The 57,671-nt window shown below is 66.6% G+C and carries 41 protein-coding genes (1 of these 41 running past the window's edge); 19 read left to right on the forward strand and 22 right to left on the reverse strand.

The genetic code is table 11. The features are described 5' to 3' along the window. The 7 genes from VF643_RS07900 to VF643_RS07930 form a co-directional block, all read left to right on the forward strand. Window positions 1-469 (forward strand): NAD-dependent epimerase/dehydratase family protein (locus tag VF643_RS07900; RefSeq protein ID WP_331042838.1); only part of this gene is annotated, 469 nt, incomplete at its 5' end. 46 nt (window positions 470-515) lie between these two features. Then, window positions 516-1,583 carry an SDR family NAD(P)-dependent oxidoreductase gene (locus VF643_RS07905; protein ID WP_331042839.1) on the forward strand — a complete coding sequence of 356 codons (1,068 nt, stop codon included), beginning with the start codon at window positions 516-518 and terminating at the stop codon, window positions 1,581-1,583. Continuing rightward, window positions 1,583-2,698, forward strand: a complete 1,116-nt coding sequence (locus VF643_RS07910; protein WP_331042840.1) for a glycosyltransferase family 4 protein — start codon at window positions 1,583-1,585, stop codon at window positions 2,696-2,698. Before VF643_RS07905 ends, VF643_RS07910 begins: the two co-directional genes overlap by 1 nt. Before the next feature lie 28 nt (window positions 2,699-2,726). Further along, entirely contained in the window at window positions 2,727-3,836 is a 1,110-nt protein-coding gene (locus VF643_RS07915) for a CgeB family protein (RefSeq protein ID WP_331042841.1), read from the forward strand. Next, complete coding sequence (locus tag VF643_RS07920; protein ID WP_331042842.1) at window positions 3,833-4,921, forward strand: CgeB family protein; 1,089 nt, start codon at window positions 3,833-3,835, stop codon at window positions 4,919-4,921. The genes VF643_RS07915 and VF643_RS07920 overlap by 4 nt, the downstream gene beginning before the upstream one ends. Continuing rightward, window positions 4,918-6,000, forward strand: a complete 1,083-nt coding sequence (locus VF643_RS07925) for a CgeB family protein (RefSeq protein ID WP_331042843.1) — start codon at window positions 4,918-4,920, stop codon at window positions 5,998-6,000. Before VF643_RS07920 ends, VF643_RS07925 begins: the two co-directional genes overlap by 4 nt. 23 nt (window positions 6,001-6,023) lie before the next feature. Next, entirely contained in the window at window positions 6,024-7,031 is a 1,008-nt protein-coding gene (locus VF643_RS07930; protein ID WP_331042844.1) for a UDP-glucuronic acid decarboxylase family protein, read from the forward strand. Between the two features lie 5 nt (window positions 7,032-7,036). On the opposite strand, the gene VF643_RS07935 is transcribed toward VF643_RS07930, so the two are convergent. The 9 genes from VF643_RS07935 to VF643_RS07975 form a co-directional block, all read right to left on the reverse strand. After that, window positions 7,037-10,168 (reverse strand): hybrid sensor histidine kinase/response regulator, encoded by a 3,132-nt coding sequence (locus VF643_RS07935; RefSeq protein WP_331042845.1) that lies wholly within the window; start codon window positions 10,166-10,168, stop codon window positions 7,037-7,039. Window positions 10,169-10,257: 89 nt separating this feature from the next. After that, window positions 10,258-11,667: a glycoside hydrolase family 43 protein gene (locus tag VF643_RS07940; RefSeq protein WP_331042846.1), complete on the reverse strand. Its 1,410-nt coding sequence runs from the start codon at window positions 11,665-11,667 to the stop codon at window positions 10,258-10,260. A 41-nt stretch (window positions 11,668-11,708) separates the two neighbouring features. Then, complete coding sequence (locus VF643_RS07945; RefSeq protein WP_331042847.1) at window positions 11,709-12,737, reverse strand: arabinan endo-1,5-alpha-L-arabinosidase; 1,029 nt, start codon at window positions 12,735-12,737, stop codon at window positions 11,709-11,711. A gap of 26 nt (window positions 12,738-12,763) precedes the next feature. Further along, window positions 12,764-15,469 (reverse strand): TonB-dependent receptor, encoded by a 2,706-nt coding sequence (locus VF643_RS07950; RefSeq protein ID WP_331042848.1) that lies wholly within the window; start codon window positions 15,467-15,469, stop codon window positions 12,764-12,766. 164 nt (window positions 15,470-15,633) lie between these two features. Next, window positions 15,634-16,629, reverse strand: coding sequence for an arabinan endo-1,5-alpha-L-arabinosidase (locus tag VF643_RS07955; protein ID WP_331042952.1), 996 nt, complete (start codon window positions 16,627-16,629; stop codon window positions 15,634-15,636). Between the two features lie 87 nt (window positions 16,630-16,716). Then, window positions 16,717-18,276 (reverse strand): alpha-N-arabinofuranosidase, encoded by a 1,560-nt coding sequence (locus VF643_RS07960; RefSeq protein ID WP_331042849.1) that lies wholly within the window; start codon window positions 18,274-18,276, stop codon window positions 16,717-16,719. Further along, window positions 18,269-19,195, reverse strand: coding sequence for a Gfo/Idh/MocA family oxidoreductase (locus tag VF643_RS07965; RefSeq protein ID WP_331042850.1), 927 nt, complete (start codon window positions 19,193-19,195; stop codon window positions 18,269-18,271). The genes VF643_RS07960 and VF643_RS07965 overlap by 8 nt, the downstream gene beginning before the upstream one ends. Then, on the reverse strand, window positions 19,195-20,187 hold the full coding sequence (araD1, locus tag VF643_RS07970; protein WP_331042851.1) for an AraD1 family protein: 993 nt from the start codon (window positions 20,185-20,187) through the stop codon (window positions 19,195-19,197). The genes VF643_RS07965 and araD1 overlap by 1 nt, the downstream gene beginning before the upstream one ends. Window positions 20,188-20,231: 44 nt before the next feature. Beyond that, window positions 20,232-21,776, reverse strand: a complete 1,545-nt coding sequence (locus VF643_RS07975; protein ID WP_331042852.1) for an aldehyde dehydrogenase (NADP(+)) — start codon at window positions 21,774-21,776, stop codon at window positions 20,232-20,234. Between the two features lie 133 nt (window positions 21,777-21,909). Between VF643_RS07975 and VF643_RS07980 the strand changes: the two genes are divergently transcribed. After that, on the forward strand, window positions 21,910-22,647 hold the full coding sequence (locus VF643_RS07980) for a FadR/GntR family transcriptional regulator (RefSeq protein ID WP_331042953.1): 738 nt from the start codon (window positions 21,910-21,912) through the stop codon (window positions 22,645-22,647). 427 nt (window positions 22,648-23,074) lie between these two features. Here the strand turns inward: VF643_RS07980 and VF643_RS07985 are convergent, their stop codons facing one another. Further along, complete coding sequence (locus tag VF643_RS07985) at window positions 23,075-24,397, reverse strand: sugar MFS transporter (protein WP_414713821.1); 1,323 nt, start codon at window positions 24,395-24,397, stop codon at window positions 23,075-23,077. Window positions 24,398-24,579: 182 nt separating this feature from the next. Between VF643_RS07985 and VF643_RS07990 the strand changes: the two genes are divergently transcribed. Further along, the gene (locus tag VF643_RS07990) at window positions 24,580-25,683 is read left to right on the forward strand and encodes an aldose epimerase family protein (protein ID WP_414713822.1); all 1,104 of its coding nucleotides are present in this window, start codon (window positions 24,580-24,582) and stop codon (window positions 25,681-25,683) included. Window positions 25,684-25,695: 12 nt separating this feature from the next. Then, window positions 25,696-27,498 carry an IlvD/Edd family dehydratase gene (locus VF643_RS07995; RefSeq protein WP_331042854.1) on the forward strand — a complete coding sequence of 601 codons (1,803 nt, stop codon included), beginning with the start codon at window positions 25,696-25,698 and terminating at the stop codon, window positions 27,496-27,498. Here VF643_RS07995 and VF643_RS08000 read toward each other — a convergent pair. After that, window positions 27,478-27,798 (reverse strand): helix-turn-helix domain-containing protein, encoded by a 321-nt coding sequence (locus tag VF643_RS08000; RefSeq protein WP_331042855.1) that lies wholly within the window; start codon window positions 27,796-27,798, stop codon window positions 27,478-27,480. The genes VF643_RS07995 and VF643_RS08000 overlap by 21 nt on opposite strands. 65 nt (window positions 27,799-27,863) lie before the next feature. Beyond that, complete coding sequence (locus VF643_RS08005) at window positions 27,864-28,874, reverse strand: zinc-binding alcohol dehydrogenase family protein (RefSeq protein WP_331042856.1); 1,011 nt, start codon at window positions 28,872-28,874, stop codon at window positions 27,864-27,866. A gap of 86 nt (window positions 28,875-28,960) precedes the next feature. Between VF643_RS08005 and VF643_RS08010 the strand changes: the two genes are divergently transcribed. Together VF643_RS08010 and VF643_RS08015 are read left to right on the forward strand one after the other, a co-directional pair. After that, complete coding sequence (locus tag VF643_RS08010) at window positions 28,961-29,800, forward strand: amidohydrolase family protein (protein ID WP_331042857.1); 840 nt, start codon at window positions 28,961-28,963, stop codon at window positions 29,798-29,800. Beyond that, entirely contained in the window at window positions 29,797-30,948 is a 1,152-nt protein-coding gene (locus VF643_RS08015) for a mannitol dehydrogenase family protein (RefSeq protein WP_331042858.1), read from the forward strand. Before VF643_RS08010 ends, VF643_RS08015 begins: the two co-directional genes overlap by 4 nt. On the opposite strand, the gene fucP is transcribed toward VF643_RS08015, so the two are convergent. Further along, the gene (fucP, locus tag VF643_RS08020; protein WP_331042859.1) at window positions 30,903-32,210 is read right to left on the reverse strand and encodes an L-fucose:H+ symporter permease; all 1,308 of its coding nucleotides are present in this window, start codon (window positions 32,208-32,210) and stop codon (window positions 30,903-30,905) included. The genes VF643_RS08015 and fucP overlap by 46 nt on opposite strands. Before the next feature lie 10 nt (window positions 32,211-32,220). Beyond that, complete coding sequence (locus tag VF643_RS08025; protein ID WP_331042860.1) at window positions 32,221-34,200, reverse strand: glycoside hydrolase family 97 protein; 1,980 nt, start codon at window positions 34,198-34,200, stop codon at window positions 32,221-32,223. A gap of 140 nt (window positions 34,201-34,340) precedes the next feature. Here VF643_RS08025 and VF643_RS08030 point away from each other — a divergent pair, with 140 nt between their 5' ends. The 4 genes from VF643_RS08030 to VF643_RS08045 are packed head-to-tail and all read left to right on the forward strand — an operon-like array spanning window position 34,341 to window position 38,559. Then, the gene (locus VF643_RS08030) at window positions 34,341-35,852 is read left to right on the forward strand and encodes an altronate dehydratase family protein (RefSeq protein ID WP_331042861.1); all 1,512 of its coding nucleotides are present in this window, start codon (window positions 34,341-34,343) and stop codon (window positions 35,850-35,852) included. 54 nt (window positions 35,853-35,906) lie between these two features. Beyond that, window positions 35,907-36,875: a magnesium and cobalt transport protein CorA gene (locus tag VF643_RS08035; RefSeq protein WP_331042862.1), complete on the forward strand. Its 969-nt coding sequence runs from the start codon at window positions 35,907-35,909 to the stop codon at window positions 36,873-36,875. Further along, complete coding sequence (locus VF643_RS08040; RefSeq protein WP_331042863.1) at window positions 36,866-38,116, forward strand: esterase-like activity of phytase family protein; 1,251 nt, start codon at window positions 36,866-36,868, stop codon at window positions 38,114-38,116. The genes VF643_RS08035 and VF643_RS08040 overlap by 10 nt, the downstream gene beginning before the upstream one ends. Then, window positions 38,113-38,559, forward strand: coding sequence for a DUF411 domain-containing protein (locus VF643_RS08045; protein ID WP_331042864.1), 447 nt, complete (start codon window positions 38,113-38,115; stop codon window positions 38,557-38,559). Before VF643_RS08040 ends, VF643_RS08045 begins: the two co-directional genes overlap by 4 nt. An 18-nt stretch (window positions 38,560-38,577) precedes the next feature. Here VF643_RS08045 and VF643_RS08050 read toward each other — a convergent pair whose 3' ends face one another. Next, window positions 38,578-40,014: an NAD-dependent succinate-semialdehyde dehydrogenase gene (locus tag VF643_RS08050; protein ID WP_331042865.1), complete on the reverse strand. Its 1,437-nt coding sequence runs from the start codon at window positions 40,012-40,014 to the stop codon at window positions 38,578-38,580. A gap of 331 nt (window positions 40,015-40,345) precedes the next feature. Here VF643_RS08050 and VF643_RS08055 point away from each other — a divergent pair, with 331 nt between their 5' ends. The 3 genes from VF643_RS08055 to VF643_RS08065 all read left to right on the forward strand — a co-directional run bounded on the left by VF643_RS08055 (window position 40,346) and on the right by VF643_RS08065 (window position 44,092). After that, entirely contained in the window at window positions 40,346-40,702 is a 357-nt protein-coding gene (locus VF643_RS08055; protein ID WP_331042866.1) for an L-rhamnose mutarotase, read from the forward strand. 64 nt (window positions 40,703-40,766) lie between these two features. Beyond that, a complete protein-coding gene (locus tag VF643_RS08060; protein WP_331042867.1) occupies window positions 40,767-43,100 on the forward strand; it encodes a glycoside hydrolase family 31 protein in 2,334 nt (777 codons plus the stop codon). Then, on the forward strand, window positions 43,097-44,092 hold the full coding sequence (locus VF643_RS08065; RefSeq protein ID WP_331042868.1) for a glycoside hydrolase family 5 protein: 996 nt from the start codon (window positions 43,097-43,099) through the stop codon (window positions 44,090-44,092). The genes VF643_RS08060 and VF643_RS08065 overlap by 4 nt, the downstream gene beginning before the upstream one ends. Before the next feature lie 3 nt (window positions 44,093-44,095). Here the strand turns inward: VF643_RS08065 and VF643_RS08070 are convergent, their stop codons facing one another. From VF643_RS08070 to VF643_RS08100, 7 genes are all read right to left on the reverse strand, one after another. Continuing rightward, window positions 44,096-47,209, reverse strand: coding sequence for a glycoside hydrolase family 2 TIM barrel-domain containing protein (locus tag VF643_RS08070; protein ID WP_331042869.1), 3,114 nt, complete (start codon window positions 47,207-47,209; stop codon window positions 44,096-44,098). Next, entirely contained in the window at window positions 47,206-48,741 is a 1,536-nt protein-coding gene (locus VF643_RS08075; RefSeq protein WP_331042870.1) for a tryptophan halogenase family protein, read from the reverse strand. Before VF643_RS08075 ends, VF643_RS08070 begins: the two co-directional genes overlap by 4 nt. Beyond that, the gene (locus tag VF643_RS08080; RefSeq protein ID WP_331042871.1) at window positions 48,738-50,291 is read right to left on the reverse strand and encodes a tryptophan halogenase family protein; all 1,554 of its coding nucleotides are present in this window, start codon (window positions 50,289-50,291) and stop codon (window positions 48,738-48,740) included. The genes VF643_RS08075 and VF643_RS08080 overlap by 4 nt, the downstream gene beginning before the upstream one ends. A gap of 3 nt (window positions 50,292-50,294) precedes the next feature. Beyond that, the gene (locus VF643_RS08085; RefSeq protein WP_331042872.1) at window positions 50,295-53,288 is read right to left on the reverse strand and encodes a TonB-dependent receptor; all 2,994 of its coding nucleotides are present in this window, start codon (window positions 53,286-53,288) and stop codon (window positions 50,295-50,297) included. Between the two features lie 260 nt (window positions 53,289-53,548). After that, window positions 53,549-55,168, reverse strand: coding sequence for a DUF5597 domain-containing protein (locus VF643_RS08090; RefSeq protein ID WP_331042873.1), 1,620 nt, complete (start codon window positions 55,166-55,168; stop codon window positions 53,549-53,551). Then, window positions 55,165-57,426 (reverse strand): hypothetical protein, encoded by a 2,262-nt coding sequence (locus VF643_RS08095; RefSeq protein WP_331042874.1) that lies wholly within the window; start codon window positions 57,424-57,426, stop codon window positions 55,165-55,167. The genes VF643_RS08090 and VF643_RS08095 overlap by 4 nt, the downstream gene beginning before the upstream one ends. Further along, window positions 57,410-57,671, reverse strand: the 3' portion of a protein-coding gene (locus tag VF643_RS08100) for a DUF5597 domain-containing protein (protein WP_414713827.1). The gene runs 1,313 nt beyond the window's last position; 262 of the gene's 1,575 nt are visible here — the last part of the coding sequence; the start codon falls outside the window, past its right edge; it ends in the stop codon at window positions 57,410-57,412. Before VF643_RS08100 ends, VF643_RS08095 begins: the two co-directional genes overlap by 17 nt.

Raw genomic sequence — 57,671 nt, forward strand, 5'->3', positions numbered from 1 at the left:
TCAGGCGCTCTCGAACCCCTATACCGGCGTGCTCGCGATCTTCGCGTCGCGGCTGCTCAACGGCCAGCAGCCGATGATCTTCGAGGATGGCGAGCAGCGCCGCGATTTCGTGCATGTCAGCGACGTCGCGCGCGCGTTTGCGGACGCGCTGACGCTTCCCCAGGCGGTGGGCGGCACCTTCAACATCGGCTCCGGGCATGATCGCTCGGTGACCGAGGTCGCGACCGAATTGGCGCGTGCGATGGGCAAGAACGATCTCGCCCCGATCATCGTCGGCAAGGCGCGGATCGGTGACATCCGCCACTGTTTCTGCGACACGACGCTCGCCGCCGCCACCCTCGATTTCCGCGCCGCGCAGGATTTCGGCGAAGGGCTGGCGGCGCTTGCGGAATGGGTCGGCGAACAGACCGCGACCGACAAGGTCGAACAGATGCGCGCCGAACTGGAAGCGCGGGGGCTGGTGGCGTGAGGGGGCCACGCACAGTCCTCCCCAAGCATAGCTTGGGGAGGAAAAGATGACCAAGCCCATCCTCATCACCGGCGGCGCCGGCTTCATCGGTTCCAACCTCGCCGACCGCCTCGCCGGCGAAGGCCACGACGTCCGCGTCTACGACGCGCTCTCCCGCCCCGGCACCGAGCGCAATCTCGCCTGGCTCCAGGCGAACCACGGCGCGCGCATCGACTTCGTCCACGCCGATATCCGCGACGAACCCACGCTCGCCGCCGCCGCTGCGGACGCCAAGGCGGTGTTCCACCTCGCCGCGCAGGTCGCGGTGACGACCAGCATGGTCGATCCGGTGGCCGATTTCGCGATCAACATCGCCGGCACGCTGCACCTGCTGGAGGCGCTGCGCCGCCGCGGCGACGGCACCCCGCTGATCTTCGCCTCGACCAACAAGGTCTATGGCGACCTGGCCGATCTGTCCTTCGATCTCGAAGGCGACGCTTATGTCCCCGCCGACGCGAACGTCCGCGCGCACGGCATCGGCGAGGCGCGCCCGCTCGATTTCCACACCCCTTATGGCTGTTCGAAGGGCGCCGCCGACCAATATGTCCTCGATTACGCGCGCAGCTTCGGCGTGCCGGCCGCGGTGCTGCGGATGAGCTGCATCTACGGCCATCGCCAGATGGGCACCGAGGATCAGGGCTGGGTCGCGCATTTCCTGATCCGTGCGCTCGAAGGCAAGCCGATCACGCTCTACGGCGACGGCCACCAGGTCCGCGACATCCTCGACGTGTCGAACGCGGTCGATGCCTATGTCCGGGCATGGCAGCGGATCGACGCGGTTCGGGGCCGGGCGTTCAACCTCGGCGGCGGCCCCGCCAATGCGGTCAGCCTGCGCCAGTTGCTCGGCCATATCGGCGAACTGACGGGGCGGGAGGTCGACGTGACCTATGCGGACTGGCGCGCGGGCGACCAGCGCTATTTCGTCGCCGACACCCGCGCCGCCGAAGCCGCACTCGGCCTCGCGCCCAAGGTCGATTGGCGCCACGGCGTGGCCGAACTCGCACGCTGGCTGGCGGGCGAGCGGCGGCGCAATCTGCCGATCCCCGCAACCGCGCGCGCCGGGGCGGTCGCGTGATGCGGCTGCTGATGACCGCCGATGCGATCGGCGGGGTCTGGCAATATGCCACCGATCTCGCCGCCGCCCTCCAGCCGCTCGGCATCGACACCGTGCTAGCGCTGCTCGGCCCCGCACCCACGCCCGCGCAGCGGCGCGACGCGCTTCGCATCCCCGGTCTGAAGCTGATCGAAACCGGCCTTCCGCTCGACTGGCTGTGCGCGGATGCGGCACCGGTGCTTGCCGCGGGCGAGCACGTGGCGGCGCTGGCGGCGCGCGAGGCGGTCGATCTCGTCCAGCTCAACATGCCTTCGCTCGGCGCGCGCGCGCGCTTTGCCATGCCCGTCGTCGCGGTCGTCCACGGTTGTGTCGGCACCTGGTGGGAGGCCGCCCGCGGCACCCGCCCCGACCCCGCCTATGCGTGGCAGGATGCGCTGGTCCGCGACGGCCTTGTCGCGGCTGACGCCGTGGTCGCGCCCAGCGAAAGCTATGCCGAAACGGTCGCACGCTATCACGCGCTGACGGTGGTGCCGCTCGTCGTCCACAACGGCCGCGTGCCGTTGACGCTACCCCCGATCGCGGTCGATGCGGCACCGGTCGCGCATGCCTTCACCGCGGGGCGTCTGTGGGACGAGGTCAAGGCAATGGCGCTGCTCGATCGCGCCGCGGCACGGCTGAGCGTGCCGCTGCGCGCGGCGGGACGCGAGGAAGGGCCGCATGGCGAGCGCCTGCCGCTCCCGCATCTGCATCATCTCGGCCATCTGAGCGCCGGTGCGATGGCCCGCGAACTGTCCGGGCGCCCCGTCTTCGTCTCGGCGACGCGCTTCGAACCGTTCGGGCTGGCGGTGCTGGAGGCGGCGCAGGCCGGATGCCCGCTGGTCCTGTCGGGGATCGACACGTTCCGCGAGTTGTGGACCGGTGCGGCACTGATCGTCGAGGAGCAGGACGATTCCGCCTATGCCGCCGCGATCGAGCGGGTTGTCGGCGATCAAGAACTCCGCGCGAACCTGGGCGAGGCGGCGCGCATCCGGGCGCAGCGTTACACCCCGGCGGCGATGGCCGGAGCGATGGCGTCGATCTATGGCTGCCTGGCCGGGGACGCCGCGCCGGGATCGTCGCGCAAGGTGGCGGCATGACGCCGGTCGTCACCCGAGGGACGGCGACGTGAAAATCGTCTATTTCACTCATTCTCTGCTGTCGTGCTGGAATCACGGCAATGCGCATTTCCTTCGCGGCGTGCTGCGCGAACTGATCGCACTGGGGCATGACGTGCGGGCGTGCGAACCGGCGGGCAATTGGAGCCTGACGAACCTGCTCGCCGATCGCGGCGAGGCGGGTCTCGCGCCCTTCCGCCAAGCCTATCCCGAACTGGCGCCGGTCACCTATGATGGCGTGCCCGCGGCCGAGGCGCTGGTCGACGGCGCCGATCTGGTCATCGTCCACGAATGGAACGACCCCGCGCTGGTCGCCGAAGTGGGTCGCCTGCGCGCGCGCGGCGGGCGGTTCCAGCTGTTGTTCCACGATACCCACCACCGCGCGGTCAGCGAGCCCGCCGCGATGCAGGCTTATGACCTGTCGGCCTATGACGGCGTGCTCGCGTTCGGCGAGACCCTGTCCGAAGTCTACCGCGGCTGGGGCTGGCGCGACCGCGTGTGGACCTGGCACGAGGCCGCCGACACCCGGCTGTTCCACCCGCCGCACGTGGAGGGGACGCGCGAGGGCCTCGTCTGGATCGGCAATTGGGGCGACGGGGAGCGCACCGCTGAACTCGAACGTTTCCTCTTCGCCCCCGCGCAGGCGGTCGGCCTGCCGCTCGACATCTACGGCGTGCGCTACCCGGATGAAGCCAAGGCGATGCTCGCCGCCCACAATGCCCGCTATCGCGGCTGGGCACCCAACGCCACCGCCCCCGCCATCTTCGCCCGCCACCTCGCCACCGTCCATGTGCCGCGCCGTTATTATGCGACGATCCTCCCCGGCATCCCGACGATCCGCATGTTCGAGGCACTTGCCTGCGGCATCCCGCTGGTGTCGGCGCCATGGGACGATTCCGAGCAGTTATTCCGGCCGAATCGGGACTATCTACTCGCCGCCGACGGCGCCGCGATGATGGCTCATATGCGCGATGTTAGAGAAGATACAACGCTGCGCGCATCGCTGTCCGCCGCCGGCTTGGAGACGATCCGCGCCCGGCACACCTGCGCCCACCGCGCCGCCGAACTGCTCGCGATCGCCGCATCGCTGACCGCGCCCAAAAGAAAGGATGCCGCATGAAGATCGCCTTCTACGGCTCGAGCCTGCTGTCCTCCTATTGGAACGGCGCCGCCACCTACTACCGCGGCATCCTCCGCGATCTGGCGGGGCGCGGCTACGACATAACCTTCTACGAACCCGACGCCTTCGACCGCCAGCTTCACCGCGACATCGACCCGCCCGAATGGGCGCGCGTCGTCGTCTATCCGGCGACCGAAGCCGCGATGCACGAAGTGCTCTCGGATGCGGCGCGCGCCGATATCGTCGTCAAGGCGAACGGCGTCGGCGTGTTCGACAAGGAACTGCTCGAAGGCGCGATCGCACGCGCCGCACCCCACGCACTCAAGATCTTCTGGGATGTGGACGCGGCCGCGACGCTCGACGAGATGCGCGCCGATCCGTCGCATCCCGTGCTCGGCGCCCTGCCCGATCTCGACATGGTCCTCACCTATGGCGGCGGGCCACCGGTGATCGACGCGTATCGCGGCTTCGGCGCGACCTTGTGCGAACCGGTCTACAACGCGCTCGATCCGACCACCCACTTCCCCGTAGCGCCCGACGATCGCTTCGCCTGCGACCTCGCCTTCCTGGGCAACCGCCTGCCCGACCGCGAGGCTCGCGTGGAAGAGTTCTTCCTGCACCCCGCAGCGACACTCGGCGACCGGTCCTTCCTGATCGGCGGCAACGGCTGGGAGACGAAGGCGATGCCCGCCAACGTCCGCCACCGCGGCCACGTCTACACCGCCGAGCACAATGCCTTCAACTGCACGCCCAAAGCCGTGCTGAACGTCGCGCGCGATTCGATGGCGCATATCGGCTTCTCGCCCGCCACCCGCGTGTTCGAGGCCTCGGGCGCCGCCGCCTGCGTCATCACCGACGCCTGGGAGGGCATCGAGCAGTTCCTCAAACCCGACACCGAAGTGCTGGTCGCGCGCGATGGCCAGGACGTGGCCGAGCACATGGCCGCGCTCACTCCGGAACGCGCGCGTTCGATCGGCGAAGCGGCACTCGCCCGCGTGCTGGCCGAACACACCTATGCGTTGCGCGGCGCGCAGGTCGATGCGCTGTTCCGCGCCCATGCCGCACGGGTGCGGAAGGCGGCATGAGGCTCGTCGTCCTCGGGCTGAGCCTGTCCTCCTCCTGGGGGAACGGCCACGCGACCACCTTCCGCGCATTGCTGAGCGCCTATGCGGCGCGCGGGCACGACATCGTGTTCCTCGAACGCGACGTCGCCTGGTATCGCGACCAGCGCGACCTCGCCGACCCCGATTTCTGCCGCTTGTGCTTCTACGACGACCTCGACGACCTGGCGCGCTTCACGCCCGAGATCGCGGAGGCCGATGCGGTGATCGTCGGCTCCTACGTGCCCGAAGGCGTCGCGGTCGCGCATTTCGTCCAGCAGACCGCCGGCGGCACCACCGCCTTCTACGACATCGACACACCGGTCACGCTGGCCAAGCTGGCGCGCGGCGACTTCGAATATCTCAGTCCGGAGGTGATCCCCGGCTACGACCTGTATCTCTCCTTCACCGGCGGCCCGACGCTCGATCTGCTCGAACGCCGCTACGCCTCGCCGGCGGCCCGCGCGCTCTATTGCTCGGTCGATCCGATGCTCTACCGTCCGCTCGGCGGGGAGACGCGCTGGGATCTGTCCTATCTCGGCACCTACAGCCCCGATCGCCAACCGGCGCTGGAACGGCTGCTGATCGCGCCCGCACGCGCGCTGCCCGACCGGCGCTTCGTCGTGGCGGGGCCGCAATATCCCGCCGGCATCGCCTGGCCCCCCAATGTCGAACGGATCGAGCATCTGCCGCCTGCGGAGCATGCCGCTTTCTATTCCGCCTCGCGCTTTACGCTCAACGTCACCCGCGCCGACATGATCGCGGCCGGCTGGTCACCATCGGTGCGGCTGTTCGAGGCGGCCGCCTGCGCGACGCCGATCGTGTCCGACATTTGGGAAGGCCTCGACGCGATCTTCGCACCCGGCAGTGAGATCATCCTGGCGACCGGCACCGCCGATGTCATCGCGGCGCTGGCGCGAACCGATGCCGGCACGATCGGCCGCCAGGCACAGACCCGTGTGCTGGCAGAACACACCGCCGCAATCCGGGCGGGGCAGCTCGAAACCTATTTCAACGAGGCGAAGACCTCCGCCAACCCCCTGACGATGACGACCGCCGCATGACGCGCGGCCGAGGAGAGACGATCATGGCCCGATCCGAACCTTCCCTTATCCTGGTCGCTGGCGGCGCCGGCTTCATCGGCTCGCACCTGTGCGATCGGCTGCTGCGGGAGGGAAATGCCGTGATGTGCCTGGACAACCTCCAGACCGCGCGTCCATCCAACCTGCGGCTGCTCGAAGGACGACCCGGCTTCACCTTCGTCGAAGGCGACATCGTCTCGCCGCTACCCGAAGCGGTGACGCGCGAGACGCACCGGATCACCCGCGTCTACAATCTGGCCTGCGCAGCGTCGCCGCCACAATATCAGGCCGATCCCGAACATACGATGCTGACCAACGTCGTCGGCACCAACCACCTCCTTCGCCTCGCCGAGCGTGCAGGCGCACGCTTCCTGCTGACCTCGACCAGCGAAGTCTATGGTGATCCCGAGATCCACCCGCAGGTGGAGGATTATCGCGGCTGGGTGAGCTGCACCGGGCCGCGCGCCTGCTATGACGAGGGCAAACGCGCCGCCGAAGCGCTGGCGTTCGACTATGTCCGGATGAACCGTGCCGAGGTGCGCGTCGCACGCATCTTCAACACCTATGGCCCGCAAATGCAGTGCGACGATGGCCGCGTCGTGTCGAATCTGATCTGTCAGGCGCTGTCGGGCCAGGACATCACACTTTACGGCGACGGCAGCCAGACGCGCAGCTTCTGCTACGTCTCCGACATGGTGGAGGCGCTGATCCGCCTGATGGAATCCGACATCGACGGCAGCGAACCCGTGAACCTGGGCAATCCGACGGAATTGACCGTCCGGGAACTGGCCGAACGGGTGATCGCGATGACCGGCAGGGGGAATCGCGTCGTCTATCGCCCCCTGCCGCAGGACGATCCCCGCCGCCGCCGGCCGGACATCTCGCGCGCGCGCGACCGTCTCGGCTGGGCGCCCGTCGTGCCGATCGAGGATGGGCTGGAGCAGACCTGCCGGTGGTTCGCGGAGGAACTGGGCCGTACCGGCCAGGACGCGCCAGCGACGGAAGACGCCTGAGGAGTCTACACCGGCGCGTCGATCACCTGGCGCACCTTGGCGGCAAGCTCCTCGATGCCAAAGGGCTTGCCGATCAATTCCACACCCTGATCGACCACGCCGTTGTGGACGACCGCGTTGCGCGTGTAGCCGGTGGTGAACAGCACCTTCAGCCCCGGACGGCGCCGGCGCGCTTCCTCCGCCAGCTTGGCGCCGTTGACGTCGGGCATGACGATGTCGGTGAACAGCAACACGATCTCGGGATGCGCGGCGAGCATCTGCAACGCCGCCGCCGCACCATCGGCCTGAAGCACGCGGTAGCCCAGTTCGTTGAGCGCATCGACGCTCAACTGGCGGACTGCCGGTTCGTCTTCGACTACCAGCACCACCTCGTCGCGATAACCAAGCGGTACGACTGCGGGTGTCACCGGGTCGCCTGCCGGTACGTCCTCGACCGCAATGCGCGGCAGGTAGATCTTGACGGTCGTGCCCTCACCCGGTTCGGAATAAATCTTAACGTGCCCGCCCGATTGCTTGACGAAGCCATAGACCTGACTCAGGCCGAGTCCGGTGCCCTTGCCCACGGGCTTAGTAGTGAAGAACGGGTCGAATGCCTTGGCGATCACCTCGGGCGGCATGCCGCTGCCCGTATCGGTCACCGCGATCACGACATATTGCCCCGCAGGGACGCCGAGATGCTCGGCTACGTAGAGCGTATCGAGGTGGCCGTTCTGAGTCTCGATGGTCAGCCGCCCACCATGGGGCATGGCATCGCGCGCGTTGACGCCCAGGTTCAGGATGACGTTTTCGAGCTGGTTAGGGTCGACATGCGTCCGCCACAAGCCGCCCGCGAGCACCGTTTCCAGTCGCACGTCGCTGCCCAGCGCGCGGCGCAGAATATCGGACATCGTCGCGACCAATCGGTTGGCGTCGACGGTTCGCGGCTGGAGCGGCTGCTGACGCGAAAACGCGAGTAGCCGCTGGGTGAGCGTCGCGGCACGCCGCGCCCCTTCCGCCGCAGCCTCGACATAGCGGATGGCGCGCGCGTCCGCAGTGCCCAGCCGCCGTCCAAGCAGATCGAGAGACCCGATGACGACCGCTAGCATATTGTTGAAATCGTGGGCGATGCCGCCGGTAAGCTGGCCGACCGCTTCCATTTTCTGGCTCTGCCGCAGCGTTTCCTGGGTGCGTTCCAATTCGGCATCGCGCGCCTTGCTGTCGGAAATATCGCGCCCGACCGCGTAGAAGATGTCGTCGACCGGCGTGCTGACCCAGTCGAACCAGCGCCAATTCCCGTCTGCCGTGCGCACCCGGTTCTGGTTGCGCACGGTAATGCCGCTCCGCATCAGCACGCCCGCGGCAACCGTGTCGGCTTGATGATCTTGGTGGACGAACGTCAGGAATGGCGTCTCCAGCAAGGTCCGCTCGTCATGGCCCAAAGCGTCGGCCCAGGCCGGATTCAGCGACAGGATGCGACCGTCGAGCGTGGCAGTCATCAGCAGATCGGGACTAAGGCGCCAGATGCGGTCGCGCTCCTGCGTCCGTGCCTCGACCGCGCGCTGGAGGTCGTCACGCGCCAGCGCCAGCGTCTCTCGCGCGGCGATGATGTCGTCCAGATCGGTGCACGTGCCGATCCAGGTCGCTTCTGCGCCGTCCCCGCTGCGCCGGGCACGCGCCAGCCACCAACGATATTGCCCGTCCGCGCGGCGCAGCCGAAATTCTACTTCATACGGCTCTCCGGATGTGACGGAGAGTGCCCACCGCCCGAAAGCATTTCCCTGGTCGTCGGGATGAACGTATGCGGCCCAGCCCTCGCCATTGCTGTCATCGGGCGAACTGCCCGAATATGCGTGCCAATTGGGACTGGTATAATCGAGCAGCCCCGCTGCGTCGGCCGTCCAGACGAATCCCGGCATCGTCTCGGCGACGGTACGGAAGCGCGCCTGGCTCCGCGCCAGTTCGGCGAGCGCGTCCTTTTGATCCTGCACATCCTGGGTCGTGCCGTACCATTTGATGATGGCACCGGCATCGTCGCGGTCGGGATACGCACGCGAATGCATCCAGCGATGGCCGCCGTCGCGCATGCGCACCCGATGTTCGATGTCATAGGGTTTGCCGGTCGTCGTCGAATGCACCCAGGCGTCGATCGAACGCTGGAGATCGTCGGGATGAATGGCCTCGCCCCAGGTACCGCCCAACCCGCTGGTGCCGGTCCATTCGAACCACCGCCGGCCGACGCGATCGAGCTGACCGTCCGGCGGCGATGTCCACACCGTCTGCGGATTGAGTTCGACCGCATTGCGATAATGTTCCTCACTCTCGCGCAGCCGCGCATCACCGAGGCGGCGATCCGTCACGTCGCGGTAGAACAGCGCCAGTCCCTCACCCGATGGAAAAGCGCGCACTTCCATCCACGCTCTGCGTCCATCTGGCCAAACGTAATGGTGTTCGATCTCGCCGCGCTCACCGGTCTGCATGACGCGCCGGTAGAATGCCCCGAGTTCGCTGGTCTGCGTACCAGGCCACGCCTCCCAGTGCGTAAGCCCGATGATCGCCGCGCGCGGACGCGTCTCCAGCCTCATGCCCTCAGCATTGATGTCGAGCACGCGGAAGTTGCGATCGAGCAGGACGAAGCCCTCGGCCATGTTCTCCAGCACATCGCGGCTGCGATCCCGATCGATGCGTAAGGACTCTTCCGCCGCAGCCTGCGCGGACATCTCGGTGTTGACGCCCAGCCAGCGGATGACCGCGCCGCCGTCGCCAAACACCGGATGGACGCGGGTGAGGAATGGCCGGAACACGCCGTCGGCCCCCAGCAGCGGAAAGACCATCTCGAACGATGCGCCGGTCGCCACCGACGCGGTCCAGCGCTCCATGACCACCGGCAGCATCGCCGGGTCATGCACGGCCTGCCAACCCCAGCCCTCCAACTGCTCGGGCGTCGTGCCACAATAATCGTGCCACCGCCGGTTGTACCAGACGATGTAGCCGTCCCCGTTCGCGATCCAGCACGGCGTCGGCAGCAGATCGGCAAGCAGCCGGAAGTCGCTGCTGTCGGGTCCGTTGGTCATGCTGTGGGTCAGCCCCGCCGCTTTGGTCTGCGTGCGCCAATAGCGGTGCGCGAAATCGCCTTCCGAGGCGATGGGCGGGGTGGTCACTCTTCAACTCCTGGCCGGAGGCGACCGCAACCTGGTCGACCCGCCGCCGATCCTTCGAACGCGGCCCGGTGTCAACCGGGCACTGCGCGTCAGGTCAGGAGGAAAGTCGCAGCGCGGCGATCGGCGGGGGTGCGTGCCGGTCCCAGGGCGAGGCCGTCCCCCACTACCCGGAGATACGCGGCCGGGTGAACAGCCGATCGGAACGAAACACCGGCGCCTCCAAGCCCGGCAACTCGGTGGAAAGCGCTTGCCCTCCCCGCAACGGTCAGGCTCAGCGGCGCCCCCGGTTGAGCCGAGACACATACATCGGGCCGGGTGATCGGCTGGAGCGCGATCGTACCGCCCGACCCGGGCATCGCGCGGAACTGCGTTGCGGCGATCGGCCCCCGCGCGATTCGCAGGGAGTCGCCGACGAGAGCGACGTAGCTCGCCGGGCTCCCGAGCGGTGAGAGCCGGTCGGGGACCGGGCCGTTACCCACCGGAATGCCGAAATCGGGTGTGCCGTCCGCGCCATAATACAGGCGCTGTACGCGGGTGTGGCGGTTTGGATCGAACAACGGATCGCCCGTTATCTTGTCATAATCGCGGCCGTGATAGATCATCACGTCGCGCCCCGCCTCGTCCACGGTGAAGCTGTTGTGGCCCGGACCGAAAACCTTGGTTTCGGCCGATGTGGTGAACACCGGAACCGGCGATTTCGTCCACGACGATGCCGCCATGATGTCGGCACCCGCATCGCAGGTGAGCAGCCCCAGGCAATAGCGCGAATCGGTCGCGCTCGCCGAATAGGTCATGAACAACCGTCCGTTCCGTTCCAGCAGGGCGGGCGCCTCATTCACCTTGAACCCCTGTATCTCCCAGTCCAGCGTCGGCACCGACAGCCGCACCGGCTTGGCCGCCAATGTCAGTGGGGTCGCCAGCGGCGCCAGATAAAGGTTGGAATTCGTCTCGATGCCCGGTTCACGCTGCGCCCAGCACAGATAGCGCTTGCCGCGATGCACGAAGCTGGTGGAATCGAGGTTGAACGTGTCCCACGGCGTCTGCAACTGGCCGAGCAGCGACCATTTGCCGGTCATCGGATCCGCACCGTCGCACACGACCGCATAGGTGCGGATGCGGAACACGTCCTCGCCGCCGCCGCTGGGTCCGGCCGCGAAATACATGATCCAGCGTCCATCGATCAAATGCAATTCGGGCGCCCAGATGAAGCCCGACAGCGGCCCGCTGGACAGATGCCGCCAGAGAACCGCCTCCGGCGCGGTCGCCAGGCCAGCCAGCGTGCGCGACCGGCGCAGCACCAGGCGATCGTATTCGGGCACCGATCCAGTCAGATAATAGAAGCCGTCACTATGTCGAAACACCTGCGCGTCGGCACGCTGGCGTACGAGCGGGTTGCTGGGCATCGGCGCCGATGACGCAGTTCGGGCGGCGAGTGCGCCTGCGAACGGCAACGTAGCGAGGCCGGCGGTTACCGCACGGCGCGAATAGGTGGCGGACATCACAGTCTCCAGGGAAGAGGGTAGGATCAGCCGCGCGCCGGTCACTGCCGCGCGACCGGCCAGCCGTCCGCGGTCCAGCCGAGCGGCGCGATACGCAAGGTGGGCACGCCTTTGTTCTTGGCGTCATAGGCGTGGTAGACGAAGTAATCGCGCGCGCCATCCCGCAAGACCGAGCCACCCCCCGGCCCTTTCCACCGACCGGATTTGTCGATCTGCGCGTGCAGCAAGACCTGACCGGACCCGTCCATCAACGGCTTGCCGTCATAATCGACATACGGACCGGTTACGGCCTTCGCTCGACCGACAACGGTATAATACGTACTGGCCGCCCCCCGGCAGCAGAAATCGTGCGCGGCAAAGAGGTAGTAATAGCCGCCATGTTCAAGCAGCGAGGGCGCCTCGACCGCACCGGGGCGGGCGCGGCGGGCGAGCGGGTGGACGGTGTCGTCACCCGCAAGACGCTTGCCGGTCGCCGGATCGAGACGAATCAGCTTCAGCCCCGTCCAGAAGCTGCCGAACGCGAGCCATTGCTTGCCGTCCCGGTCCGTAAAAGCCGCCGGATCGATCGCGTTGAAGTCGTTCCTCCGGCTGGAAACTATCACAGGCCCCTGATCGGTCCAGCCAAAGCCCGGCTTGGCGGGATCGAGCGTCGGAGTCGTCGCGAGCCCGATCGCCGAATGATTGCTGCCGAACGTGGAGATCGAGTAATACAGCCGGTACTGGCCGTTCGAGAAGCTGATGTCGGGCGCCCAGACGCCCTTCGTGCCCGGAACCTCGCGCTTCGCCCAGTCCGGGATCGCGCGGAATACCGCACCCGCGCGCGTCCAGGTCACCATGTCCTTGGACGTGCGGACATGGATCAGCCCAGGCGGCTCGTTCGCCTGACTCGTGCTGAAGACGTAATAGGTATCGCCGTCCTTTATCATGGCGGGGTCGTGGACGGGGGACAGATCCCCCGTCATCCGATCCGCAAGGCCGGGGGCGACGGCGGAAGCCTGCGCTCCGGCCGCCAAGGGCGCGATCATCAGCGCGAAACACGCCGCACGCCCGAACTCCGCCCAGATGCTCATCGCGATCTCCCCAGCAACGCCCCGCCTCAAAAGCGGAAGCGGGCGCCCGCCCCGAAGGTGCGATCGAACACGCGCGTGTCACGCGGCGTCAAACCGGTCGGCCCGAAATTGTCCTGATATTTCTCATCGAGCAGGTTGGTCGCGTCCACCGTCAGCGTTATGTTGTCGGTCACCGCATAGCTTGCCGAGAAGTCCAGGAAGCTGAGCGCGTTCGCCCTGATCAGGCCGCCAGGAACGACGCTGGAGAAGCTATCGGTATAGCTGCTGCGCCAATTGTACGCCAACCGTGCGGAGAAGCCGTATTTCTCGTAGATGCCGACCAGGTTGTACGAGTATTTGGAGAGCGGCGTGATGGCGCGCTTGATACCGCCGACCGTCAACGAGCCGGAGGCATAGGTAAAGCTCGCCTGCGCGCCAAACCCGCCAAGCGCACCCGGCAGGAAGTCGAGGAACTGCGTACCCGCGATCTCGACACCCTTTAGCTTGCCCGTCGCCGAGTTCTGCGGACGGGTGACCAGAATGTCTCCAGCAAACCCCGGCACCGACTCAGGCAGGGTATCGGTCTGGATGTAATTGTCCAACTTCTTATAAAAGCCCGCGACCGTCAGCGACCCGGTGTTCGAGAAATACCATTCCGCGGTGGCATCGAAATTGTCCGACTTCACCGATCGAAGGTTGGCGTTACCTCCATTGCCCGTACCGATAGACGAACTGCCACCCGTGATGCCGGTCAACGTCACACCGATCGCGGGATTGAGATCGGTAAACTGTGGGCGGAAGATTTGCTTGCCTGCCACCAGTCGCAAAATCACATCCTGCACAGGGCGGATCTTCAATGTCACGCTCGGAAGCAGATTGAGTTCATTGCGGCGCCCCTCGATCGGCGTTGCAACGGGTGGTCCGGGCGGGATCGTGGTCAGCTGCACCGCGTTGAGCGCGGTGACCGTGTTGACCGCGCGGACGCCGGCAGTCCCTTCTAACGCGCCATTATCGGTGCCGAAGCTCACCTGCCCATACGCCGCATACACGGTCTCGCGCAGCGAGAAGGTGCGATTGGGGTCGAATGCCGGATCGCCTGCGGGCCGGCCGGCAAGGGCGCGCAACCGATCGGCGTTGTCGTTGATGAAGCTGGTGCTCGCCAGCGCGAAATTGTTCACGCCCAGCCGCCCGTCGATGATCTCGTCAGGGGCGTTGGCAATCAGCCCGGGGAAACCGGATTGCGACAGGAAGTTCAGACCCAACGCACCACTTTGCGCACTGCCCGAATCGCCGGTACGCCGCGCATAGCGTGCGCCGACCTTGAAGTTGCGGAGGAAGCCATTGTCGAACGTATAGAGCAGGTCGGCCTTCCCGGCATATTGCTCGCTGTTGCTGGCATCACGATTGTCGAACAGCGTCAGGAGGTTGAGGTTCGCGCCGTTGGTGACGTCGAACCCGTTGAAGTTGATCGACGGCGTACCGCCCGCGTTGAAGTCATAGTCGATGCGCGGCACGACATAGGCCGTGTCGACGATCAGCGCCCGACTGCGCACTTTGCTCTTGTTATAGGTGAATTCGGCAGAAAGCAGCGCCCGACCTGCGGTGTAGCGCGTGCCGAAATTCGCCTGATAACCGTCGGTCTTCTGGGCGAACGCCTGCTTGCTGGTGATCGTGAAATTGTCGCGGGTCGTGATCGTGCCCGCGACCGGGCGCTCGACGCCATTGAGCAGCGCGGTGCCGGTCTGACGGGTGTTCACCGTCACCGCGCCCGCCTTTGGCAGGCCGACGAAGAAGTTCACGTCGTAATCCTGGCGATAGCCGGTGAACAGGCCGTCGGCGTAGAATTCCAGATCGGGTGTCGGCTTGAACTGAAGCGACACGTTGACCGACGGCCGCTGACGATTGCCGTCGGTGACGAGGCCGCCGACCGTATCGGGAATCAGGGTCGGGTCGGTCGCGCTCAGCGGGTTGAAACCGAAATTGAACGCGGTCTGATCCTGATATTTGCGGTCGTTGTACGACGCACCGATCAGGACGCCGAACTCGGCCCCGTCGCCCATCTCCCAGCGATTGCTGACCAAGCCGCTGGTCACGTAACTCCACTTGTCGCGCTTGTCGCTGTAGAAGGCGCGCGCGCCGCCCGCGATCTCGAAACCGGTGAAGTCGAACGGCCGGCGCAGCCGAATGTCGATCGTGCCGGATACGCTGCCCTCGATCTGGTCGGGCGTGGTCGTCTTATAGACGTCGACACCCGCGACCAGCTCCGCGGGGATATCCTGCAGCGCGACACCGCGGCCGACGCCGGTGAACGCCTCGCGACCGTTGATGAGCGACTGGACGTTGGGCAGACCGCGGACGAGCACTGCATTCACTTCGCCGCCGCCGCGGTAAACCTGGATGCCCGTCACGCGCTGAAGCGCGTCGGACACGGTATTGTCGGGCAGCTTGCCGATGTCCTCGGCGACGATTGAATCGACGACCTGCGTCGAATTGCGCTTGATCGACTGCGCACCCTGAAGACTGGCGCGGACGCCGGTGACGATGACGTCGGCTTCGGACGCGGCAGGATCACCCTCCTGCGTCGTGGTCGTCGCACTCGATTGACGCGCGGCAGCGTCCTCGGCGGAGCCTTCGGCCGGGGTGGAGATCGGCGCGGCCTGGTCGGCCGTCTGGGCCGCGGCGGGCGCTGCCAAGACCATTGCCAAGCCGCTGGCGGATGCCAGCCAGATCAGGCGGCTCGATTCCTTGCGCATCAGACTTCCCCTCTTTGCACACTGCCAGGTGTGTACCCTGTGCAGCCAATTGTCGGACTAGATATACCTGACCGCGGATGATGCAAAGAGAAAATGCGGGTACGTTGCGCGACCGCCGGCCTGTGACTTTTCGGCCACTAGCCCGCGCCACCGGGCGCCTGAAATCAGTAATCGGCGATGGGCCAGCCGTCCACGCCCCAGGTGACCGGTGCGATGCGCAACGTCGATGCGCCTTTGTTCGCCCTGTCGTAGGCGTGATAGACCATGTAATCGCGGCCATCGCTGTCGTGCAGGAAGCCGGGGTGGCCGGGACCGCGAAAGCGCTCCTTTTCCTGCAGATCGGCGCGCAGGAATATGGTGCCCTGCCCGTGCATCAGCGGGCTGCCGTCCTTGCCCAGATAGGGCCCGGTGATCGCCTTGGCGCGGCCGACGACCGTGTAATAGGTGCTGTTCACGCCCTTGCAGCAATAGTCATAGGAGGCAAAAAGCCAGTAATAGCCGCCGTGGGGCACGATGAACGGCGCCTCTACTGGCGCCGGCCCTCCCGCAGGGGCAAGGCGCCGCGCGATGCTATATGGCCTGGCCTTGGGATCGCGCAGCTTGCCGGTCGCCGGATCGAGCGCGAACAGCTTGATCCCGGTCCAGAAACTGCCCAGCGACAGCCAGTGCCGCCCGTCCAGATCGACGACGTGATTCGCGTCGATCGCGTTGAAGTCGTCCGCGTCGGTCGAGGCGACGACCAGCCCCTCGTCGCGCCAGCCATAACCCGGCGCCTTCGGATCCAGCGTCGGGCTGGTGAACAGCCCGATTGCCGATCGGTTCGAACCGAAGGTGGACACCGCATAATAGAGCCGCCAGCGGCCGTTGAAGAACGAGATGTCCGGCGCCCACATGTCCGTGGTGCCCGGCACCGCCTTGGTCGCCCAAGCTGGAATGGCGGGCACCAGGGGTGCCTGCATGGTCCAATGCACCAGGTCGGTTGAGGTGCGCGATCGCAGATAGCGGCCCTTGTCGCTACCGGTGCTGAACACATAATAGGTGCCGCCCTCGCGAGCGATCACCGGGTCGTGCGTGGCGGTCAGATCGCCGCTGAGTCGGGCGTTGAGCGCGCCACGCCCAGCCGGAATGGTCTGCGCATCGCCGATGCTCGCCAGCGACATGACCAGCGCCGCGGACATCGCCATCCTCGCCAACTTCCTCACGCCCACTGACCCTCTCCCAAATACTATTGTCGGACATATCAATGGTCAGGGCAGTGCGAGCATGACCACCGATTTGGGGGGCAGCGCCACGATGAGCCGGCCTCCCTCGATCCGTGCTCCGGTGAAACCCACGGGCACCACGGCGTTCGGCGCATCGAAGCTATTGAGCGCGGTCATCGCCGGCGCAGTCAGCACCTGGCCGGTCACCGTGCCCGCCCCTATGCCGGCCACTCCTGCGGTCACAGTCGTCGTTCGATTGGGGTCGAGATTGGCCAGCGCCACGCGCACGATACGATCCTTGCCGCGCACCGCCGACGCGCTGACCGCGGGCATGGTCCACCGGTCCTTGTTGTACCACGGCGACTTGACGTCGATCGGCAGAACCGTCCCGTCCATGTACGGCTTGTACATCGCGAAAACATGATAGGTGGGCGTCAGCACCATCTTGGCGCCGTCAGTCAGGATCATCGCCTGCAGTACGTTCACCATCTGCGCGATGGCGGTCATCTTCACCCGGTCAGCATGCCGCGCGAAGATGTTGAGGTTGACCGCGGCGACCATCGCATCGCGCAGCGTGTTCTGCTGGCGCAGGAAACCGGGATTGGTGCCCGGATCGCCCGCATACCAGGTGCCCCACTCGTCAATCGCCAGCCAGACCTTCTTCTGCGGATCGACCTTGTCCATCGCCGCGCTGTGGCGCGTGATGAGGTCGTCCATCTTCAGCGTCTCGGACAGCGTCTGCGCCCAGCCCGCCTCGTCGAAAACCGTGGCAGACGCGCGCGGCGGCCAGCCGCCGGGCACCGTGTAATAATGAAGCGACAGCGCATCGACCTGTCCGCCCGCCACGCGCATCATCGTCTCGGTCCAGGCGACATCCTCGCTATTGGCGCCGCTCGCGATCTTTAGGATCCGCGTGTTCGCGGGCGCCTTGATGAAGGTCGCGTAGCGGCGGGTGACGTCGGCGGCATATTCCGCGCGCATGTTGCCGCCGCATCCCCAAAGCTCGTTGCCGATGCCGAAATAGGGCACCGCCCACGGCGCCTTGCGGCCGTTGCGCGCGCGCTCATCGGCCAGGCTCCCCGCGGGTGCCGTCATATATTCGACCCACTCCGCCATTTCCTGCGGCGTGCCGTTGCCGACATTGCCCGAGACATAGGCTTCGGCGCCGAGCTGACCCGCCAGGTCCATGAATTCGTGGGTGCCGACCGTGTTCGGCTCGTTCACGCCGCCCCAGTGCGTGTTGATCTTTACCGGCCGCTTGGCCCGCGGCCCGACCCCCTCGCGCCAGTGATATTCGTCCGCGAAACACCCGCCGGGCCAGCGCACGACGGGCACCGCGATCCCGCGCAAGGCGGCCATTACGTCGTTGCGGAAACCGCGGGTGTTGGGGATCTTGGCATTCGGCCCGACCCACAGCCCGCCGTAGATGCCGGTGCCGAGATGCTCGGCGAATTGGGTGAAGATGCGCCGGTCATAGGTGGGGCCGGGGCGGTCAGCGTGGATCGTTATCTCGGTGGGACCGGCGGCGGGCGGCGGCGTTTGCGCCGATGCGACGCCCGCTGTCCCCAGGAGCAGCGCGGCTGCAAATGTCGCCAGCTTAATCATCGAAAGCCTCCACCGTCTCGCGCGTGCCGCGCAGGAATGCATCGGCCACCAACCGCATCGGATCGGTATCGACGTCGCTACGGCGCTCGCGGACCAGGGTCGCGAAATGCGCATAGAGGCCTGGATATTCCCGGTCATCGCTATGCTGCTCTCCGTCGGGCAGCGTCAGGACCGCGCCGCCCTTGGACAGTGCCAGCGTGCCCACATCGGTGTCGACGGTGATGTCCCAGCTTTGCGGCCCCGTCTGCCGCCAATCGAGATCCATCGTGATCGGAGCACCGACGGAGTCGCGAAATGCCAGATCGGCGGCGATCGGTGCGGCGCGATTGGCCGGGGTGGAGAGCGTTGCCGAGGCAAGGAAGAACGGCTGCGGCAGGATATGCGTCGCAATCGAGAGCGCGTTGATGCCGGGATCGAAGACGCCCAGCCCGCCCGGCTCCCATATCCACGCCTGGCCGGGATGCCAGACGCGCACGTCTTCGCGCCAGACGATCGCGGCGCGGACGATCCTTTTGTCCGCGAGCCACGCACGCGCCGGCGCGACTCCGGCGGCAAAACGCGAATGCCAGCTGGCGAACAACGTCACCCCGCTCGCCTCCGCCTGTGCGGTCAAGGCGGCGACTTCGGACAGCGTCGCGCCGGGCGGCTTTTCGAGGAATACGTGCCGCCCGCTCGCCAGCGCCTGCGCCGCCAGATCGTAGCGGACTTGCGGCGGCGTGCAGAGTGCGACCGCATCGACCCCCACATCGCTCGCCAGCAATGCATCGAGCGTCTTGAAGTGCGCTACGCCATCGACGCCAGGATGGTTAGGGCTGACCGTCGCGGCCAGCACGAAGTCGGTATCGCCTGCGATCGCGGGCAGATGCTGGTCGAGCGCGATCTTGCCGATGCCGACGATCGCGACGCGGATCGGCGCCATCACAATACCTGCATCGTCACGGGCGCACCATCCGCGCGGGCGAGCGGATTGCGCAGGGGCAGTGTGAACGGCGCGGCCTCGATCTCGAAAACGTCGCCCTCCTGCGTGCGAATACCATCGCTGAACGACAGGGTGGCGGTGCCGAAAAAATGGACGTGGATGTCACCGGGGCGGCGGAACAGGTCGTATTTGAAGTGATGCGCCTCCAGATTCGCGAGACTGTGCGACATGTTCGCCTCGCCGCTCAGAAACGGCTTCTCCCAAATCGTCGCGCCATCGCGAACGATCCGGCTGGCGCCCTCGACATGCTCGGGAACCGCGCCGACGAGCAACTCGGGGCCGAGCGACGCCTGGCGCAGCTTGGAATGCGCGAGCCACAGGTAATTGTGACGCTCGGTCACGTGGTCGCTGAATTCGTTGGCAAGGCAGACCCCGAGGCGGAACGGCGTACCATCGGGGCCGATCAGATAGATGCCCGCAAGCTCCGGCTCCTCGCCACCGTCCTGCGCGAACGCCGGCATGGTTAGCGGCGCACCGGGCGCGACCAGCCCCGAACCATCGCCCTTGTAGAACCATTCGGGCTGCTGCCCGGTCTCACCCACCGCCGGCTTGCCGCCCTGCACGCCTTCCAGAAACATCCGCATCGAATCGGTCTGAGTCGCGGCGGCGGCTGCGTCGCGGTGCATCTTGTCGCGCCCCTCCGCGGAGCCGAGGTGCGTCAGGCCGGTGCCGGTCATCGCCAGATGCGCAGGATCGTCATGGTCGATCGGCGACAGCAACCGCCCCGCCGCGAGTTCGGCGGCAATATCGACCACGTCGCCCGTGCCGCACGCCGCGACGGCCCCTGCCAGGTCCGATCCGTCCGCAATCGCCCGTGCGGCAAGCGCGCGGACGCTGTTCACGCCTCGCACGAACGCGGCGTCACGGTTAGAGGCTGCGATCACCGATCGCGTGCCATCAGGCTTGCGATGCTGCAACAGGCGCAGGGTCATTCGTCTCTCCTCTTCGCGTCCGCCTGTGACGGATCGCCCATGTTCTATGCGGTTACGCCGTCGATCAGACGGGGCACCGACGTCCCATCGCGCAGCACCTCCGGCAGCAGCGCCGCGCCGAGGTTCTGGTACGACACCGGCCGCAGGAAGCGGTCGATCGCCAGACTGCCGACCGAGGTGCTGCGTCCGTCCGACGTCGCTGGAAACGGGCCGCCGTGGACCATCGCATGGGCGACCTCGACCCCGGTCGGCCAGCCGTTCGCCAGGATACGGCCGGCCTTGCGCTCCAGCAGCGGGATCAGGCGCGCGGCGAGCGTCGTATCGCCCTCATCCATATGGATCGTCGCGGTCAGCTGACCCTCGCTCGCCGCCAGCACCGAACGCATCTCGGCCTCGTCCTTGCAGCGCACCAGCAGCGATGCGGCGCCGAACACCTCGTGGCCCAGTGCCTTGTCGGCCAGAAATTTCGCCGCGCTGGTCGCAAAGAAGGCGGCGCGGCCTTGCGCCACGCCCTGCCCGGCCTTGCCCATTGCAACCGTTTCGACAGCATCATTGGCCTGAAGCGCCGCGACACCCTGCTCGTAAGCGGCGTGGATACCGCCGGTCAGCATCGTCGCCGCATCGGCTTTCTCCAGCCCTTCCGCCGCCGCATGCACGAACGCATCCAGCCCGTCGCCCTCGATCGCGACGATCAAACCGGGATTGGTGCAGAACTGGCCCGCGCCCATCGTCAGCGAAGCGACAAAGGCCGTACCCAAGGCCGCGCCGCGCGCGCGCAACGCTTCGGGCAGCAACACGACGGGATTGACGCTCGACATCTCGGCGAAGACGGGGATCGGCACGTCGCGCGCCTGTGCCAGCCCGACCAGCGCCAGCCCGCCACCGCGCGAACCGGTAAAGCCGACCGCCGCGATCCGCGGATCCTGCACCAGTGCGGTGCCGAGATCGTTGCCAGGTCCGGTCAGATGCGAGAAGACGCCTGCGGGCAGCCCACACGCGGCCACCGCGGCCCGAATCGCGCCGGCGACCAGTTCGCCGGTCGCCGGATGGGCGGGGTGCCCTTTTACCACCACCGGACATCCGGCGGCCAAGGCCGAGGCCGTGTCTCCGCCTGCGGTGGAGAAGGCGAGCGGGAAGTTGGACGCGCCGAACACCGCGACCGGCCCGAGCGGGATCATCCGCAGCCGGAGATCGGGACGCGGCAGCGGCGCGCGATCGGGCAGCGCGGGATCGATCCGCACCCCCATCCAGCCGCCACGCCGTACGACGCCGGCGAAGAGCTTGAGCTGACCGACGGTGCGCCCGCGCTCGCCCTCGAGCCGGGCGCGCGGCAACCCACTCTCGCGCATCGCGGTCTCGATCAGCACGTCGCCTAGCGCCACGATCTCGGCCCCGATCCGCTCCAGGAAGGTTGCGCGGTCTTCCGAACTGGTTTCGCGATAAAGATCGAACGCGGCATCGGCAGCGGCGCAGGCAGCATCGACATCGGCCGGCCCATGCACGGCAAATTCGGCTCCGGCCGCTTCGCCGCTGTGGGCGTCGATCGAACGAAATTGGGTCCGGGGGGCTTCCATCGTGTCGGCAGGCATCGCACTCTCCTATCTTGTCTGACATAAAAGCCCGATAGCGGTTTGGCAATCGCCGGTTCCCTGGACCGGTGGCCACTGATAGGCGGGGGTTCGGGAGGCGATGGTTCGCATGGATGATGCAGGGTCCGCCACGATGATCGAGGCCGCCGGCAGCGACGGCGCGCGGGCGCCGCGGCGCACCGGGCGGCGGCTGCACGGGTCGATCGCGCACAAGCTGGGCATCGCGATCCTGTCGGGCGAATATGCGCCGGGCCATGTGCTGTCGGGCGAGGTCGCCTTCTCCGAAGCGCTCGACGTGTCGCGCAGCGCCTATCGCGAGGCGGTGCAGGTGCTGACCGCCAAGGGGCTGGTGGAGAGCCGGCCCAAGGCGGGCACCCGGGTGCTGCCGCGCAATCGCTGGAACCTGCTCGACCCGGACGTGCTCGCCTGGGCGTTTGCGGGCGAGCCCGACCTGCAATTCATCCGCAGCCTGTTCGAACTGCGCGCGATCGTCGAGCCTGCCGCCGCGGCGCTGGCCGCACAGCGCCGCGAGCGCAGCGACGTGAAGCTCATGAAGGACGCGCTCGCCGCGATGACCCGCCACACGCTGGCGACCGAGGCGGGACGCGCCGCCGACCGCGACTTCCACGACGCGATCCTGCGCGCGACCGGCAACGACGCCCTGGTGGTGTTGAGCGCCAGCATCGGTGCGGCGGTCAATTGGACGACCCAATTCAAGCAGCGCCAGCGCGCGCTTCCCCGCAATCCCATTCCGGACCACCGTCGCGTCCTCGACGCGATCGTCGCGGGCGATGCGGGCGGCGCCAGCGAAGCGATGCGGGTGCTGGTGGAACTGGCACTGGAGGATACGCGCGCAGCGATGGAGCGGTAGGCACGGTCCATCGGCCGCCACCTTCCCCATCGGCCAGACTTTGCGCCAAGCCTCCGCGCGCGAAAGGTCACTGGAAAGTCACATCCTACAGGGTGTGACACTCATCGGCGAGGGCGGCGCGTCGGGTCATGAACTCAGTTCCCTTCGCAGCATGAGAAAGCGAGATCCAACGCGCTTGGCCGCGACCATGATGCACGACCGCTGCGTTGTAGGACAGCGGAAACAAGGCGCTATCTAGCAGGCGCGCAGATCCGCAAACCGCTGCGATCCTGGCAGGGCCAGCCTCATTTCAGGGACACACGCCGTTCGCCGACCGGCGGGCATCTGGTGCGGCATCCGCAATTTTCTGGCATCGACATCTCGGCCATCATCTTGCTTGTGAAACCGCCGCCGCAGAACATTGCCGCGCCCGCTTTCGCTGCGAACGCTAGGCTGCGACCTCGACCACCGGTTCCGGCAGCGCATGCGTCGGCCGTGAACCCCAAAGCGCGTAGAAGAGGATGTACACTTCGCACACGACGGTCAGCAGGAACGACATCTGCAGCCCGTAGCGATCCGCCAGCCAGCCCTGCACGATCACGAGCGCGCCGCCGGCGATCGCCATGATGAGCAGGCCGGAACCCTCCTCGGTCAGCGGACCCAGGCCGCGGATGCCGAGCGTGAAGATCGTCGGGAACATGATTGAATGGAACAAGCCGACCGAGATCAGCGCCCACATCGCGACGCCGCCGGTGGTGAACGTGGCGACGAGCATGACGACGAAGGCGCCGATGCTGGCGGCGGCGAGCACCTTCTCGGCGGCAACCTTCTGCATGATAGCCGAACCCACGAACCGCCCGATCATCATGCCGCCCCAGAGGAACGTGAGGTAGCGGCCCGCCTGTTCATTGGTGACGTTGGCGATGTCGGGCTGGCTGACGAAGTTCACGAAGAGATTGGCGACGCCGATTTCCGCGATCAGGTAGATGAAGATCGCGGGGATGCCGAACACCAGGTTGCGGTGCTTCCAGAGCGAATGATGACGGCGTTCCTCCTTCGCCATCCGGCTCGTCGCCTGGCCCATCGCCGGCAGCGGGAAGCGGGCGATGACGATGGCCAGCACGACCAGCACGACCGCGACCAGCACATAGGGCAGGACGACCGACTGCGCATCGGCGAGGCGCTCCGCCTGGGTGAGCACCGTTCCGGCCTCCGACGTGCCGCCCTTAGACCGGCCGAGAATCAGATATGCGCCAAAGATCGGCGCCAACATCGTACCAGCCGAGTTCAACGCCTGGACGAGATTGAGCCGCGACGACGCGGTCTCCGGTGGGCCGACCACCGCGACATAGGGGTTGGCCGCGACCTGGAGCAGCGTAATTCCGCTGGCGATGACGAACAGCATGACCAGGGTCACGCCATAGGACGGCAGCGTGGCGGCGAGCACCATACCTGCGGCGCCCGCGGCCATCACCAGCAGCCCGGTCACCAGCGACTTCTGATAGCCGATCCGTTCGATCAGCTTGGCCGACGGGATGGAGGCGATGAAATACGCGATGAACCAGACGCTCTCGATCAGCGTGGTCTGCGTATAGTTCAGGTCGAAAACGCTGCGCAGGTGGGGCAGCAGCGTCCCGTTGATGACGGTGATAAACCCCCACATGAAGAACAGACTGGCCAGCAGGGTCAGCGCGGAACGGTAACTCTGCCCCGTCGCACCGGCCGTGGCTGCGCCGGTCGCCGGCGTCGTCGTATGTGGCGGCATGGCCATGGGTCACCCTCATCCTTTTGCAGCGTCCGTGTCGCGCTTTCGAAAAGCAGTGTACCGGACGGCTTGCCCTGATTTATATTGTCTGACTATATAGCCCCAGAAGGCCCGTCAACGGCTCGATCGAAGGGATTGGAACCGAAATGCGCATCCGAGGCAAGTCTGCTATGGCAATGGTGGCTACAATGACGGCTCTTGCAGCATCCGGCGCGCACGCGGCCGAGGCGAAGCGCGACACCGCGGGCACGCTGAAGGACGGTACCGTCGTCGAAGCGGTGACGCTCAGCAACGCCAATGGCGTCAGCGCGCGCGTCCTCACCTATGGTGCGACGCTGCAATCCTTGAAGGGCCCCGACCGCGACGGTCATATCGCGGACGTGACGCTCGGCTATGACGATCTCGCATCCTATGTCGATCGTCCGAATTACTTCGGCGTCACCGTCGGCCGCTATGCCAATCGCATCGGCGGCGGCCGCTTCGTGCTGGACGGCAAGACCTATCAACTGCCGCTCAACGACAAGACTAACTCGCTCCACGGCGGCGGCAAGGGCTTCGACAAGACCGTCTGGAAGATCGTCTCGGTGAAAAGCGGGCCGCAGGCGAGCGTGGTCTTCGGCCACCGCAGCCCCGATGGCGATTCGGGCTATCCGGGCAATCTCGACGTCACGGTCACCTATTCGCTCGACGAATCGGGCAGCCTGAAGATCGCGTTCGAGGCGAAGACCGACAAGCCGACGATCGTGAACATGACCAACCACGCGATCTTCAACCTGGGTGGAGAAGGATCGCCGCACGGCGCGATGGGCCACCGGCTGACGATCCCGGCAGGCGCGATTACCCCTGTCGATGCGACCCTGATCCCGACCGGGCAGTTGCAGCCGGTGGCGAACACCGTGTTCGACTTCCGCATCCCCCGCGTGATCGCCGATGGCATCCGCGACGGCCGCGACCAGCAGATGCGTTACGGCCAGGGCTACGACCACAATTTCGCGCTCGACAAGGGACAGACCGCCACGCCCGAGCTTGCCGCACGACTGGAAGACCCGGTGTCGGGCCGCGTGCTGGAAGTGTTGACGACCGAGCCTGGCGTCCAATTCTACACCGGCAATTTTCTCGACGGCACGTATGTCGGCAAGGGCGGGCACCTCTATCGCATGGGCGACGGCATCGCGCTGGAGCCGCAGAAATTCCCCGATGCGCCCAACAAGCCGGCATTCGTCTCCGCGCGCGTCGGTCCGGGCAAGCCATACCGGCACACCATGATATACCGCCTTTCCACCGCTCGCTGACGGAACGCTGCCATGACCGAGACCCCCCCCCGCGCAGAAAAGCTGCGCTCGCGCGCCTGGTTCGACAATCCCGACAATATCGACATGACCGCGCTCTATCTGGAGCGGTATCTGAATTTCGGGCTGAGCCTTGAAGAACTGCGGTCGGGCAAGCCGATCATCGGCATCGCGCAGACCGGCAGCGACCTCAGCCCCTGCAACCGCCACCACCTGGTGCTGGCGGAGCGGCTGCGCGAGGGCATCCGCGAGGCAGGGGGCATCGCGCTCGAATTCCCGGTCCATCCGATCCAGGAGACCGGCAAGCGCCCGACCGCGGGGCTCGACCGCAACCTGGCCTATCTGGCGCTGGTCGAGGTGCTCTACGGCTATCCGCTCGACGGCGTGGTGCTGACGATCGGCTGCGATAAGACGACGCCGGCGTGCCTGATGGCGGCGGCGACGGTGAACATCCCCGCGATCGCGCTGTCGGTCGGGCCGATGCTCAACGGCTGGCACAAGGGCGAGCGCACTGGATCGGGCACGATCGTGTGGAAGGCGCGCGAACTGCTCGCGACCGGCGCGATCGACGACGAAGGCTTCATCAAGCTGGTGGCGTCGTCGGCACCGTCGACCGGCTATTGCAACACGATGGGCACCGCGACGACCATGAATTCGCTCGCCGAGGCGCTCGGCATGCAGCTGCCCGGATCGGCGGCGATCCCAGCGCCGTACCGCGACCGGCAGGAGGTCGCTTATCACACCGGCAAGCGGATCGTCGACATGGTCGCGGAAGACCTGAAGCCTTCCGACATCCTGACGCGCGAGGCGTTTCTGAACGCGATCGTCGTCAATTCGGCGATCGGCGGATCGACCAACGCGCCGATCCACCTGGCCGCGATTGCGCGCCACACCGGGGTCGATCTGGCGATCGACGATTGGCAGACGCATGGGCACCACGTGCCGCTGATGGTCAACCTGCAACCCGCGGGCGAATATCTCGGCGAGGATTATTATCACGCCGGCGGTGTGCCCGCGGTGGTCGCCGAACTGATGAAGCAGGGCCTGATCCACGAAGACGCGATGACGGCGAACGGCAAGTCGATCGGCGACAATTGTCGCGACGCGGTGATCGAGGACGAGCGCGTAATCCGCCCCTTCGCGACGCCGTTGATCGAGGACGCCGGCTTCATCGTGCTGCGCGGCAATCTGTTCGACAGCGCGATCATGAAGACCAGCGTGATCAGCCCCGAATTCCGCCAGCGCTACCTGAGCAATCCCGCCGATCCCGAGGCGTTCGAGGGGCCGGCGGTCGTGTTCGACGGGCCGGAGGATTATCATCACCGCATCGACGATCCGTCGCTTGGCATCACCGATCGCACGCTGATGTTCATGCGCGGGGCCGGGCCGGTCGGTTATCCCGGCGCGGCCGAAGTCGTCAACATGCGCCCGCCGGCCTATCTGATCCGCGAGGGCATCCACGCGCTGCCGTGCATCGGTGACGGGCGACAGTCCGGCACGTCGGGCTCGCCCTCTATCCTGAACGCCAGTCCGGAGGCGGCCACGATGGGTGGCCTGGCGCTGATCCGTACCGGCGACCGGGTGCGCATCGACCTGGCCAAGGGCACCGCCGACGTACTGATCTCGGACGACGAACTCGCCGAACGCCGCCGCGTGCTGGCTGCGGCCGGCGGCTATGCCTATCCGGCTTCGCAAACGCCGTGGCAGGAAATCCAGCGCAGCACCGTAGGCCAGTTGCAGGATGGCGCGATTCTGGAGGGTGCGGAGAAATACCAGCGCATCGCGCAGACGATGGGCCTACCGCGCGACAATCACTGAGCGAAGCTTGCCGGGATCAGGCGGCCCGCGCCTTGCGCCTGCATATGCCAGGTCGAGCAGCTTGTAGGTGACGACCAGCCGGTCGGTGTGCTGAGCCTTACTGAGATAGCCGCGCCGTTCCATCACCACGACGATGCGGAACAGCTCGCTCAGTGAGCGGTTCAGCCGCGCCGCGATCTCGGTCATGGTCAATCCATCGGGCGCGTCCGCCAGCAATTCGATGACGTCGAATGCCTTGTCGAGGGCGGGCGCCGCATAGACGTTCTTGCGCTTGCCCGCGGATGCGGACTTCGTTTCCACGGCGCGTTCCATCACTCGGTTCGTAACCGGGCTGGTGGCGGTTTACAACGGGCGCGCCGGCGCGTTCAGAAGGTCGCGATCGCCTTCAGCACGCGGCCCTGTCCGGCAATCAGCTCGGGAACGTGGCGCGCGGCGTCGAGAGCCGGAAAGCTGTGGGTTTGGAGCGCGGCCGTGGGAACCGATCCGTCGGCGATACGCGCGATGACCTGTGCAAAGTCCGCATGCGTCGCATTGCGGCTGCCCAGCAGCGTCGTCTCGCGCTTGTGAAACTCCGGATCGGGAAAGACCAGATCGTCCTTGACCACGCTGACCAGCACGTAGCGCCCGCCGTGTGCGACATAGGACAGGCCGTGACACATCGCGTCGACATTGCCGGTGGCATCGAACACGCAGTCGAAATGCTCGCCACCGGTTCGATGCGCGAGCGTCGCGGCGGTTGCGGCGTCCACCGTCACCACATCGTCGATCCCGACCGCATCGCGCGCGTGCGCCAGCCGCTCGACGCTGGTATCGATCAGCGTCACGCGCGCACCCGCCATCCCGCAGAACAGCGCGACGGCGACGCCGATCGGTCCTGCGCCGCTCACGAGCACCGCTTCGCCTGGCATCAATGTGCCGCGCCCGACCGCGTGCGCGCCAACCGCCAGAAACTCCACCATCGCCGCCTGGTCGAGCGTCAGCCCGCCTGCGGGTACGACCGCATGCTCGGGCACGCTGAGATATTCGCACATGCCGCCATCGACATGCACGCCCAGCACCTGCACCGTCATGCAGCAATTCGGCTTGCCCTTGCGGCATGCGATACACGTCCCGCACGGCAGATAGGGATTGACCGTGACGACCAGGCCCGGCGTCAACCGGGAACCGGCATCCGCCTCAACCACTTCGCCTGCCAGTTCATGGCCCATTACCCTTGGATAGGTCAGGAACGGCTGACGCCCGGCATAGATGTGGAAATCGGTGCCGCACAGACCGATGCGTCGGATGCGCAGCATCACCTCGCCGGGGGCGCGATCGGGCATGGCGCGCGTGACGACGCTCAGCGCGAGCGGACGTTCGCAGACGACGGCCTTCATCCATCCCTCCTTGCGACCCCATGACATGCGGGATAAGTTCCGCCTATGAAACCGCTTTATCCCATGTGCAAGCCGGATGGCGGGGCATGAAGCGGATCGACGCGCACCAGCATTTCTGGCAGTACGATGCCCGCGCCTATTCCTGGATCAACCCTGCGAGTGTCCTGGCGGCAACTCACGAACCCGCGGACCTGAAGCCACTGATCGAGGCGGCAGGCATCGACGGCTGCATTGCCGTGCAGGCGCGTCAGGATGCTGCCGAGACCCGGTGGCTGATCGATCTCGCCGCCGCGCATCCGTGGATCGTCGGCGTGGTCGGCTGGGTCGATTTGCGCGCCGACGACATCGCGGAACGGCTGTCGGCAGCACCCGCCGGCGCCCCCATCGTGGGTTACCGGCACGTCGTTCAGGACGAGCAGGAGGACGATTTCCTGCTCACCCCCGCCTTCGTCCGTGGCGTGCGCGCGGTGCTGGCGCACGGATTGGCCTACGACATTCTCATAACCCCGCGCCAGGCGAGCCATGTCCGCCGCTTCGCCGAGATGGCCGGATACGGCAGGTTGATCCTCGACCACGGCGCGAAGCCCAACATCGCCGCAGGCGACTGGCAGCCGTGGGCCGCGTCCATCGCGGACATGGCGCAGGTGCCGACGATCTTCTGCAAGGTCTCGGGACTGGTGACCGAGGCGGATCACGCCGCCTGGACACCCGACGACATCGCTCGTTATCTCGATCACCTGCTCGGCTGTTTCGGCCCGGATCGGCTGATCTTCGGGTCGGACTGGCCGGTGTGCCGGCTCGCCGCCGACTATGTGCGCGTCCACGATCTGATCGCGGGCTTCGTCGCCCGACACTGTCCCGATCATGCCGGAGCGATCTTCGGCGGCAATGCCGAGCGCGCCTATGCGCTGGGATCCGCGTCGTGAGCGCACGCATCGTCCAGTTCGGCACCAGCCGTTTCCTGCAGGCGCATGTCGACCTTTTCGTCCACGAGGCGCGCGAGGACGGGCAGGATGCCGGGCCGATCACGGTCGTGAAGACCACCAGGTCGACCGAGCGGGCCGGCCGAGTCGCCGCCTTTGCCGCGGGCTATCCAGTGATCGTCCGCGGCATTGAGGACGGCCATGCGGTCGAGCGCCGGCTAATGGTCACCAGCGTCGATGCAGGATTGTCCGCCGTGGACGATTGGGAGGCGCTGGTCGCGGTCTTCGTGGGTCAGGCGGGATTCGTCGTGTCGAACACGGGCGACTCCGGCTATACGATCGACCCCGCCGACCGTCACTTGAGCCTGTTCGGCGCTGCCGGTGCGCCGCAGTCGTTCCCCGCGATCCTGCTCAAGCTGCTGTGGCTGCGTTGGCGGGACGGGGGCGCTCCGTTCACCATCCTCCCGTGCGAGTTGATCCACCGCAATGGCACCGCGCTCCGCGGGATAATCACGGGGTTGGCGCGTGAGGTGGGTGCGACGGCGGCGTTCGTGGATTGGTTAGGCGCGTGCATCTGGGCGGACACGCTTGTCGATCGGATCGTCTCGGCACCGATCGAGCCGATCGGCGCAGTCGCCGAACCCTATGCCTTGTGGGCGATCGGCGCGCAGCCCGGGCTCGTCCTGCCCTGGACGCATCCCGCAGTCGTGATGACCGACGATCTGGAACCCTATGAACGGCTCAAGCTGCACATCCTCAATCTAGGCCACACCGTCCTGGCGCAAAGCTGGCTGGACGATGGCGCGCGCGAAGGAATGACGGTGCGCGCGATGATGGCGGGCGAGGCGGGTGCGCGCATGGAGGCGCTGCTGCGCACAGAAGTGGTGCCCGGCTTCGCTGCCAAGGCATTGGGGGAGCAAGCCGACGCATATCTGGCGACCACGCTGGACCGCTTCCGCAATCCTCACCTCGACCATCTGCTCTGCGACATCGCGCAGCATCACGCGCAGAAGATCGAGCGCCGGATCGAAGCCTTTTTCGCGTGGACCGGCAACGTGACACCGCAACTCGCGGCGATCGTCGAGCGCAACCGCGTGTCCTCCGATCAGGATGGAACGGATCGGGTCACTCCCGCAACGCTCCGGGCATAGAGGGCGACGATCGCGAAACACGCCAGCGGTGATAGCAGCGCGAGGCGCAGGCTCCCCGCATAATGATCGACCGCCCCCATCATCGGCGGAAACACTGCGCCGCCGATGATCGCCATGATGATGAGCGACGATCCGAGCGATGCCGCAGGACCGAGATCTTTCACCCCCAGCGCGAATATCGTCGGGAACATGATAGACATGAAGAAGCCCGTCAGGATCAGCGCACCGATCGCGATTTCGCCCGGTGCCAGGATAGCTGCCGCACACAACGCCATGTTGGCGATGGCATAGAGCCCCAGCAGCCGGGTGCCGCTCCAACGCTGCATCAGCGCGACGCCCACGAAACGCCCCGCCATGAACAGTATCAGGCTGGCGGAAAGCAGATAGGCGGCGGTGCGTTCGGGAGTTTCCGGGCGGATGTCCTTGATGAAGTCGACGAAAAAGCTCCAGATGCCGACCTGTGCGCCGACGTAGAAGAATTGCGCGATCACTGCGCCGCGTAGTGCCGGGATGCGCAACAGCCGCGTCAACCCGACTGGCTGCTCCCCGGCCTTGGCATCCGTGACCGCGACGCTCGGCAATTTGGTCACGGCGATGGCGATGGCGATCACGATGACGACCGCCGCCAGCACGAGATAAGGTGCCTGCACCATTCGCGCCTCGGCCAGGCGATACGCTTCCAGCTTGGTGACCGACATGCCCGCGACGGCTGCGGTGGAATGTTCGACGCCCGAGAAGATGAACATCCCGCCGAGGATCGGCGCGAGGAACCCGCCGAAGCCGTTGAACGCCTGCGCCAGGTTCAGCCGCTGCGACGCGCGCGCCGGATCACCGAATGCGACGATATAGGGGTTGGCCGCCGTCTCCAGAAACGCTGCGCCCGAGGCGAGGACGAACAGCGCGGCTAGGAACGCACCATAAGCGCGCATCTCGGCAGCGGGATAGAACATCAGCGCTCCGGCCGCATACAGCCCTAGCCCCGCGAGGATGCCCGCCCTGTAGCCGAAGCGCCGCATCAGCAATCCGGCGGGCAGCGCGACCAGGAAATAGCCCAGATAGAAGACGAACTGGATGAAACCCGCCTGGGCGCGGTTGAGATCGAGCGCCTTCTGGAATTGCCGGATCAGAATGTCGTTGAAATTGTTCGCGATGGCCCAGAGGAAGAACAGGCTGGTGACCAGCGCAAATCCCAGCATGTAGCCGCGCGTTATGAACGCTCCCGACCGGTCGGCGTGCGTGGTGTGGGGCATGACCCTCTGCATGATCCGCTCCTTACTTGCCGCCTGCGGGGGAGAGTTTGACCACCGCGCCGCCGCTTGGGGCCAATGTCAGGGTGAGCGCATCGGTGGCCGCCAATCCCTCGCGCGTTGTCCGGATGGTCTCGACAGGCGTGCTGCCATCCTGCCGGATCGTCGCGGCGAACCTGCCCCTGCCCAGAAACGTCAGCGGCACCGCGATGGTCCGTCCCGCTTCGTTGGTCATCGCGCCGACATACCAGTCGCGCCCCTTGCGCCGCGCCAGCACGATCGACTGGCCGATCTCACCGGCGATGAACCGCGTCTCGTCCCAGGTCGTGGGCACGTCGCTGATGAACGCCAGCGCATCGGTGCCCGCATACACATCCGGACTGTCCGCCACGGCCTGCAACGGACTGTCATAGACGACGTACATCGCCAGCGCCTGTCCCCGCGTGGTCTGCACCTGCGGCTGTACCCCGCGCCGTTCGAACGTCTGCGGCGTCCTGTTGCGCAATCCGCCGGGGGTATAATCCATCGGCCCGAGAACCATGCGGGTATAGGGCAAGGTGACATTGTGGGTCGCGGTAATGCGACTGGACCATTTGTTGTATTCGGCGCCCAGCACGCCTTCCTGCGTCAGATAATGCGGGTAGGTGCGGATCAGGCCGGTGGGGCGATACGCACCGTGCAGATCGATCAGCAGCCTCCGCTCACCCGCCTTTGTCAGCAGGCGGTGATAGAAATCGACCATCTGCTGGTCGTCGCGGTCCATGAAGTCGATCTTCAGCCCTTTGACGCCCAAGGCCTGCACATGGGCGAGGGTCGCGTCGAGATCGCGGTCGATCAGCGACCAATGCGCCCACAGCATCACGCCGACGCCCCGCTGCGCCGCATAGGCGACGAGCTTCTTCACGTCGATGTCGGCATTCTGGCGCAGCATGTCCGCATCGGGGTTCGGATTGCCGCCGCCGCCCGCGCGCCAGTACCAGCCCTCGTCGATCAGCATGTACGCCAGCTTGGAGGAGGCGGCGAAGTCGATGTAGCGGCGGATCGTCGCGTCATCGACCGCGGCCTTGGCAGGCGGCGGCAGATAGGGACCGGACCACCAATCCCAGGCGAATTTGCCGGGCTTGATCCATGACGTATCAGCAAGCGCGGTGGGTGGATTGAGGGTCGCGATCAGATCGGACTCGATCAGGTCGCCGGCCCGGTCGGCGGTCATCACCACGCGCCAGGGCGTGTCGATCCCGCCCGACCCCATCGAACGGATCACCGCCACGCCGCGCTGGTCACGCCGGGGAGACAGCGACGTCTCCACGCCCAGCCCGCCCTCGCCGCGCCCGGCGAGATACATGCCGGCATAATCGCGCAGATCGGCTTCGGCGATCACGAAGCTGGTCTTGCCCGAGGGAGTGGTGCAGCTGAGCGGCGTATCGTAGAGCGTGTGGGCCAGGATCTGCGAGGCGTGGACAGGCCGGAACTCGCCTTCATGCGCCGTGTCGTAACGGCCGATGTTCAGCCCCCAGCAGGCGTAATCGGCTGGAAAGCGGAATTGCGTCCGCTCGAAGCGGATGCGCAGCGTACCGATCGCCGGCTGTTCGGGAAAATGGTAACGAAAGGCGATGCCGCCATCATAAGCACGCACGATCAATTCCAGCCGCCGCCCCTCACCCGCAGCTTCGCGCATCGTGACGCGCATCTCGTTGTAATGATCGCGCGCGGTCGCCGATTTGCCCGCGACCGGCGCGTAGCTGCTGTCATGGGCAACCGCCGGCGCCGCCGCGTCGATCTTCATGGCCGACAATTGCGGCGCACCGTCGAATTCGAAGCCCAGCGCGGACGGCGCAATCACGATTTCGCCGTGGCGCTCGATGGCGTACATCGGCATGCCCCCGGCATCGCCCGTGACGATCGCCGTTGTGGTCCCGTCGGGCGACGTGACGCTGCCCGCGATGGTGTCGGCCGATGCTGGCGCTGCCCATGCGAGCAACAATCCGCTGACGAGTGTCTTCATCGGTGGCGCCTCTCCTGCCCTGTGCCGGGTCATGTCAGGGTGCTATGATGCACCGTCTGCAAGCACGCTAGGCGACGGTTTCACTGGCGGCAACGCTCATTCACATGAGATAGTCGGGGTGGCTTGGCGGAAGAGAGATCATGCGCGATTCGAACACGGCAGATGTCGCCGGACATGCGGTCCATGCCGTGGAGGCGCATGACGACGTTGCGACCGCGCTTCGTGCGCTGGCGCCGGGCGAGCAGATCGACACGCCCGCCGGGCCGATCACGCTGATCGGCGCGGTGCCGAACGGGCACAAGGTCGCGATGCGCTCGGTTGCCGCGGGTGCAGGCGTGCGCAAATATGGCTGGCCGATCGGCCGTGCCACGCGCGCGATCGCACCTGGCGAGCACGTCCATGTCCACAATGTCGAGACGATGCTCGGCGACCTGCTCGACTATCGCTACCAGCCATCGACGGTCGCGACCGCTGCGGCGGCGGTCAGCAGCCGGACGTTTCGGGGCTATCGGCGTGCTGACGGGCGGGTGGGTACGCGCAACGAGATCTGGATATTGTGCACCGTCGGCTGCGTGGCGAATACCGCGCGCCGGATTGCCGAACAGGCCAATGCGCGCTTCGTGGGCCGGGTCGAAGGCGTCTTCGCCTTTCCGCACCCGTTCGGCTGTTCGCAGCTGGGCGGCGACCTCGATCAGACACGTCGGCTGCTCGCATCGCTCGCATCGCACCCCAATGCAGGCGGGGTGCTGGTGGTCGGCCTGGGGTGCGAGAACAATCAGCTCGAGGCGATGCTGAGCGAGATAGACGTCGCCGATCCCGCACGGCTGATGTCCTTTGCGGCGCAGATGGTCGAAGATGAATTGGCCGACGGACTGGCTGCGGTCGAGGCATTGGTGCGTCTGGCCGAGACCGACCAGCGCAGCGACTGCCCCTTGAGCGACCTGGTATTGGGCCTGAAATGTGGCGGTTCGGATGGTTTTTCGGGGATCACCGCCAACCCGCTTGTCGGGCGCATGGCGGATGCGTTGGCCGACGCAGGCGGTACCCCGGTCCTGACCGAGATCCCCGAGATATTCGGTGCCGAACAGGTGCTGATGGACCGCGCCGCCGATGCGTCGGTCTTCGCCGGGATCGGCACGCTGGTGGACGATTTCAAGCGCTATTTTCTGGATCACGGCCAGCAGGTCCATGAGAATCCCTCGCCCGGCAACATCGCTGGCGGGATCACGACGCTGGAGGAAAAGTCGCTGGGCGCGGTGCAGAAGGCGGGTCGTGCGCCGGTCGTGGACGTCTTACGCTACGGCGAGCGGGTGCGCACCCACGGGCTGACGCTGCTGGAGGCGCCGGGCAACGATGCGGTCTCCTCCACGGCACTGGCGGCGGCGGGGGCGACGGTCATCCTCTTCACCACCGGCCGGGGCACGCCGATGGGCTTCCCTGCGCCGACGATCAAGATTGCGTCGAACAGCACCTTGGCCGCGCGAAAACCCGGCTGGATCGACTTCGACGCGGGCGCGGTGCTGAGCGAAGGCGATGCGGTGGCCGACAGGCTGCTCGATCTGGTCGTCGCCACCGCGTCCGGGCAATCGACGTGTTCGGAACGCAACGGCGAACGCGAGATCGCCATCTGGAAGCGCGGCGTCACGCTGTAGGCGCCTTGCTTCTTTTGCTTGGCCTGCCGGTTCGCGCAGCTTATCGAGATCTGCATGACGGTCGTTGCCGCTTATCTCTATCGCCACGGCAAGCGCGTTCGCGCGGTTTCGATCGACGAGAAAGTCGATTGCCCGGCCGACAAGTCGGAATTCGTCTGGATCGGCATCTGCGATCCCACGGATGACGAGATGCAGACGCTCCAGGAGCAATATGGCCTGCATCCGCTCGCGATCGAGGATGCGGTCAACGCCAGGCAATTGCCCAAGGTCGATGTGTACGGCGACCAGCTGTTCGTGGTCGCACGCACCGCGCATCTGGATGGCGACACGATCGACTATGGCGAAACCGCGATCTTCGTGGGCCACAGCCACATCATCAGCGTCCGGCACGGATCGGCACGCTCGCACAAGGCGCTGCGCGACCAATTGGAGGCGGCCCCCACGCTGCTGGTGCACGGCGTCGACTATGTCCTTCACGCCATCCTCGACTATATCGTCGATGGGTATCTGCCGATAGTCGAGGCGATCGAGGACAGCGTGCTGACCATGGAACAGCGCACGCTCGACGCGTTCCTGGGCCGCGACGATATAACGCGGATCTTCACGCTGCGCCGCCATGTGACCAAGTTCCAGCGCGTGCTCGGGCCGATGGCGGAGGTTTCGGGCAAGCTGGTCCGTCTCGACCTGCCCTGCATCGACGTGGATTCCAAACCGTATTTCAGCGACGTGCTGGATCACGTCCGTCGCGTCCAGACGATGGTCGACGGGCTGCTCCAGGTGCTGACGTCGGTGTTCGAATTCAGCAACCTGCTGGAACAACAGCGCACCGGCGCGATCACGCGCCAGCTGGCCGCCTGGGCCGCGATCCTGGCCGTGCCCACCGCGATCGCAGGCATTTACGGCATGAATTTCGAACATATGCCCGAGTTGAAGACCCGCTACGGCTATTTCGTCGTGCTCGCGGTCATCGCGGCGGTATGTACCGCGCTCTACATCCGCTTCAAACGGGTGAAATGGCTTTGATCCTCGATGTGAGCGTCACCCCGCTCGCCTTCGAGGACGAGGTGTTGGGTGTGATCGAGCTGCCTAAAAGCCGGCTGTTCGTCACGCGGGGATTGGGATCGGGGCTGACGCGCCGTTCGGGCGACCCGGCGGGAACGATCTGGGCGGTGGGCGACCGCGGCCCCAATCTCAAGGTGCCGCTCGCCATCGCGCGTTACGGCATGGCCGAACTCGGCCACCTGGCCGACATCGACGGTGCCAAGGTCATGCCGATGCTCGACGTCGGCCCGGCGATCTCGGAGTTGCGGGTCGAGGGGGATCGGGTGATCTGCGTGCGGACCATCGCGCTGCGCGACGGCGACGGCATGCCGCTTTCGGGACTGCCGATCCCGGGTGGGGTCAGCGAACCCGCGTTCGACCTGGAAGGCCGGCAACTGCCTGCGAACGCCGGCGGCGCGGATACCGAGGGGATGGCGGCGGTATCCGACGGCACCTTCTGGGTCGCCGACGAATACGGCCCTTCGCTCTTCCACGTCGCCGCCGATGGCGTGGTGCTGGCGCGCTGGGTGCCGGAGGGCTGTGCTGGATGGTTCGACGGCGCGCGCTACCCGATCGTGGAGGCGCTGCCCGCGATCGCCGCGCGGCGGCAGATCAATCGCGGGTTCGAGGCGCTCGCGCTGTCGACGGATGAGGGATCGCTCTACCTGGCGTTCCAAAGCCCCCTCGCGCATCCCGACGAGTCCACGCATCGCCACGCCCGTCACATTCGGATCTGGCGACTGGATCTCGCCAGCCGGTCGCTGGCAGCGCAATATCTCTACCCGCTCGATTCCCCCGACACGTTCGCCCGCGATGCCGCGGTGGAACCGATGCACTGGCGCGACCTCAAGGTCAGCGAATTGGTGATGCTTGGCGACGGCCGGCTGCTGGTGCTCGAACGCGGATCGGCGACGACGAAATTGTATCTCGTCGAACCCGGAGCCGGCAACCTCGTCGATCGCGCGCATCTGGACGTGGCTACGATGCCCACCCTGGAGCAATTGAGCGCGCAGGATCGCCTCGACCCGACCATATTGCTCGCCAAGACGCTGTTCCTCTCGACCGACGATCATCCGGGCGTCGGCGCCGACCTGGAGGGGCTGGCACAAATCGCACCCGGCGTATTCGTCATCGTCAATGACAATGACTTTGGTATCGAGGGTGTGGCCACGCGATTCTGGCGGATCGACGTGCCGGGGTTGGACAAGGATATAGTGGAATGAACGGCATACGCACCTATGTCGCCGCGCTGGCATTGGCGCTTCCCGCCGCCGCCATCGCCGCCGGGCCGATCGTCGTGCACCGCGACCCCGGCTGCGGGTGTTGCGAGGCCTGGTCGCGGCAGGTGAAGGCGCAGTTCGGCCGCGCGGTTCGCATCGTCGACGACGCGAACCGCGGCGCCTTCCAGCAGACCCGCGCGGTGCCGAAGGATCTTGGCTCCTGTCACACCGCGATCATCGACGGCATGACCTTCGAAGGCCATGTGCCGATCGCCGACATCAAGCGCGCGCTGGCGACCCGGCCGAAGGGCATCAGCGGGCTGGCGGTGCCCGGCATGCCGATGGGATCGCCGGGCATGGAGATGCCGGGGATGAAAAGCGACGCCTATGACGTGATCGCCTTCGGACCCGGCGGCCGCCGGGTGTTCGCACACCACCAGGGGTGATGCGGCCCACGAGATCGGTCAGACCATGTGGACCGACTTGGTCACCAGATGCGCCGCGACACCCTCCGGGCCATCCTCCGAACCGTGGCCGCTGTCCTTCACGCCGCCGAACGGGCTGTCGGGCGCGCTGAGGCGGACCGAGTTGATGCCGATCATCCCGGCCTCGATCGCGTCGCCGAGCATGTTCTGGCGGCGGCCGTTCTCCGTGAAGCAATAGGCGGCCAGGCCAAACGGCAGGCGATTGGCCTCGGCGATCGCGTCGTCGACGCTCGCGAAGGAATGAAGCAGCGCAACCGGGCCGAATGGCTCCTCGTTCATCGCACGCGCGGTCAGCGGCACGTCGGCTAGCACGGTGGGCGTGAAGAAGAAGCCGCCTTCGCTCCCGCGTGTGCCCCCCGCCAGCACGCGGGCGCCGGCGCCCCGCGCATCCTCGACCAGCGCCTCCATCGCCTCGGGGCGGCGCGGGTTCGCCATCGGCCCCATCTGGCTGTCCGCTGCCATGCCGTCGCCCATCTTGACCGCCTTCGTACGCTCGGCGAACCCGGCGGCGAAACGATCGTAGATGCCCTCCTGCACATGAAAGCGCGTCGGTGCGATGCACACCTGGCCTGCATTGCGGAACTTGTGCGCGACGAGCAGGTCCAGCGTCTTTTCCAGATCGCAATCGTCGAACACCAGCACCGGGCCGTGACCGCCCAATTCCATCGTCGTCTTCATCATCGTGTCGGCGGCCAGCTTCATCAGATGCTTGCCGACGGGGACCGATCCCGTAAAACTCAACTTGCGGGTGACCGGCGAGGCGAGCAGCCGGCGCGAAACCATGTCGGGCACGCCGAAGACGCATTGCGCAACGTCGCCCGGCAGCCCGGCATCCTGGAAGCAGCGCATCACCTCGACCGCGGAACCCGCGGTCTCCTCGCTCGGCTTGATGATGATCGAACAGCCTGCCGCCAGCGCCGGCGCGATCTTGCGGACGACGTTCATGATGGGGAAGTTCCACGCGCAGAACGCGGCGACGGGGCCTACCGGCTGGTGGAGCACCAGGCTGCGCGTGCCCATGGGGCGCTGTAGCACGCGGCCGTAGATGCGCTGCGCCTCGCCGGCATGGAAATCGAGCAGCGCCGCCGCGAAGGCGACCTCCCCCTTGGCCTCCGCCTGGATCTTGCCCTGTTCGAGAGTCGCGATGGCCGCGATCCGATCGGCCCTCTCGCGCAGCAGCCGGGCGGTCTTCTGGAGCACCGCCGCGCGTGCCTCGGGTGCAGTCCCGCGCCACAGGACGAACCCGCGCTGCGCGGCGTCCAGCGCGGCGTCGAGATCGGCCGCGGTCGCCAGCGGCAGAGCGGCCTGACCCGCGCCGGTCGCCGGGTTGCGCACATCCTGGGTATCGCGTCCGCCCCCGCTCAGCCATTCGCCGGCGATGTAGAGGCCGAGGGTCGCGTCATAGGTGGTCGTCATCACTGATCCTTCGGCCGAGAACGCCGGCTCAACGCGCGAGCAGCGGCAGCACCTGCGCCATAGCGACGAGTCCGGCATATTTCACCTGGAGATCGAACCGGTTCGCCTCGCGCGGCGCCCGAGCGCTGCCGCGTGGACGCGACCCGAGGTGGTTAGCTCGCCGACCAACATCTTTTCGGCGGGAAGCGGGGATCGACCCCGCGCGACCCGGCTCCGCGCCTTGCTTTCACCGACCCTCGCGGGCGCCTGCGCCTTGTCGCCGTGCCATGAAGGCTGGCCTCCGACCGGCGTCGCGCGGTAGCGTCTGAGAAATCCAATGGAGTCTGCCGAGATGAGCCACCGCCGCTGCTTCGCGCTCGACCTGGTCGACGATGCCGACCTGATCGAGGAATATGAGGCGTTGCACGCGCCACGCGCCGTCTGGCCCGAAATCATCGCCGACATTCGTGCGAGCGGCTTTGGCGATATGGAGATCTGGCGGACGGGCGATCGCTGCTTCATGATCGCCGAGGTCGCTGACGATTTCCCGAGACCCCGCAGTGCCGAGGCGCAGGCGGCTGTCGATCGCTGGGAACACAGGATGTGGCGCTATCAGCAAGCCTTGCCTCACGCCGCGCCGGGGGAGAAATGGGTGGAGATGCGTCGCATCTTTGCGCTGGCCGAGCAGGATGCTCCTCCTTCCTCGTGACTGAAACCCACGAACGGGAAGCGATGGGCTGGACATGCTAGCGCTGGCATGGAAGGATTGCGGTATGATCCACCGCCTCCTCTATCGCGCCCTGACCGCCACTGCGGCTCTCGGTATCCCATCGCTCGCTTATGCCGAACCGCTCGCCACCGTGGATCGTCACGGCAGCATCGTCGCGGTCGAACCCTATGCCCCCAACATCGTGCGCGTGACGATCGCGCTCGATCGCGCGCAGGCGGACGCGCCGGCAGGCTATGGGGTGAGCGGCAAGCCGGATGACGCCGGCTGGACGCATCGCACCGATGCTTCGGGCGACGTGTTCGCATCCGCCGCGCTGACGCTGACGGTCGATGCCAAGCCGTGGCCGAAAGCGCCGAGCCAGATGGAGCGCTATTTCGCGCCGTCGCTGCCCGGCGTCAGCCTCAGCGTCCGCACCCCCGATGGCCGGACGCTGGCGGAAATGACGGGGTGGGAGATGGCGCCGCAGACCGTCAACGGCGAGAAGACGTTTCGCGTCGGCGCGAGCTTCGCCTCGCCCGCGGACGAGCATTATTACGGCCTGGGCCAGAACCAGGAGGGCAAGCTGGACCTGCGCGGGCGCACGATCGACTGCCGCCACAATTACGACGCGCCCGCCGGCGAGACGGTGTGCGTGCCGTTCCTGGTCACCAACAAGGGGTACGGCATCGTCTGGGACAATCCGTCCGCGACGATCGTGTCCCCCGGACTGCACGGATCGACCCGCTGGCAGAGCCAGGTCGGCGAGCGCGTGTCCTTTTTCGTCATCGCCGGCGCGACGACCGACGATATCTATGCGGGCTATGCCAGACTGACCGGCGCCACCCCGCTGCCGCCCAAGGCCGCGTTCGGGCTGATCCAGTCGAAGGCGCGCTACGAGAGCCAGGCCGAACTCATGGGCATCGCCGACGGGTATCGCACGCGCGGCTACCCGCTCGACATCATGGTGCTCGACTGGTTCTACTGGACACGGATGGGCCAGATCGACATCGACCGGACCTATTTCCCCGATCCCAAAGGCATGAACGACGCGCTGCACGCGCGCGGGCTGCATTCGATCATCAGCGTCTGGCCGCGGTTCGAGCGTGAGTCGCGCTATTTCGATCACCTGGAATCGAAGGGCTGGCTGCTGAAGGACAAGGAGGGCGCGGTCGTCGACGGCCTGGCGATCCGATCCGATCGCGCGGGCGCGCTGCTCGATTCGACGAACGCGGACGCGCGCGGCTGGTTCTGGGACAAGATCCGCGACAACATCCTGAGTCAGGGCTTCGATTACACCTGGCTGGACGAAACCGAGCCGGACCTGGTTCCCGACGGTTATTTCTATTCGATCGGTTCGGGCGATCGTTTCCACAATCTCTACCCGCTGGTGCATCCGATGAGCGTGGCGGAAGGGGCGGCGCGGGACCGACCGACGGTGCGCAACCTGATCCTCGCGCGCGCGGCCTATCTTGGCGCACAGCGCAACGGCTCGCTGTTCTGGTCGTCGGACGTCCAGGCCACGTGGGAAGCGCTGCGGCGTCAGGTGCCGACGGGGCTGAACTTCACCGCGTCGGGGCTGGCCTATTGGAGCAGCGACACCGGCGGCTGGCAATGGCCGAATGGCCCGAAGGCGGAGCGCCCGGTGCTGCTCGATCCCGCGGGCGCGACCGCCATGGCCCCCGCCTATCGCGACTATCCCGAACTGTTCGCGCGCTGGTTCGCCTACAACAGCTTCACGCCGACATTGCGCATCCACGGCCAGCGTCCGGGCACCGCGATCTGGGAATATGGCAAGGCTGCCGAACCCGTACTCGCGGGCTTCCTGAAGCTGCGCTACGCACTGATTCCCTACACCTATGCGCTGGCCCACCGGACATACGAGAACGGCGCCCCGTTCATGCGCGCGCTGTTCATGGACTTCCCGAACGACCCCAAGGTCTCGGACCTGGGCGATCAATATATGTACGGCCCCGCCTTCCTGGTCGCGCCGGTGACCGAGCAGGGAGTGACGAGCCGCTCGGTCTATCTGCCGGCGGGCAGCGACTGGTACGATTACTGGACCGAGCAGCGCTACACCGGCGGCCAGACGATCGTCGCGGCGGCCCCGATCGACCGCATACCGCTGTTCGTGCGTGCCGGGTCGATCGTGCCGATGGGCGCGCCGGTGCCAAACACCGCAACCAAGCAGTTGCTGGAGAGCGTTCGCGTCTATCCTGGGCGCGATGCGCAGTTCACGCTCTATGACGACGACGGGGTAACCAACGCCTATCGCAACGGCGGCGGCACGCGCGCGACGTTGCGCTGGGACGATGCCGCCGGACGGCTAACCGCGTCGGGCAAGTTGCCGACGGGCCAGGCGCTTGCGCCGCTGATCCGCGTCATCGGCAGGGCGCAATGAGGCGGACGGCGCGCGCGCTGGTCCTGCTCGCGCTGCTCGGCGCATCGGCTCCCACGCCGATCATACGGCGCGCCGCGCCGCAGACCGCGCCGGCCGCCAGCATCGTCGCGCGGCATGGGCACCTCCACGTCCGCGGCAACCGGGTGGTGGATGCGCACGGCAATCCGGTGACGCTGCGCGGCAATTCGCTCTTCTGGAGCCAGTGGCAGCCCGCCTTCTACAACCGTGATGCGATCGCGTGGCTCAAGCGCGATTGGCACGCGGCCGCGATCCGCGCCGCGATCGCCGCCGCGAGTGGCGGCTATATCAAAGACCCCGCGGCAGAGACGCGACGCGCGGAACAGGTCATCGACGCGGCGGTCGCCGAGGGCGTGTACGTGCTGGTCGATTGGCACGCGCACGATCCGATGCCCGAAGAGGCGATCCGCTTCTTCACGCACATCGCCAGCCGCTATCGCGGCGTGCCCAACATCATCTACGAAACGTGGAACGAGCCGCTGCCAAAATACGGCTGGGCGGATGTCATCAAACCCTATCATGCCCGCGTGATCGCCGCGATTCGCCGCGAAGATCCGGGTGCCTTCGTCGTGGCGGGCACGCGCAGCTGGTCGCAGGACGTGGACGAAGCCGCCGCCGATCCGCTGCCGCTATCCGACGTCGCCTACACGCTCCATTATTACGCGGCGACCCACGGAGCAGGACTGCGCGCGAAGGCCGACGCGGCAATGCGCCGGGGTGCGGCGCTGTTCGTCACCGAATACGGCACCACCGCGGCGGACGGCGATGCGCCGATCGACGCAGCGGAGACCCGGCGGTGGTGGGATTGGTGCGATGCGAACGGCATCAGCCAGATGAACTGGTCGATCGCCGACAAGGACGAGGCGTCGGCGGCGCTGCGGCCCGGCGCCTCGCCACGCGGCGGCTGGTCACCGTCGGCGCTCACGACCTCCGGCGCGCTGGTCCGCACCCATATGCGAACCTTTCCCGAATAAGGATCAGTCGCGCGACCAGGCAAAGGTCAGCCGCCCACGATAGGCGCCCGTAGCCTGCGCCGGCTTGCCGCTGGGGCCGGAGTCCTCGGGCGCGATGAACTTCGACCCGATCGCAGGGATGGCCTTGAGGAACGACAGATCGCCCGCGGGAAAGTCCACCGACGTCATCGGGTGGTCGTCCAGCCTCGTCCCAAGGCGCAGGTAATCGGGAGTGTCGCTGGCGACGACCCAATCACCGCCCCGCCCCGCCAGCCGAACCCAGCGCAGGCCCGCGAAATAGCCGGCATGCGCGGGCGCTGGCAGCGTCGAGGAACCGGCGGCCGCGATCTCGTGCACCCCGAGCATCGTGCCCCGCAGCCGGTTCTGCCAGACCGGCGACGGCCCCTCCAGCAGCGCGCGCACCGTCCCGACCTCGGCCAGTGGCGCGTCGAAGGTGACGCCGTGATAGAGGACGGCGCCGGTCAGCGAATAGCCATAGTCCATCGCCAGCGTGCCGTCGGCACGCAGCGTCCAGCGGACCATGTCCAGCCCGCCCGCACCAGGCGCCTCCAGCCACGCCTGGGCACGGCCCGTCGCAGCGTCCCGATCCGTCCCGGTGCGAACGATGATCGGCGGTGCGGGCTTCGCGGGGAATCGAGCAGGCTCATATCCCAGCCGAACCGATGCCACCTTGATCGGACGGTCGCCCGACCCGCGCGGATCCACGACCCTGACCGCGGCGACCGTCATCGGCGGCAGGATGAAGCGGTCGCCATCGCCGCCGCCGTGCGCGCCCGCGTACACGGTCTTCCAAGCGCGACCGTCGGACACCGCCAGCGTCAATCGGCTCCAGCTGTCGCCGGGGTTCAACGTGAGCTTAACCTCGGCGATATTGGCCATCACCGGCCCCGCCGGCCGGAAGACCTGTCCGTCATCGGCAGCGGTTGGGGTCCAGCGCGGTTCTTCCTTCGACTTTGGATGCACGGCGACCAGCCTTGGCCCGTTGCCGAGCGCCATGCTCCCCGCGCCCCGCGTCACCGCGCGAAGCAGCCCGGTGTGCGGATCGAACCGCGCGGTCACGCCGCCTGCCGACAGCGTGATCGCATCGGCCGTGCGGCTGACGGCGGGCGTACCCATCGCCCGCCCCGCGGCGGCGGCCGGAGCGTCTGCGATCGGCCAGGTCCACGTCAGTAATGCGTCGCCGCCTTTGCTGGCAGACAAGGTCAAGGCGTCGGCACGCCGCCAGTCGGCCGGAAGCGGCACGCGGATCGTCCCGGTCGCATGCGGCGCGACGGCGGGGCCGTTGACGCTGCCCCGCCCCAGTATCTTCGGCGTTGCCTCGCGCGCGCCCGGCTTGGCGAAGCGGATCAGCTTCCAGTCGAAGCGAACCTGATCGAGCGGCGTGAAATCGTACCCGTTGGTTACCGTCAACGCCCCGTCGAAGCGTGCATCGAGGACCGGGGTCGCGATCTGCACCGGCGACCAGAGATCGCGGATCGTATAATAGCTTGGCTCCTTCTCGTGCCGTGCGCCGACCACGCCATCGGGCGCGTTGCTCGCGAAATTGTCGATCCGTCCGCCGCGATCGGTACGCGCGATGCCTTCGTCGGCAAAGACCCAGAGGAAGCCACCGGCACCTTTGGGCGAAGTGGCGATGGCGCGCCAATAATCCTCTAGCCCTGCACCGGCGCCGCCATCGAACAGACCATGCAAAAATTCGGTCGGCATGAACAGATCGGGTCCGGCCAATCGCCGCTCGACGTCGGGAAAGGGAGGATAATGTTTGGTATCGATGCCGTCGTGCAGCTCCCACGGGTGCATGACCTTGCGACCTTGCGGATCGTAGAGCGCGAAATCGCCGTCCAGTTCGCGGTTCCAGCCGCCTTCGTTGCCATTGTCCCAGAGAATGATGCTGGGATGATTGACGTCGCGCTCGATCATCTCGCGCACCAGCCGGCGGCCGATCTCGGTGCCATGCGCGTGCTGCCACCCGCTCAGTTCGTCGATGACGTAGAGTCCCAGTTCATCCGCCGCCTTCAGGAAGGATTCGTCCGGCGGATAATGCGACATGCGTACCGCATTCATGTTCATCGAACGGATCAGGCGGACGTCATCGACATTGTCCTTTGCCGTCAGCGCGCGCGCCGTGTCGGGGCGGAAGCTGTGGCGGTTGATGCCCTTGAGCAGCACGCGCTGCCCGTTGAGGTACAGCCCCTGCCCGGCGCGCACTTCGAACGTGCGGAAGCCGAAGCGCTCGACGGTGCGGTGGACTGCGCGGTCGCCCTGGTACAGGGTCAGCGTCAGATCGTAGAGATGCGGCGTCTCCGCCGTCCACAGCTTGGGCGCGGCGATCTGCCCGGCAAGCCGCACGCGTCCCGTGCCGCCGCGCGGGATCGGGACCGCAAAGGGTTCGCCCACCGGCTTGCCGGCTGCATCGCTCACCTGCGCCGTTACGCGGCTCACCTCCCGTGGCGCGGCGAGCGTCACGTCGGCGGTCAGCGTGCCGTCGGCGCGCGCGTCGATTGCCGTGTGCGCGATCGCTTGCATCGGGGTCGCTTCGAGCCATACCGGGCGGAAGATGCCGCCGAAGACCCAATAATCGGAAAACCGCTCGGCGCGGTTGGTGTCGGGATCGGCGGAAGCTTCGGAAACATCGACCTCGACGATGTTGTCGCCGCCCACCTTGACGAGCTTGGTCACGTCAAAAGCGAAACGGTAGAAGCCGCCCTGATGCAACGGCCCGGCGGGCACGCCGTTCACGCTCACGCGCGTGTCGGTCATCACCCCGTCAAACACCAGCCGGATACGCTGGTCCTTCCAGCCCGCCGGAATGGTGAAATGGCGGCTGTAATGGCCGGTATTCTTGCGTCGCGCGGGGTTCTCGTTGCCGTATTGATAGGCGCCGAACCCCTGCTGCTGCCAGTTGGATGGCACCGGGATCGTCGCTTTCTCCCCCGCGCGGCGATCACCGTCGATCGTGAAGTCCCACGGCACCGCATCGTCAGGGCCGGTGCCGGACAGCATCAGACGCCGGGTTTCCAGCGCGGCATGCTGCGCAGCGACGGGCTGCGCGATAAACGCCAATGCCGTCAGGGCCATCCACAACGCGCGCATCGTCACTCCTACTCCGCCGGTCATGCCGCCTTGCAATGCTGCGCAATGAAGGCCGCGTGCGTCGGCATCGCGCGCGCGGTGCGCCCGACGACGTCGCGCAGATGGGCCAGGAACCGCTCGCGCCCGTCCGCAGCCAGGCTGTCTACCAGCGGATCGTGCCGCGTGGGCATGATGTTTTGCCCCAGCATCACCGCCACCCAGCTGTCGAGCGTGAACAGGTCGTCGTCCTGCCGGAACACCCGCCCGGCCGATCGAAACAACTCCATCTTCGTGCCCAGCGTGTCGGGCACGTCCATGTCGCGGCAGCGGCGCCAGAAGGGCGTGTCATCGCGCTCGGTGGCCTTGTAATGCAGGATGATGAAGTCGCGAACCTGCTCGTATTCGAGCGCGGTCATGCGATTGTACTGGTCCGTCTCGGCATGGCCGAAGCCGCGGTCGGGGAACAGGGCCAGCAGCCGCGCGATGCCGGTCTGGATGAGGTGTATGCTGGTCGATTCCAGCGGCTCGATGAACCCTGCCGCCAGGCCGATGCTCACGCAATTGCCGACCCAGGCACGCTTGCGGCGTCCCGCGGTGAAGGAAAGGCGGCGCGGATCGGCCAGCGGCGCCCCGTCCAGCCCGGCGAGCAGGGCGCGCTCCGCCTCTCCGTCGTCGATATGTGCGCTGGCGTAGACATAGCCGTTGCCGACGCGGTGCTGGAGCGGGATGCGCCAGCGCCAGCCCGCTGCGTCGGCGGTGGCGCGGGTGTATGGGCGCGGCGGCTCGACGCTGGCGCAGGGCACCGCGATGGCGCGGTCGCACGGCAGCCAGCGGCTCCAGTCCTCATAGCCCGCGCCCAGGCATTGCTCGATCAGCAAACCGCGAAAACCCGAGCAATCGACGAACAGCTCGCCGTCGATCGCCCGGCCATCGTCCAGCGTGATGCCCGCGATCCGATCGGCAACATCGCCGCGGCGCACGTCGATGACGCGGCCCTCGACGCGCGTGACGCCGCGCGCCTCGGCGTAGGTCCGGAGATAGCGCGCGTAGAGTCCGGCATCGAAGTGGAAGGCATAGCCTAGAGTCGAGAGAACAGTCCCCGGATCGGCGTCGGGCCTGGCGAACCGCCCGAGATGCGCGGCGCGGGCGGTCAGATTGTAATCGTCGAGCACGCCTGCGGCGGCCGCGGTCGCCGGGTTCTGCCGCATGGCGAGCCAGAATTGGTGGAAACGGATCGCCTGGAGATCACGGCCGGCGGTGCCGAAGGGGTGGAGATAGCGGTCGCCCGCCCGCCCCCAGCCGACGAATTCGATCCCCAGCTTGAACGTGCCCTGCGTCGCGCGGACGAAATCGTCCTCGTCGAGTCCCAACATCGCATTGAAGGTGCGCAAGGTCGGAATCGTCGCCTCGCCCACGCCGACCGTGCCAATCTCGTCGGATTCCACCAGCGTGATGCCGACCCGGCCATCCGCACAGAGCCGAGACAGGGCCGCAGCGGCCATCCACCCCGCGGTGCCGCCCCCGACAATCACGATCTGGCGGATCGCGTCGTCCGGCATCTCCGCCCCGTGGTTCACCGCCGCGCGCCGAAGCAGCCGCGATGCGCCGCGTTCACCAGTTCGCGGTTGGTCGGCAACGTCCGGCACGCGAAATCGGCCTGGCGGCGCACGTCCGCAAAGGCGGCGCGCGCCTCGTCGTGATAGCGGAACGTGCCGGCCTGCGGGCGCAGATCGGTGCGATAGCCCATGCCGTAGAGGACATATTGCCAGCTTGCCTCGGCGAAGATGTCGACATTGGGGTCGATGTCGATCGCGTCGGGCGCGCGGAAACGCCAGCGGTCGAGCAGTTCGTGGAGCGAATCCGGCGTCGTCGCGGGATCGGCATTGTCGCGCCAGAAGTCGGAATCGCGGCGCTCGGTGATGTTGTAATGCAGCTTGATGAAATCGCGTGCGCGCTCGTAGCGCTTCAGCATCATCGCGTTGAATTGCCGTGCCGACGCTTCGTGATCGTCCCCCCAAGGAAACAACGTGGCCAGCTTGACCGCGGCGACCTCGGTAAAGACGATGCCGGTCGCCTCTAGCGGCTCGAAGAAGCCGCTCGACAGGCCGATGGCGACGCAGTTCTTGACCCAGTTGGTCTCGCGGTAACCCGCCTCGAAGCGGAACTTGCGGACCTCGACTCCTTCCGCCCCCGCGCCGCAATAGTCGCGCAGCACCTCCTCGGCACGCGCATCGCTGCTGTGCGCGGAGGAAAAGACGTGGCCGATGCCCCGGCGCGTCTCCAAGCCGATGTCCCATGTCCACCCGGCCTCCTGCGCGGTCGAGATGGTGTAGGACGCGATCGGACTGTCGGCGCGTTCGTAAGGAAGCTGGATCGCCAGCGCGCTGTCGCAGAACAGCACGTCGCGGCAGGATTTGTACGGAACCCCCATCGCCTGGCCGATCAGCGCGGCGCGAAACCCGGTGCAGTCGATATACAGATCGGCTGTCAGCGTGCCGTTCGCACGCGTCTCCAGCGCGGCGATCGCGCCGTCCTCGGCAAGGCGCACCTCGTCCACCGTATCGACGATCCGCCGCACGCCCAGCTTCTCGCCGGTTCCGCGCAGCAGATGCGACAGTGCCACCGCATCGAAATGAAAGGCGTAGTTCAGCGGGCCGACATAATCGTCATGGCTCGCCAGCTTGGGTGCGCGCCCCGCATCGGCGACGCGCTTCTGCGGCGTGTTGACCTCGTCCCAATTCGCCTCGCCGCCGACGCCGAGCAGCCAATAGGGCAGCAGGTCTAGGCCGCTCGGGTCGCTGGCGACCTGAAAGGCGTGGAGATAATGGTCTTGCCCGCGGGTTCCGGGAGTATGCCGCCAATGCGCGAACTTGGCGCCCTGCTTGAACGTGGCGCCGCAGCGGCGGACCAGTTCCGCCTCGTCGATGCCGATGCGGCGCAGCGTCTTGCGGATGGTGGGGAAGGTGCCCTCCCCTACCCCCAGAATGCCGATGTCCGCCGATTCCACCAGCGTGATCGCCACCCCGCCCGGCGCCCCGGTGGCGAGGGTCCGGGCGAGGTAGCATGCCGTCAGCCACCCCGCCGTTCCCCCGCCGACGATGACGATCTGTTTGCGCGGGTCACTCATCCGTCAGAAGGAGAACCTGATGCTGCCGTCGATCCGCCGGTCCGACACGAACCAGCTGCGGATATAGCGTTGCCCATTGTCATAGCCCCCCATCGACGTCTTCGCGACCTCGTTCAGCAGATTGCTGCCCTGGATCGAAGCCGAGATATTCTTCGAGAAGCGGAATGTGAAGCCTGCGTCGAGCGACCCGTAAGGCTCCGAATAGATCGGCAACGAAATGTCGGTGAATTGGCAGAACGGATTGACCGGAGCCGTCGCACTGCAATTGGTCGTTCCCGGCGTCGGTGCCTTGTAATAGACGTAGTCGCCGTTGGTGCCGTTGGAGTTCGTGGTCATCAGATACCGGCTGCGCCACGAGTAAGCGAGCCGCGCGGAAACCTTGCCCTTTTCATACAGACCGGTGACGTTGAACGTATTCTTCGACAATCCGGTCAGCGGCACGTCGGCGCGTCGGACGCCGTTGATGTCGATATAGCTGTCGCCGGGATTCTTGCTGTCGATGAAGGTGTAATTGGCCTCCACCCCGAACCCGGACAGCACGCCGGGCAGCATGTCGAAGAAGGTCCGGAAACCCGCCTCTACGCCCTTGATCTTGGCGTTCTCGGTCGCGTTGAAGATGTTGGTCGACTGCACCGTCTCGCGCGAGATCACGCCGCCCGCCAGGGTCACATCGACCTGCTGGTTGCTGGAGCCGTAGATCAGCACGTTTTCGAGCGTCTTGTGGAAGAGCGAGACATGGAGCGCGGTGCCGCCCTTGGGATACCATTCCGCCGACAGATCGAGATTGTTCGAGATCAACGGCTTGAGCCTGGGATTGCCCGCATCGGTGGTGAAGCCGTCGAAGATGCCCGGCGCTCCGCCGCCGCCGCCCGTCGTCCTGATGCTGAGCGAGCCTGCCGCACGCAGCGCCGTGAAGCTCGGGTTGTCGAGCGTGATGTTGTAGCCGGCGCGGATATGGACCGTGGGATCGGGCAGCAGCTGGACGTTGACCGAGGGCAACAGCCGTTCGTAGGTCCGGCTGCCGGCGCGCGGCGCGCCGACCGTCGGCAAGGTGACGATCACGCCGTTACGCTGGAACGTGCTGGTGTTCTGCTGGAAGAAGCCGTTGCTCTGGTTCTTGTTGCTGATGAACCGCGCGCCGACATTGCCCTGAACGGGCACGCCCAAGAAAGCGTCGCCTTCCTGGAAACGCACCAGCGCATAGGCGGACATCGAGTTGCTGCGGCTGGACGTCAGATCGAGCGGGCCGAAGCTGTCGGCAGGAATGCGGTTGCCGTAACGGACATGATCGCCCGCGACGTCGAACCGCTTGGCCGCCGCGTCGGACGGAAGCAACAGGCTGGTAGGCAGATTGGCCTGGCCGCGAAAGAAATTCTCGAAGACGAACTTGTTATACTCGCCCGCCGCCGCGCCGGAGAAGAAGGTTGCGGGTGAGCCGTTCCAGCCTTGGCCGAACGCCTGCCAATTGTAGCCCGAATTGTTGTCCCGCTCGCTGCGGTCGGCGTAGCGCATACCGGTCTTGAAGGTGCGGAAGAAGCCGTCGTCGGACAGATCATATTCGAAATCGACGTTGCCCGAGTACAAAGTCCCGCGATTGTCCTCCAGATGGTCCTGCGATGCGTTCCACATGTAACGGGCGGGATCGTCGAACCCGGCCAGCGAACTGGCGGGCAGCGTCACTTCGGGGAACTTGCCGCTCAGGTCGATTGCGAAATTGCCCGGATAAGGGATCGCGGGAAACAGATCGTAGGATTGCCGCGTCGATGTCGATTTGACGTATTGAAACGCCGCGCGGATGCGCATGCGATCCGACGCCTGCCAATCGACCGCAGTCGACCAATCGGTGGTCTTGCTGGTGCCTGCCGAAAAGCCGGTATTGCCGCCGGCGGTGATCGTACCCGTCACCGGCAAGAAGGTCGTCGGCGCGGAAAGGAACAGATTGGGGCTGGAGATCAGTCCGTTGTTGCTATCGAACTGACTCGTGGCGGGATCAGCACGCAGCACCTTGGACGTGACGAACACGCCGTGTCCGAAACTTTCCTCCTCGTATTTCGACTGGAAGAACGTCTGGCTGATCGTCAGCGTGTCGACCGGCCGCCATTGCAGTGCGGCGTACAGGCCGGTGCGGCTGCGCTCGTAATCCTGGTCGCCGTAGGTGAAGCCGCCGGGGATGAAGTAATCGGCCGCACCGATGCGGGTTTTGTAATAGGGCTCGGTGCGCAGAAAATGCGAAAGCTGCAGGAATTCGTTGCGCGCAATGTCGACCAGCAGGCCGAACTCGCCGATGCCGGTTTCCACGCGTCCGGTCGCCAGGACGGAAGCGCCGTAGCTCACCTTCTTGCGCAGGTCGCCGTAGCTGCCGTTGAGCGATCCCTGAACCGTGAACTCGCGGTAATCGAACGGCATCTTGGTGCGCAGGTCGATCTGCCCGCCGGTGCCGCCCTCGACGAGATCGGCGGTGGAAGCCTTGTAGACGTCGACCGCAGCCATCAGTTCGGGCGTCACGTCGCCGAAGCTCAGCCCCCGGCCGCCGCTCGCGCTGAAGATCTCGCGCCCGTTCAGGCGCCCGGCGACGCCCGAGAGGCCGCGCACCTGAATGCCCGAACCCTGCGCTGAAAAGTGATCCGGGTCGCCGAGCGCATCGAAGCGGACGATCGTCACGCCAGCGACGCGCTGAAGCACTTCGGTGATGCTGTTGTCGGGCAGCTTTCCCGCATCGTCGGCCAGAACAGAATCGATGATCGTGTCGGAATTTTCCTTCCGCCGGATTGCCGATTCGATCGCCGCGCGGCGGGCGGTCACGATGACGTCGTCGGCCTTGCCTTCGTCGCTTTCGGGGTTTTCGATGGAAGGCGGTGTCTGCGGGATCGTACCGGTCGATTCCTGCGCCATCGCCGGCACCGCGCCGCACCCCATCGCGCTGATCGCCAACAGCGACACGCCCACGCGATACTTCAGCCCCGCACCGGACCGGCGCACCCACGAACGATCAAACATACCCTCTCCCCTTTTGTCTGCCGCGGTGGCGGCCCGGGCGGCGGCATTGCGCCGCTCGCTACGTTCCGCCCCGACATTCACCGCCGGCGCCTGTTCGCCGACACCGTTCATTCTCTATGGTGCCAACGCTAGCATACACGGTTCGTTAAGCAAGTGGCCTCTTGCCTGCCGCCCAAAATAAGTCTGACAAAAGGTGGGTGGGTGTGGCGTGACAGCCCCCATTGCTGGGCTCGCACCGGCTTCGGTAACTACCGAGCCGATCACCGATATCGTGCCATGACCACCTTCAGCCAGACGGGCTTGTCGATGAAGTTCAGCCCGTAATCGGTCTGGTCGCCATTCCACAACCGATCCACGATCCAGCGTTCGCCATCGTAATGGCCCTGCTCGACGCGCAGCACCATGCCGTTCGGGGAGCCGCCCTTGGCAGCGGCGAAGTCGAAACGGACATGGTCGCCAGTGACGAGGAACTCGTCCGCCGACAATTGCGCGATCACCCCGCCGCCGACCGGCTGGTCGTTCCACGGCGTCGGGGGCGCCTTCAGCCAGGCCGAATCCTTGCTGCCGAACTGCCATTGGCCATAGCTGGCGACGATGGTCCAGTCGCCCGCGGTCACCGTTTGCGAAGCGCCGTCGTCAGGCTTGGCCAGGCCCCAGGTCGGGTGTTCGAACGCGATCCGCGCCCACGCCCGCTGCATGCCGGCAAACGGCGCATATTTGGATGCGAAGGCCTCGACGATCTCCGCATCCAGCGGCCCGCCGCCCAGCGGAAAGTTGTAATAGCCCGTGTCGTCCATGCCGAAGGGGGCGAAACCGATCGCGCCCTTCCCGATCGCCGCATGGGCATAGCGCGCGAACTTGGCCGCGTTGCCGATCTCGGGCACCATCAGCGCATTGTCCGCGCGGGCGTAGCGGCGCAGATATTCGATCACCTCGCTGCTCTTGGCCTCGTAGATGTCGGGCGCGACCAGGTCGATCGCGGGCGCCGCCGCCTTCCATATGTCGATGACGTCGGGCTGCGGCCCCCCGCTCGCGACCCCCTTTGGATCGGGCACGTTGAACGCACCCGATAGCGAGGCATTGGCGTACATCGGCACCGGCTTGATCGCCTTGCCCGCCGCCGCGATCTCCCCGACATAGGATGCGACGTGCCAGGTGTTGAAGGCGCGGTCCGCCTGCGCGCCGAACGCTTGCGACCAGCTGCCGGATTTACCCGTCTTCCTGGCAAGTATCGCCGGAAGCTGCCCAGCGAACAGCCGCGTCGCGTCCGCGCTGTAATCGCGCGGGTTGCCATAGCTGCCGGTCTCGTTCTCCACCTGCACCATGATGACGGTGTTCTGCGGATCGTGCGCCTTCAGATACGTCATCAACGCCACGAAGGCCCGCTTGTCCGCCTCCAGCGTGCTGCGGTGCATCGGCGATAGGACGTAATGATCCTTGCCCTCGGGCGTCTTCATCCGCGGGAAGCGCCGGTTGTCCATGCGCACCCAATCGGGGGCGTAATTGGCGTTGGTGTTCTTCCAAGTGCCGAACCACAAAAGCACCAGCCGCTTGTCGTGCGCGCGCGCCTGGGTCAGCAGGGTCTGTACCCAGGCGAAGTCGAAACGCCCCTCCACCGGCTCGACCTGCTGCCAGGCGACCGGCATCTCCAGCGTATTCGCATGGATGCGGTCGAGCACCGGCCACACCATCGGCAAGGCCCATGGATAGTTGCTCGAATTGTTCGCCTGCGCGCCCAGCATCAGGAACGGCGCGCCGTCAACGATCAGCGCATGCCGCCCGTCACGCGTCGCGATCGAGGGTATGGCGGTGGATCCCTGCGCGATGGCGCCACTGGTCGTCGCCAGCAGCGCGAGCGCCGCCAAGGTCTTGCCGATCATCGTGTCTTCCCCGTCTGTGAAACTCTTGCGTCGCCGTAAAGGATGCCGCGCCCGTCGGTGCCGATATAGACCCGTCCGAAGCGCCGCGGATCGCCCTCGATCACGCGGAAGCGCAGGCCCCAGCGATGATCGTCGTCGTCGATCCGCTGCCAGCGCGTGCCGCCGTCGATCGAGCGCCACACCGCCTCCAGCCCACCGCGGGTGCCGACCGCATAGAGCGCCGGCCAGCGTGCGCCGGGAGCGGCCTTGCCAAGCCCGTAGAGTGCGACCGCCAGGTCGCCCGACGCACGCGTCCAATGCTCGCCCGCATCGCTCGATCGGTACAGCGCGGTTCCGGCGTGAAGCCACAAGGCGCGCGCCTGCCCGGCCACCGCGCGCATCGGATCGGGAGCCTCGCGCCCGCGCCGCCCCGCCGTCGACAGATCGGCAGGCAGGCCGCGCGCGCTTACGGCATGGAAGCTAGCACCACCGTCGTCGCTGCGGACGATGCGGCCCCCGGCGACCGCATAGAAGCGGCGTGGATCGGCCTTGTCCGCGGTCACCCGCGTGCCGGCCGGCAGCCCTACAATCCGCTGCCAAGTGCGTCCGCGGTCGGCGGTGCGCACGGGCGCAGCGCCACCGACGAGAAACACAGCGCCATCCGCGGAGACGACGACGGGTGCGTCGCCGGTGGCGAGCGGATCGGGTATGCTACCGGGCGGCGCCAGCCGTGCCGCGTCGAGCGGTCGCCAACTGCCGCCACCGTCCGCGGACCAGGCGAGCGATGCGCCGGGCACCTCGCGCGTGTGCGTGCTGCCGCTGCGCACCATGATTTGAGGCGCGAGGCCGGCGTAATCGAGCGTGTTGGTATTGGTGAGATAGGGGTTGCGATGGACATGGGGTGGCGAGACCGCCAGATCGTCGTGGCGAAAGCCCGCGATGTCGCCGAAGCCCGACACCAGGGGCGCACCTGCGCTGGGGCTGACGAGCGTGATGATCGCAGTCTGCTCGATGCCGCGGACCCACGGTGTCCAGCGCATCGTGCCCGCCGTGGCGAACTGGCTGGTCGCGTACATCGTCGCGCCGGTGACATAGGCTGCGTGGTTCGCATCGAAGGGGTCGATCGCCAGCCCGGCGATCCAATGGCCGAAATCGGGGGTGCTGCCGTCGAGCGCCAGAAACGGCGATGCGGCGACATCGCGTATGCTGCGGGTCCACAATTCGTCCCAATGCCGCCCGCCGCTGCTCGATCGCCAGACCGTGTCGACCGGGCGAAAGCGACCAACCGTGCTCACCGCGATCACGCGCGGATCCTGTGCCGACACTGCTACGCCCATGTAGCCGCCCGGTGGCGCATCGGCACGCTTGTCGGGGGTCACGTCCTCCCACGTTCCGTCGCCGAGCGCATGACGCCACACCGCACCCCGCGTTATGCCGTTGGGTCCGATGCCATCGGCATAGGTGATGGTGGCAACGCCATCGGTGCCGATCACCCCCTTGACCGGGAGCAGCGAGGCTGCCGGGCCGCCTTCGATCGGCCGCCAGGTCGCACCACCGTCATCCGAGCGAAACAGATGCCGCGGCCCCGCGTCCGCGCTGGCGACCAGGATGCGGCCGGGATGCTTTGGGTCGAACAGCACGAAGCTCAAGCCGCCATGCGTCCCGCGCCGCGGCGGTTTGCCTAGTCCGCTCAGGGGAAAGTGCGGCACCTTCGCCCAGCGCGCGCCCGAATCGTCGCTGCGCCACAAACCGTCATGGCGCGATCCGAAGAACAGCGTCGCTGGCCGGTTCGGGTCGATCGCCAGCCGCTCGCCCATCCCGCGGCCGTCCTCGTTTCCGCCCATCGCAAAGGGAACGGGCACGACCCGCCAGTGATCCCCTCGGTCGCTCGATCGCATGATCGCCGCAGGACCGCGCGACGACATACCCACTGCCAGATAGACGATCGCGGGATCGACCGGATGGGCGGCGACGCTCTCCACCCCCATGTAGCTGCTCACCGCATTGCCATCGAGCAGCGGTACCCAGCGATTTAGCCGCGCGTCCCGGCGATAGGCTCCGCCCATGTCGGTGCGCAGATAGGCAAGACCTCGCTCCGCGGTGCTGAATACGATGCCCGGCGCAAACCCGCCGCCGCCGACCGCGACATTGCGCCAGTGATACGCCACCGATGCCGGCTCGTGCGCGAAGCCCGGCATCGCCAGCACGATCACCGCCGCCACCTGGACCAGCCGTCGCCGCACGGCGCCCGCCCGCTCGGGGTCAGCGATAGGTGGCAAGCCGCACCTTGAGCACCTGTGGCGCCGACGTGAGGTTCAGCCCGTAATCGGTCTGGTCGCCATTCCACACGCGCTCAAAAACCCACGCTCCGGCGGCGTCGTAATGCCCCTCCTCGACCCGGTCGAAGATCATCTTGCCACGCGCCGGATCGGCGGGGGTGAAATCGACGCGCGCGTGAAAGCCGGTGACGAGATATTCGTCGGGCGCCAGTTCGGCGATCGCGACCCCGCCTGACGGATATTCA

Source organism: Sphingomonas sp. (assembly GCF_036387595.1).
Taxonomy (GTDB): domain Bacteria; phylum Pseudomonadota; class Alphaproteobacteria; order Sphingomonadales; family Sphingomonadaceae; genus Sphingomonas.

What these genes read in the sequence shown, in the direction of transcription:
- VF643_RS07905 (WP_331042839.1), top strand. Translation starts at nt 516, where the DNA reads ATGACCAAGCCCATCCTCATCACCGGCGGCGCCGGCTTCATCGGTTCC.
- VF643_RS07910 (WP_331042840.1), top strand. Translation starts at nt 1,583, where the DNA reads ATGCGGCTGCTGATGACCGCCGATGCGATCGGCGGGGTCTGGCAATAT.
- VF643_RS07920 (WP_331042842.1), top strand. Translation starts at nt 3,833, where the DNA reads ATGAAGATCGCCTTCTACGGCTCGAGCCTGCTGTCCTCCTATTGGAAC.
- VF643_RS07925 (WP_331042843.1), top strand. Translation starts at nt 4,918, where the DNA reads ATGAGGCTCGTCGTCCTCGGGCTGAGCCTGTCCTCCTCCTGGGGGAAC.
- VF643_RS07930 (WP_331042844.1), top strand. Translation starts at nt 6,024, where the DNA reads ATGGCCCGATCCGAACCTTCCCTTATCCTGGTCGCTGGCGGCGCCGGC.
- VF643_RS07940 (WP_331042846.1), bottom strand. Translation starts at nt 11,667, where the DNA reads ATGTCCGCCACCTATTCGCGCCGTGCGGTAACCGCCGGCCTCGCTACG.
- VF643_RS07945 (WP_331042847.1), bottom strand. Translation starts at nt 12,737, where the DNA reads ATGAGCATCTGGGCGGAGTTCGGGCGTGCGGCGTGTTTCGCGCTGATG.
- VF643_RS07950 (WP_331042848.1), bottom strand. Translation starts at nt 15,469, where the DNA reads ATGCGCAAGGAATCGAGCCGCCTGATCTGGCTGGCATCCGCCAGCGGC.
- VF643_RS07955 (WP_331042952.1), bottom strand. Translation starts at nt 16,629, where the DNA reads ATGTCGCTGGCGAGCATCGGCGATGCGCAGACCATTCCGGCTGGGCGT.
- VF643_RS07960 (WP_331042849.1), bottom strand. Translation starts at nt 18,276, where the DNA reads ATGATTAAGCTGGCGACATTTGCAGCCGCGCTGCTCCTGGGGACAGCG.
- VF643_RS07965 (WP_331042850.1), bottom strand. Translation starts at nt 19,195, where the DNA reads ATGGCGCCGATCCGCGTCGCGATCGTCGGCATCGGCAAGATCGCGCTC.
- araD1 (WP_331042851.1), bottom strand. Translation starts at nt 20,187, where the DNA reads ATGACCCTGCGCCTGTTGCAGCATCGCAAGCCTGATGGCACGCGATCG.
- VF643_RS07975 (WP_331042852.1), bottom strand. Translation starts at nt 21,776, where the DNA reads ATGCCTGCCGACACGATGGAAGCCCCCCGGACCCAATTTCGTTCGATC.
- VF643_RS07980 (WP_331042953.1), top strand. Translation starts at nt 21,910, where the DNA reads ATGATCGAGGCCGCCGGCAGCGACGGCGCGCGGGCGCCGCGGCGCACC.
- VF643_RS07985 (WP_414713821.1), bottom strand. Translation starts at nt 24,397, where the DNA reads ATGGCCATGCCGCCACATACGACGACGCCGGCGACCGGCGCAGCCACG.
- VF643_RS07990 (WP_414713822.1), top strand. Translation starts at nt 24,580, where the DNA reads ATGACGGCTCTTGCAGCATCCGGCGCGCACGCGGCCGAGGCGAAGCGC.
- VF643_RS07995 (WP_331042854.1), top strand. Translation starts at nt 25,696, where the DNA reads ATGACCGAGACCCCCCCCCGCGCAGAAAAGCTGCGCTCGCGCGCCTGG.
- VF643_RS08005 (WP_331042856.1), bottom strand. Translation starts at nt 28,874, where the DNA reads ATGAAGGCCGTCGTCTGCGAACGTCCGCTCGCGCTGAGCGTCGTCACG.
- VF643_RS08010 (WP_331042857.1), top strand. Translation starts at nt 28,961, where the DNA reads ATGAAGCGGATCGACGCGCACCAGCATTTCTGGCAGTACGATGCCCGC.
- fucP (WP_331042859.1), bottom strand. Translation starts at nt 32,210, where the DNA reads ATGCAGAGGGTCATGCCCCACACCACGCACGCCGACCGGTCGGGAGCG.
- VF643_RS08025 (WP_331042860.1), bottom strand. Translation starts at nt 34,200, where the DNA reads ATGAAGACACTCGTCAGCGGATTGTTGCTCGCATGGGCAGCGCCAGCA.
- VF643_RS08030 (WP_331042861.1), top strand. Translation starts at nt 34,341, where the DNA reads ATGCGCGATTCGAACACGGCAGATGTCGCCGGACATGCGGTCCATGCC.
- VF643_RS08035 (WP_331042862.1), top strand. Translation starts at nt 35,907, where the DNA reads ATGACGGTCGTTGCCGCTTATCTCTATCGCCACGGCAAGCGCGTTCGC.
- VF643_RS08040 (WP_331042863.1), top strand. Translation starts at nt 36,866, where the DNA reads ATGGCTTTGATCCTCGATGTGAGCGTCACCCCGCTCGCCTTCGAGGAC.
- VF643_RS08045 (WP_331042864.1), top strand. Translation starts at nt 38,113, where the DNA reads ATGAACGGCATACGCACCTATGTCGCCGCGCTGGCATTGGCGCTTCCC.
- VF643_RS08050 (WP_331042865.1), bottom strand. Translation starts at nt 40,014, where the DNA reads ATGACGACCACCTATGACGCGACCCTCGGCCTCTACATCGCCGGCGAA.
- VF643_RS08055 (WP_331042866.1), top strand. Translation starts at nt 40,346, where the DNA reads ATGAGCCACCGCCGCTGCTTCGCGCTCGACCTGGTCGACGATGCCGAC.
- VF643_RS08060 (WP_331042867.1), top strand. Translation starts at nt 40,767, where the DNA reads ATGATCCACCGCCTCCTCTATCGCGCCCTGACCGCCACTGCGGCTCTC.
- VF643_RS08065 (WP_331042868.1), top strand. Translation starts at nt 43,097, where the DNA reads ATGAGGCGGACGGCGCGCGCGCTGGTCCTGCTCGCGCTGCTCGGCGCA.
- VF643_RS08070 (WP_331042869.1), bottom strand. Translation starts at nt 47,209, where the DNA reads ATGACCGGCGGAGTAGGAGTGACGATGCGCGCGTTGTGGATGGCCCTG.
- VF643_RS08080 (WP_331042871.1), bottom strand. Translation starts at nt 50,291, where the DNA reads ATGAGTGACCCGCGCAAACAGATCGTCATCGTCGGCGGGGGAACGGCG.
- VF643_RS08085 (WP_331042872.1), bottom strand. Translation starts at nt 53,288, where the DNA reads ATGTTTGATCGTTCGTGGGTGCGCCGGTCCGGTGCGGGGCTGAAGTAT.
- VF643_RS08090 (WP_331042873.1), bottom strand. Translation starts at nt 55,168, where the DNA reads ATGATCGGCAAGACCTTGGCGGCGCTCGCGCTGCTGGCGACGACCAGT.